The 57,671-nt window shown below is 41.3% G+C and carries 58 protein-coding genes and 2 riboswitches; of the genes, 17 read left to right on the top strand and 41 right to left on the bottom strand.

The window, feature by feature from the left end:
• Nucleotides 1-75 precede the first annotated feature (75 nt).
• Nucleotides 76-1,497 (bottom strand): aspartate ammonia-lyase, encoded by a 1,422-nt coding sequence (gene aspA / locus IEE86_RS04230; protein WP_008345644.1) that lies wholly within the window; start codon nt 1,495-1,497, stop codon nt 76-78.
• Between the two features lie 28 nt (nt 1,498-1,525).
• Entirely contained in the window at nt 1,526-2,515 is a 990-nt protein-coding gene (locus IEE86_RS04225; RefSeq protein WP_191096098.1) for an asparaginase, read from the bottom strand.
• A 205-nt stretch (nt 2,516-2,720) separates the two neighbouring features.
• On the opposite strand from IEE86_RS04225, the gene IEE86_RS04220 reads away from it, so the two are divergent.
• On the top strand, nt 2,721-3,068 hold the full coding sequence (locus IEE86_RS04220) for a helix-turn-helix domain-containing protein (RefSeq protein ID WP_191096097.1): 348 nt from the start codon (nt 2,721-2,723) through the stop codon (nt 3,066-3,068).
• Between the two features lie 61 nt (nt 3,069-3,129).
• Here IEE86_RS04220 and IEE86_RS04215 read toward each other — a convergent pair whose 3' ends face one another.
• The 5 genes from IEE86_RS04215 to IEE86_RS04195 form a co-directional block, all read right to left on the bottom strand.
• The gene (locus IEE86_RS04215; RefSeq protein WP_191096096.1) at nt 3,130-3,597 is read right to left on the bottom strand and encodes a helix-turn-helix domain-containing protein; all 468 of its coding nucleotides are present in this window, start codon (nt 3,595-3,597) and stop codon (nt 3,130-3,132) included.
• A gap of 98 nt (nt 3,598-3,695) precedes the next feature.
• Nucleotides 3,696-4,223: a YfjD family protein gene (locus tag IEE86_RS04210; RefSeq protein ID WP_191096095.1), complete on the bottom strand. Its 528-nt coding sequence runs from the start codon at nt 4,221-4,223 to the stop codon at nt 3,696-3,698.
• Between the two features lie 21 nt (nt 4,224-4,244).
• Complete coding sequence (locus IEE86_RS04205; protein WP_191096094.1) at nt 4,245-5,003, bottom strand: hypothetical protein; 759 nt, start codon at nt 5,001-5,003, stop codon at nt 4,245-4,247.
• 12 nt (nt 5,004-5,015) lie between these two features.
• Nucleotides 5,016-6,212, bottom strand: a complete 1,197-nt coding sequence (locus IEE86_RS04200; RefSeq protein ID WP_191096093.1) for a DUF6861 domain-containing protein — start codon at nt 6,210-6,212, stop codon at nt 5,016-5,018.
• A gap of 4 nt (nt 6,213-6,216) precedes the next feature.
• Entirely contained in the window at nt 6,217-6,540 is a 324-nt protein-coding gene (locus IEE86_RS04195) for a WXG100 family type VII secretion target (protein WP_191096092.1), read from the bottom strand.
• 226 nt (nt 6,541-6,766) lie between these two features.
• Between IEE86_RS04195 and pepT the strand changes: the two genes are divergently transcribed.
• Both pepT and IEE86_RS04185 read left to right on the top strand, forming a co-directional pair.
• Nucleotides 6,767-7,999, top strand: a complete 1,233-nt coding sequence (gene pepT, locus IEE86_RS04190) for a peptidase T (RefSeq protein WP_191096091.1) — start codon at nt 6,767-6,769, stop codon at nt 7,997-7,999.
• Nucleotides 8,000-8,287: 288 nt separating this feature from the next.
• On the top strand, nt 8,288-8,467 hold the full coding sequence (locus tag IEE86_RS04185) for a hypothetical protein (RefSeq protein ID WP_191096090.1): 180 nt from the start codon (nt 8,288-8,290) through the stop codon (nt 8,465-8,467).
• Nucleotides 8,468-8,566: 99 nt separating this feature from the next.
• Here IEE86_RS04185 and IEE86_RS04180 read toward each other — a convergent pair whose 3' ends face one another.
• Nucleotides 8,567-9,244 (bottom strand): DUF3298 and DUF4163 domain-containing protein, encoded by a 678-nt coding sequence (locus tag IEE86_RS04180; RefSeq protein WP_191096089.1) that lies wholly within the window; start codon nt 9,242-9,244, stop codon nt 8,567-8,569.
• A gap of 161 nt (nt 9,245-9,405) precedes the next feature.
• Between IEE86_RS04180 and IEE86_RS04175 the strand changes: the two genes are divergently transcribed.
• The 9 genes from IEE86_RS04175 to IEE86_RS19290 all read left to right on the top strand — a co-directional run bounded on the left by IEE86_RS04175 (nt 9,406) and on the right by IEE86_RS19290 (nt 18,849).
• Entirely contained in the window at nt 9,406-10,263 is an 858-nt protein-coding gene (locus tag IEE86_RS04175) for a MurR/RpiR family transcriptional regulator (RefSeq protein WP_191096088.1), read from the top strand.
• A 198-nt stretch (nt 10,264-10,461) separates the two neighbouring features.
• Nucleotides 10,462-11,379 carry a 2-hydroxy-3-oxopropionate reductase gene (garR, locus tag IEE86_RS04170; RefSeq protein WP_191096087.1) on the top strand — a complete coding sequence of 306 codons (918 nt, stop codon included), beginning with the start codon at nt 10,462-10,464 and terminating at the stop codon, nt 11,377-11,379.
• On the top strand, nt 11,363-12,784 hold the full coding sequence (locus tag IEE86_RS04165) for a four-carbon acid sugar kinase family protein (protein WP_191096086.1): 1,422 nt from the start codon (nt 11,363-11,365) through the stop codon (nt 12,782-12,784). The genes garR and IEE86_RS04165 overlap by 17 nt, the downstream gene beginning before the upstream one ends.
• Before the next feature lie 50 nt (nt 12,785-12,834).
• Nucleotides 12,835-14,154 carry a gluconate:H+ symporter gene (locus IEE86_RS04160; protein ID WP_191096085.1) on the top strand — a complete coding sequence of 440 codons (1,320 nt, stop codon included), beginning with the start codon at nt 12,835-12,837 and terminating at the stop codon, nt 14,152-14,154.
• A gap of 82 nt (nt 14,155-14,236) precedes the next feature.
• Nucleotides 14,237-14,349, top strand: a riboswitch (SAM riboswitch).
• Between the two features lie 87 nt (nt 14,350-14,436).
• Complete coding sequence (locus tag IEE86_RS04155) at nt 14,437-15,558, top strand: 5-methyltetrahydropteroyltriglutamate--homocysteine S-methyltransferase (protein WP_191096084.1); 1,122 nt, start codon at nt 14,437-14,439, stop codon at nt 15,556-15,558.
• Between the two features lie 755 nt (nt 15,559-16,313).
• Nucleotides 16,314-17,042 carry a class I SAM-dependent methyltransferase gene (locus IEE86_RS04150; RefSeq protein ID WP_191096083.1) on the top strand — a complete coding sequence of 243 codons (729 nt, stop codon included), beginning with the start codon at nt 16,314-16,316 and terminating at the stop codon, nt 17,040-17,042.
• Nucleotides 17,032-17,289, top strand: coding sequence for a PqqD family protein (locus IEE86_RS04145; protein ID WP_191096082.1), 258 nt, complete (start codon nt 17,032-17,034; stop codon nt 17,287-17,289). The genes IEE86_RS04150 and IEE86_RS04145 overlap by 11 nt, the downstream gene beginning before the upstream one ends.
• The gene (locus IEE86_RS04140) at nt 17,286-18,275 is read left to right on the top strand and encodes a GNAT family N-acetyltransferase (protein WP_191096081.1); all 990 of its coding nucleotides are present in this window, start codon (nt 17,286-17,288) and stop codon (nt 18,273-18,275) included. The genes IEE86_RS04145 and IEE86_RS04140 overlap by 4 nt, the downstream gene beginning before the upstream one ends.
• A 130-nt stretch (nt 18,276-18,405) precedes the next feature.
• Nucleotides 18,406-18,849, top strand: coding sequence for an MFS transporter (locus IEE86_RS19290; RefSeq protein ID WP_224740800.1), 444 nt, complete (start codon nt 18,406-18,408; stop codon nt 18,847-18,849).
• Between the two features lie 217 nt (nt 18,850-19,066).
• Here the strand turns inward: IEE86_RS19290 and IEE86_RS04130 are convergent, their stop codons facing one another.
• The 19 genes from IEE86_RS04130 to IEE86_RS04040 form a co-directional block, all read right to left on the bottom strand.
• On the bottom strand, nt 19,067-20,488 hold the full coding sequence (locus IEE86_RS04130) for an aryl-phospho-beta-d-glucosidase (RefSeq protein WP_191096080.1): 1,422 nt from the start codon (nt 20,486-20,488) through the stop codon (nt 19,067-19,069).
• On the bottom strand, nt 20,460-22,367 hold the full coding sequence (locus tag IEE86_RS04125; RefSeq protein ID WP_191096079.1) for a beta-glucoside-specific PTS transporter subunit IIABC: 1,908 nt from the start codon (nt 22,365-22,367) through the stop codon (nt 20,460-20,462). The genes IEE86_RS04130 and IEE86_RS04125 overlap by 29 nt, the downstream gene beginning before the upstream one ends.
• 326 nt (nt 22,368-22,693) lie before the next feature.
• Nucleotides 22,694-23,527 carry a BglG family transcription antiterminator LicT gene (gene licT / locus IEE86_RS04120; protein ID WP_191096078.1) on the bottom strand — a complete coding sequence of 278 codons (834 nt, stop codon included), beginning with the start codon at nt 23,525-23,527 and terminating at the stop codon, nt 22,694-22,696.
• Between the two features lie 431 nt (nt 23,528-23,958).
• On the bottom strand, nt 23,959-24,609 hold the full coding sequence (locus IEE86_RS04115; protein WP_034738276.1) for a methionine ABC transporter permease: 651 nt from the start codon (nt 24,607-24,609) through the stop codon (nt 23,959-23,961).
• Nucleotides 24,610-24,628: 19 nt separating this feature from the next.
• On the bottom strand, nt 24,629-25,651 hold the full coding sequence (locus tag IEE86_RS04110; protein ID WP_191096077.1) for a methionine ABC transporter ATP-binding protein: 1,023 nt from the start codon (nt 25,649-25,651) through the stop codon (nt 24,629-24,631).
• Nucleotides 25,652-25,671: 20 nt separating this feature from the next.
• Nucleotides 25,672-26,991: an LLM class flavin-dependent oxidoreductase gene (locus tag IEE86_RS04105; RefSeq protein WP_224740799.1), complete on the bottom strand. Its 1,320-nt coding sequence runs from the start codon at nt 26,989-26,991 to the stop codon at nt 25,672-25,674.
• Between the two features lie 2 nt (nt 26,992-26,993).
• Nucleotides 26,994-27,857: a MetQ/NlpA family ABC transporter substrate-binding protein gene (locus IEE86_RS04100; protein WP_191096075.1), complete on the bottom strand. Its 864-nt coding sequence runs from the start codon at nt 27,855-27,857 to the stop codon at nt 26,994-26,996.
• Between the two features lie 17 nt (nt 27,858-27,874).
• Nucleotides 27,875-28,288 (bottom strand): OsmC family protein, encoded by a 414-nt coding sequence (locus tag IEE86_RS04095; protein ID WP_191096074.1) that lies wholly within the window; start codon nt 28,286-28,288, stop codon nt 27,875-27,877.
• Between the two features lie 23 nt (nt 28,289-28,311).
• Complete coding sequence (locus IEE86_RS04090; RefSeq protein ID WP_191096073.1) at nt 28,312-29,157, bottom strand: MetQ/NlpA family ABC transporter substrate-binding protein; 846 nt, start codon at nt 29,155-29,157, stop codon at nt 28,312-28,314.
• A gap of 15 nt (nt 29,158-29,172) precedes the next feature.
• Complete coding sequence (locus tag IEE86_RS04085) at nt 29,173-30,201, bottom strand: LLM class flavin-dependent oxidoreductase (protein ID WP_191096072.1); 1,029 nt, start codon at nt 30,199-30,201, stop codon at nt 29,173-29,175.
• A gap of 82 nt (nt 30,202-30,283) precedes the next feature.
• Entirely contained in the window at nt 30,284-31,165 is an 882-nt protein-coding gene (locus IEE86_RS04080) for a LysR family transcriptional regulator (RefSeq protein WP_191096071.1), read from the bottom strand.
• A 323-nt stretch (nt 31,166-31,488) separates the two neighbouring features.
• Entirely contained in the window at nt 31,489-32,304 is an 816-nt protein-coding gene (locus IEE86_RS04075; RefSeq protein WP_191096070.1) for a YwqG family protein, read from the bottom strand.
• Nucleotides 32,305-32,475: 171 nt separating this feature from the next.
• Complete coding sequence (locus tag IEE86_RS19645) at nt 32,476-32,931, bottom strand: methyl-accepting chemotaxis protein (protein WP_263479571.1); 456 nt, start codon at nt 32,929-32,931, stop codon at nt 32,476-32,478.
• 533 nt (nt 32,932-33,464) lie between these two features.
• The gene (locus IEE86_RS04065; RefSeq protein ID WP_191096068.1) at nt 33,465-34,199 is read right to left on the bottom strand and encodes an energy-coupling factor transporter transmembrane component T family protein; all 735 of its coding nucleotides are present in this window, start codon (nt 34,197-34,199) and stop codon (nt 33,465-33,467) included.
• Complete coding sequence (locus IEE86_RS04060) at nt 34,189-35,787, bottom strand: ABC transporter ATP-binding protein (protein ID WP_191096067.1); 1,599 nt, start codon at nt 35,785-35,787, stop codon at nt 34,189-34,191. The genes IEE86_RS04065 and IEE86_RS04060 overlap by 11 nt, the downstream gene beginning before the upstream one ends.
• Nucleotides 35,762-36,361, bottom strand: coding sequence for an ECF transporter S component (locus IEE86_RS04055; protein WP_034324788.1), 600 nt, complete (start codon nt 36,359-36,361; stop codon nt 35,762-35,764). The genes IEE86_RS04060 and IEE86_RS04055 overlap by 26 nt, the downstream gene beginning before the upstream one ends.
• Nucleotides 36,358-37,044, bottom strand: a complete 687-nt coding sequence (gene tenA, locus IEE86_RS04050) for a thiaminase II (protein WP_191096066.1) — start codon at nt 37,042-37,044, stop codon at nt 36,358-36,360. Before tenA ends, IEE86_RS04055 begins: the two co-directional genes overlap by 4 nt.
• 87 nt (nt 37,045-37,131) lie before the next feature.
• Nucleotides 37,132-37,235, bottom strand: a riboswitch (TPP riboswitch).
• Between the two features lie 56 nt (nt 37,236-37,291).
• Nucleotides 37,292-38,419, bottom strand: coding sequence for a hypothetical protein (locus tag IEE86_RS04045; RefSeq protein WP_191096065.1), 1,128 nt, complete (start codon nt 38,417-38,419; stop codon nt 37,292-37,294).
• 140 nt (nt 38,420-38,559) lie between these two features.
• Entirely contained in the window at nt 38,560-39,216 is a 657-nt protein-coding gene (locus tag IEE86_RS04040) for a type 1 glutamine amidotransferase domain-containing protein (RefSeq protein WP_191096064.1), read from the bottom strand.
• Between the two features lie 251 nt (nt 39,217-39,467).
• On the opposite strand from IEE86_RS04040, the gene IEE86_RS04035 reads away from it, so the two are divergent.
• Nucleotides 39,468-39,632, top strand: coding sequence for a hypothetical protein (locus IEE86_RS04035; protein WP_186299675.1), 165 nt, complete (start codon nt 39,468-39,470; stop codon nt 39,630-39,632).
• A gap of 33 nt (nt 39,633-39,665) precedes the next feature.
• On the opposite strand, the gene IEE86_RS04030 is transcribed toward IEE86_RS04035, so the two are convergent.
• The 11 genes from IEE86_RS04030 to IEE86_RS03980 form a co-directional block, all read right to left on the bottom strand.
• Nucleotides 39,666-40,037, bottom strand: coding sequence for a DUF1304 domain-containing protein (locus IEE86_RS04030; protein ID WP_191096063.1), 372 nt, complete (start codon nt 40,035-40,037; stop codon nt 39,666-39,668).
• A gap of 5 nt (nt 40,038-40,042) precedes the next feature.
• Nucleotides 40,043-40,297: an ORF6C domain-containing protein gene (locus IEE86_RS04025; protein WP_191096062.1), complete on the bottom strand. Its 255-nt coding sequence runs from the start codon at nt 40,295-40,297 to the stop codon at nt 40,043-40,045.
• Nucleotides 40,298-40,503: 206 nt separating this feature from the next.
• Nucleotides 40,504-42,885 (bottom strand): immune inhibitor A domain-containing protein, encoded by a 2,382-nt coding sequence (locus tag IEE86_RS04020; protein ID WP_191096061.1) that lies wholly within the window; start codon nt 42,883-42,885, stop codon nt 40,504-40,506.
• A 188-nt stretch (nt 42,886-43,073) separates the two neighbouring features.
• On the bottom strand, nt 43,074-43,367 hold the full coding sequence (locus tag IEE86_RS04015) for a putative quinol monooxygenase (protein ID WP_191096060.1): 294 nt from the start codon (nt 43,365-43,367) through the stop codon (nt 43,074-43,076).
• 25 nt (nt 43,368-43,392) lie between these two features.
• Nucleotides 43,393-44,031 carry a nitroreductase family protein gene (locus IEE86_RS04010; protein WP_191096059.1) on the bottom strand — a complete coding sequence of 213 codons (639 nt, stop codon included), beginning with the start codon at nt 44,029-44,031 and terminating at the stop codon, nt 43,393-43,395.
• Nucleotides 44,032-44,045: 14 nt separating this feature from the next.
• Entirely contained in the window at nt 44,046-44,489 is a 444-nt protein-coding gene (locus IEE86_RS04005; protein WP_008345718.1) for a MarR family transcriptional regulator, read from the bottom strand.
• Nucleotides 44,490-44,687: 198 nt separating this feature from the next.
• Nucleotides 44,688-45,989 (bottom strand): pyrimidine-nucleoside phosphorylase, encoded by a 1,302-nt coding sequence (locus IEE86_RS04000; protein WP_191096058.1) that lies wholly within the window; start codon nt 45,987-45,989, stop codon nt 44,688-44,690.
• 25 nt (nt 45,990-46,014) lie between these two features.
• Nucleotides 46,015-47,196: a NupC/NupG family nucleoside CNT transporter gene (locus IEE86_RS03995; protein WP_191096057.1), complete on the bottom strand. Its 1,182-nt coding sequence runs from the start codon at nt 47,194-47,196 to the stop codon at nt 46,015-46,017.
• 166 nt (nt 47,197-47,362) lie between these two features.
• On the bottom strand, nt 47,363-48,034 hold the full coding sequence (gene deoC / locus IEE86_RS03990) for a deoxyribose-phosphate aldolase (protein WP_191096056.1): 672 nt from the start codon (nt 48,032-48,034) through the stop codon (nt 47,363-47,365).
• Between the two features lie 84 nt (nt 48,035-48,118).
• Complete coding sequence (locus IEE86_RS03985) at nt 48,119-49,063, bottom strand: sugar-binding transcriptional regulator (RefSeq protein ID WP_191096055.1); 945 nt, start codon at nt 49,061-49,063, stop codon at nt 48,119-48,121.
• 61 nt (nt 49,064-49,124) lie between these two features.
• The gene (locus IEE86_RS03980; protein WP_191096054.1) at nt 49,125-50,000 is read right to left on the bottom strand and encodes an aldose 1-epimerase family protein; all 876 of its coding nucleotides are present in this window, start codon (nt 49,998-50,000) and stop codon (nt 49,125-49,127) included.
• A gap of 238 nt (nt 50,001-50,238) precedes the next feature.
• On the opposite strand from IEE86_RS03980, the gene IEE86_RS03975 reads away from it, so the two are divergent.
• Nucleotides 50,239-52,062 (top strand): acyltransferase family protein, encoded by a 1,824-nt coding sequence (locus IEE86_RS03975; RefSeq protein WP_191096053.1) that lies wholly within the window; start codon nt 50,239-50,241, stop codon nt 52,060-52,062.
• 16 nt (nt 52,063-52,078) lie between these two features.
• On the opposite strand, the gene IEE86_RS03970 is transcribed toward IEE86_RS03975, so the two are convergent.
• Together IEE86_RS03970 and IEE86_RS03965 are read right to left on the bottom strand one after the other, a co-directional pair.
• Nucleotides 52,079-53,173: a saccharopine dehydrogenase family protein gene (locus IEE86_RS03970; RefSeq protein WP_191096052.1), complete on the bottom strand. Its 1,095-nt coding sequence runs from the start codon at nt 53,171-53,173 to the stop codon at nt 52,079-52,081.
• Nucleotides 53,170-53,877: a class I SAM-dependent methyltransferase gene (locus tag IEE86_RS03965; RefSeq protein ID WP_191096051.1), complete on the bottom strand. Its 708-nt coding sequence runs from the start codon at nt 53,875-53,877 to the stop codon at nt 53,170-53,172. Before IEE86_RS03965 ends, IEE86_RS03970 begins: the two co-directional genes overlap by 4 nt.
• Nucleotides 53,878-54,006: 129 nt before the next feature.
• Here IEE86_RS03965 and IEE86_RS03960 point away from each other — a divergent pair, with 129 nt between their 5' ends.
• Nucleotides 54,007-55,014, top strand: a complete 1,008-nt coding sequence (locus tag IEE86_RS03960) for a helix-turn-helix transcriptional regulator (RefSeq protein ID WP_191096050.1) — start codon at nt 54,007-54,009, stop codon at nt 55,012-55,014.
• A gap of 35 nt (nt 55,015-55,049) precedes the next feature.
• Here IEE86_RS03960 and yidA read toward each other — a convergent pair whose 3' ends face one another.
• A complete protein-coding gene (gene yidA, locus IEE86_RS03955; RefSeq protein WP_191096049.1) occupies nt 55,050-55,862 on the bottom strand; it encodes a sugar-phosphatase in 813 nt (270 codons plus the stop codon).
• 310 nt (nt 55,863-56,172) lie between these two features.
• Between yidA and IEE86_RS03950 the strand changes: the two genes are divergently transcribed.
• Both IEE86_RS03950 and IEE86_RS03945 read left to right on the top strand, forming a co-directional pair.
• On the top strand, nt 56,173-56,532 hold the full coding sequence (locus IEE86_RS03950) for a MerR family transcriptional regulator (RefSeq protein WP_191096048.1): 360 nt from the start codon (nt 56,173-56,175) through the stop codon (nt 56,530-56,532).
• A gap of 137 nt (nt 56,533-56,669) precedes the next feature.
• The gene (locus IEE86_RS03945) at nt 56,670-57,653 is read left to right on the top strand and encodes a Gfo/Idh/MocA family protein (RefSeq protein ID WP_191096047.1); all 984 of its coding nucleotides are present in this window, start codon (nt 56,670-56,672) and stop codon (nt 57,651-57,653) included.
• Nucleotides 57,654-57,671: the final 18 nt, after the last annotated feature.

Below are 57,671 nucleotides of genomic sequence, written 5' to 3'. Positions count from 1 at the left end.
AAGAAAGTGAATTGCCTGTTTTTCTCTTTTTCACAGGCAATTCCACATATTAATAAAATAAAATTTTTGATATTATTATCGCTCTAGGAGCTCCGCACCCGCAATACCAGGCTTTGTCATCTCGTAAGGATTCAAAATAATATCAAGTTCTTCTTCTGTTAACACATCATTTTGCAGGCAAAGATCTCTGATCGATTGTCCTGTTAAAATGGCTTCCCTTGCGATTCTAGCCGCGGCTTCATAGCCTAAGTGAGGGTTTACCGCAGTAATGACACCTGCACTTTTTTCGACATATTCTTTCAAACGTTTTTCATTTGCTTCGATGTCCGCTAAGCAATGATCCGTGAATGAACGGAATCCGTTATTCATTATACTAATAGATTGAAGCAAGTTAAAGACCAAAACAGGCTCCATCACATTTAACTCAAGCTGGCCTGCTTCAGAAGCAAGACAGATGGTGTGGTCGTTTCCAATGACCTGGAATGCGATTTGGTTAATGAGCTCTGCCATGACTGGATTGACTTTCCCTGGCATAATGGATGATCCTGGCTGACGGGCTGGCAAAGCAATCTCAGCAAGACCTGCACGTGGGCCAGATGCCATTAAGCGAAGGTCATTGGCAATTTTAGACATGTTCATCATACAAACTTTTAATGCGGCGGATACTTCTGTGTAAGCATCTGTATTTTGCGTAGCATCAACGAGATGCTCTGCGCCTACAAGCGGGAGACCCGAAATATCAGCTAGCTTCTTCACCACGATTTCAATATAGCGTGGATCTGCGTTTAGGCCTGTCCCAACAGCTGTCGCACCCATATTCACTTCATATAAATGCTGCTTCGATTGGTTGATCCGTTTAATATCACGACTTAGTACGCGGCTGTAGGCTTCAAATTCCTGTCCCAAACGGATTGGAACCGCATCCTGCAAATGCGTACGACCCATTTTGATCACATGATCGAATTCCTTCGCTTTCTTTTGGAAGACGTCCTGCATCGCTTGCATCGTTTCAAGCAGAATATCTAACTGCTTGAGCACAGCAATATGGATAGCCGTCGGGAATGAATCATTCGTCGATTGCGACATGTTCACATGTGTGTTTGGACTTAAATGAATGTATTCACCCTTTTGATGCCCCATGATCTCTAGAGCTCTATTCCCAATGACCTCATTGGCATTCATATTCATTGAAGTGCCTGCGCCGCCTTGAATTGGGTCTACAATAAAGTACTCATGTAGCTTGCCTTCAATGACTTCATCAGACGCTTGAACGATGGCATTGCCAATTCCTTCATATAAACGTCCAACTTCCATATTGGCTTGAGCTGCTGCTTTTTTAACAATGGCAAAGGCTCTGATGAGCTCCTCATGCATGCGATATCCTGTAATCGGGAAATTCTCTTTTGCACGAAGGGTTTGAACACCATAATACACGTCTGCCGGAATTTCTTTTTCACCAAGAAAATCCTTCTCGTAGCGATAAGTTGCTTGAACCATCTGATATGACCTGCTTTCTATAGAATAGTTAAATCACTAAATCTTCTGCGATTGGCGTTTCCATAATCTTTTTCACTTCTCTTGGATCTGTTGTTTTGCCTAATGCCCACATGAGCTTCGGCACGATGGCTTCTGTGTTCATGTTTCGTGAACGTGCCACCAGCTCTTGATTGATTTTGCGTCCTACTTCATACACACTCATGTCTTCTCCTTCTTCGAGACACTGAGTAGTGATGACAACAGAAATGCCTTCTTCCAGCAATTCGTTGATCTTTTCTAAAAGGTTTCTTCCTTCGAAAGGAATTCCGCCGCTTCCGTAGCTTTCGATCACGACCCCTTTGTACACACCTTTGATCGCATCTAAAAACTCAGGCTTCAATCCTGGATGCAGTTTTAATAGGCAAACATCCGTGTTTAAGGATGCATCTAATTTAAGCGGTTTCATTGGAGTTCTTTTTACTTTGCTATTGTATTCAATTTGATGGTTTTCAATCGATGCAATATATGGGTAGTTAATACTCTCAAATGCATCATAGCTTTTCGTTCTTAGTTTGATTGCACGTGTTCCTTGAATCACTCTGCCATCAAACACGACGTATACGCCGCCTACACCGTCACATGCAAAGCGAATCGCATCTGTGATGTTTTTCTTCGCATCTGTTTTCTTAAACGTAATCGGAATTTGTGAACCTGTAATGACGATCGGCTTATCAGGATTTTGCAGCATATAAGATAGAGCTGCTGATGTATAGGCCATTGTGTCGGTTCCATGAGTGACGACAAATCCGTCATATTGATCATAATTTTCATAAATGGCTGTTGCAATATCGACCCAGTATTCAGGCTGCATATTGGTACTATCTATACTCATTAGGGACTTTGTGTCCATTGTGTAGTCTGCATTAATTTCGTTTAAATAGCTTAAAAGGTCCTCAGCTTTAACACCTGGAGCTAAACCATTTTCACTCTCTACAGATGCAATCGTCCCACCAGTGGTTAAAAGCAATAATTTCTTCAACAGGTCCACCTCTTTCGTAAAATTACTTCCTTTGTCACACATATTATAAGCTAGCTTGTGCTATTCTATAATATACGCTTTACGCGTACCTTCATTGCCATTATAGTCACATAACGCGAATTAATCAAGAAATTATTACGCATAACGCGTACACTCTATGTCAAAATATGATATACTGTTGTTGTATATAAAGGAGCGTTCATGTATGATACTCGATCGTTTAACCACCCTTAGAAAAAAGAAAAAATGGTCTCTCCAGCATACGGCAGATCGCCTAGGTATCGCCAAAAGCACCTATGCCGGTTACGAATCTGGGTACCGACGACCTTCGCTTGAAGCAGTGAAGCTGCTGGCTGATTTGTATGATACGTCCATTGATTTTTTACTTGGTAGAACGGACGAGCCAGAGATAAAGCGCAAACTCTCTGATATCAAAATTGAACTGACGGATGCAAAAGAAGGAACCATCCTCGTAGATGGTGTTCCACTAACTGATGAAGAAATCAAACAGCTTGTTGCCTTTATTCGGGCGAAAAACACTCTGAAAGTATAAACAAAGAAAAGAGAGGTCCCTATCATACGGGTACCTCTCTTTTCTTTTTGATATTAGCTGTTTATGAGGAAGGAGTCGTCAGCTGGCTTAATTCCTCTAACCGCCGCTTCGCTTCTTCTTTATTAAACGAACTATAATAGCGATAATTCTCATCATCTAAGATGCGGTAATGCTGACTGAGCACATTTTGCTGGAGACGAAACGCGCCTTTTTTTATAGAGGTCCGCCACCAAACCTTTCCGCCAATTGTACGCTCAACAGATAGATGCAATTCATCATGTGCCACGACTTCCAAAATCTCAAGCGGGTCATCCCCAAGTGTCCCTTTTAAAATGTCACTATCCCTGAATAATGCACATACAGCCGCAGTTTGCGTCCAATTGAGGCGCAGCCTATTTTTTTCAACCTGCTGCAAATGCCGTTTCGATAGACCAAGTACCTCAGCCATGCGGTCCTGCGTATAATTCTTTTCTTTTCGAATCCGTGCCATTTGTTCTGTGACGAGGTCGATTACCATCTCTTTGTCCATCTCTCATCACCTCTCCGAGTGTTCAGTCTTTACTGACATCATACACGATTTTCTCGAAAAAGTGGCGCCTCATCCTATAGAGTCATGACGAAAGAAGCCTAGTTGATCTGCTCTTCGACCTGGCCATGCTGCTGTCTCCAATTTTCTTGGGCTGCCTGATGTAAATATGGATAGATCTCCTGTTTGACGGTTTGCTCAAATACTTCTTCATCTAAAATGCTGTACGCCGGAATTTTGATCAATTTCCCATCTACTTTCCGAATGAGCACATCCATGAAGAGACATCCTCTTATACTGTAACGGTGCCGGCGCATGTCGATTGATTGAATGTCTTGAAAAGGGATCGTTTGCTTCAGGTGCAAAACAGCGCCTTTCTCTCCGGGCTGAATGCGAAAAATCACATTTCCTCTTTTCGTAAAAGCCGGCAGAATCATTAAAAAGGAGATCCAGCCATAGACTATACCTAATAGCCCGCCTAAAAATAAAAACAATGTATAATTCGATTCAAAGGTAAGAGCTTCTGAAAATAGCCAAATACCGATGATGCCAAAGCCGCCCGTTGCTAAGAATGCCCATACTCTTAAAAAGGGTCTGCTCCTCACTTCTATTACTTCACTTGGATTCAAGCGTCATTCTCCTTTTCTCCATTAGAATATCGAACGTAACCTGTCTCGATGAGCCGTCTCAATGCGAAATTCATTTTCTTTTATTCCTGATACAAGCCACGATTGGTTCTCACCTGGAATCACAAATATCATGGACTCCACATCCGGCGTATTGTTTTTGTCATAGACTACCTTCATGAGGGAATCCATCTTTCCTTTTCTCGCCTGCACATCGGTCACAAATGCCTTCACGAGTTCTTGATTCTCTGCCTTATTAAGGAAGGAAAGCCACTCATCTTTCGCTTCGCTTGCTTGCTCTAAGAGCATTTCAAATTCCTCCGCTTGCAGGGTGATGACAGGTGCAGGATGATCACTCATGTGTATGTTCAAAAAGACTTCCACTTGTTCCTCTGCCTGCTGATCGTCTTTCAGTTTGTGAATCTGATGGACTTGTTGATCATAAAGCGTATGATGCGCATATACGCCCGACTGCGTCGTATGAAAGGAGGTACTGACTTCTTCATCTAACTCTCCAAATCGAGACGCCTTGACGGTATGAGATGCATCATTCATGGCCTGGATGAAATGACGGTACTCTGCTTTATAACGATATTGTCTGTTTCGAAATTCAAGTACACCTTTTGCAAGTAAAGAGCGGCACGCAATTTCAAATAAAAACCCTAGGCGTTCATCCTCTACATCAGGATAATAGGCTTCCTTTAAGGTCATGCCTTGTTCAAAATAGCCTTCACTATAGAAACTAAAGATAAGTTCCTCGATACTTAGACTTAGCTGATCCAACTTGATCTCTCCTTATCCAAAAGAAAATGCGCCCTTAAAGAAATCGCCTGCACCCTTTATCAGCGAGTCTGCGGTTTCTTTTGTTTTTTCGATCCCCTTATGTATCATCTGATTTGCTTGATCAATGGTGTCATTAACTGCTTTCACCCCTTGACCTGCCAGCTCAAATGCTTGTTTCCCTTTATCCACGACTGCGTGAATCGGATCCTTTAATTTCACTGCGACCTGTTCCGCAAAACCCGATGTCAGCTTGGCGACTTTTTCTCCAATAAATCCACCTACTGCTGATCCAATGGCTCCACCGACAACGGTTCCAATCGGCCCTGCAAAGCTTCCAAGAGCGCCGCCGACAACGGCACCTGCGACAGATCCGCCAGCGATAAAGACCGTATTGTTCACTGCATTTCCAACAGCCTTTGCATTTTCACGCTTGAGGACTTCCGGCTGATCACCGAATTCTGCATAGTTCTCGGCAATTTTTAATCCACAGCCAACTGTTTCCGTTGCACCTGTGACAACCGTTGCAATAATGGCATTTCCTTTCGCAAATCTTGCCCCATTTTTCAGAACAGACTTGATACCAGCCGTGTCCTTCCAATTGATACTTCCTTTTGTAAAATCACGGACACTATTCGTAAACGCAACCGTATCATCAGGATAAAATTTTGTGAATTTCTTATGGACCAAATCAGCCATCGACCAGTTCGATCGTTTTAATAATTCTTTTTTACTCAGCCAAATCCTTGCTAGCCGGTCAAATCTCGTTCCTTCTACCCGGCTGGTCAAATCAAGCAGCAGCTTTGAATGCTGAGCGGCATAGCGGCCATTATCTTTAATGAAGGTCGTCATTCCAAGCCCGTAGTATTTCGCCTGCATCATCACGATACCAGCTAGGCTCGTGAGCGTGCCATATTGATCATAAATGCTGTACATTTTGCGTAAAATATCATCCGCTTCGACCATTTTATCTGTTGCATGACGAATGGCGATATCATCATTGCTCAATTTGCTGATTAATGCTTGTCCAGCACTCCATGCATCTCCAACACCAGAAAAACAGCTTCTATAACGAGGATCACAGCCTAAAATCAGACCATCCAGTTCACTATGTAAATCGTGGTGCTTTGTTTCGATGGTAGAAAGCTCTCCTACAAAATCATTCGCCAGCCCTGTCAGCTGATCTGGATCAACTACAATGTCACGTGCCATCACATCATCTCCCTTCTCGGTTTCTTTCTCTCCGTTCTTCTCGTCTTTTTCGCTCAAGCTCTTCCATTCTGGCTATTTCGGCTTTACGCTCCTCGATCTTGACCGCTGCATCCCGCAGTTCCTGGCTCGTTTCAAGCAAGTCTTTTTCAAATTGATCATAGCGTACCGTTGTTTCCTCAAAGCTTTGATCAAATGTATTCCTTGCTTCTCCCTGCCATCCCGATCCTATTGCCTTCAGTCGATTCTGAAGCAGCTGCTTCGACTGCCGAACCTCATCAGCCGCTTCCTGAAACTTTTGAGCGAGTGCCAGCGTTTGACTAGAATCCAACTTTCGCACCCCTTTCTCCCAATTTAACGTACAAATGGATGATTTTATATGTCCTCATTATAAATAAAAAGACACCCAAAAAAATCACCCTAAAGAACCATTCAGCACATCACCTAATGAAAGTAGGTCTTTTTCCTCTCTAATTGCCAGAGAAAGCCTTTCTTGTTATGAAGCGCATTCAAGACGTGATAAAATGAACGTATTCTATAAAAGGAGTGACGTATAGATGAAAGAGGAAATGATTCAGCGTTTCACAAGTTATGTGAAGGTAGATACGCAGTCGGATGCAGAAAAGGAAAGCTGCCCATCTACTGAGGGACAGTTGAACCTGGCGAGACAGCTTGTTGAAGAGATGAAATCCATCGGGATTCAAGAAGTAACAATGGATGAAAACGGCTATGTCATGGGAACGATCCCGTCTAACACAGACAAAGAAGTGCCGACCATTGGCTTTTTGGCTCATATCGACACAGCCACTGACTTCACTGGCAAGAATGTGAAACCGCAGATTCATGAGGACTACCAAGGCGGTGACATCACATTAAATGATGATCTACATATCGTGTTATCTCCATCACAGTTTCCAAATTTGCGAAAATACCAAGGACATACGCTTATCACGACTGATGGCACGACCTTACTTGGTGCAGATAACAAAGCAGGTATCGCAGAAATTATGACCGCCATGCATTACCTGATTGAGCATCCAGAAATCAAGCACGGAAAGATTCGAGTCGCCTTTACGCCAGATGAAGAGATTGGCAGAGGACCGCACAAATTCGATGTCGATGCCTTTGGCGCTTCCTATGCTTATACGATTGACGGCGGACCGCTTGGAGAGCTTCAATATGAAAGCTTCAACGCAGCAGGTGCGAAAGTATCGATTAAAGGAAACAACGTCCATCCAGGGACAGCCAAGGACAAAATGGTCAGTGCTGCGAAGATCGGGATGCTCTTTCACAACAAACTTCCTTCAAATGAATCTCCAGAATACACAGAAGGATATGAAGGCTTTTTTCACCTGACGAAGTTTGTAGGAGAAGTTGAAGAAGCAGAGCTGCAATATATTATCCGTGATTTTGATAAAGAGGCATTCAACAATCGCAAAGCATTATTTGAAAAGATTGCAAATGACTTAAAAGCAGTCTACGGCGAAAACAGTATCACCCTCCGCATTCAGGATCAATATTATAATATGAGAGAAAAAATTGAGCCTGTGAAACATATTGTGGACATTGCTCATGAAGCCATGGAAAACCGCTCAGTGACACCTGTGATCGAACCTATACGCGGCGGCACAGATGGCTCTCAGCTTTCATATAAAGGTCTCCCAACACCAAATATCTTTACTGGCGGGGAAAACTTCCACGGTAAATATGAATTTATTTCCGTTGAAAACATGGTGAAAGCAACAGAAGTCATCGTGGAAATCGCACGTTTATTTGAAGAAAAAGCATAGACATGTTTACAACCGTTCCTGTTCGGGAACGGTTTTTTAATAAAAGTTTACAATATTCTGAAACTTTTATGACACTTATTCGTACTAATAGAGACAACCCCAGAAAAATTCTTCTTGACGAGTGCAATAACTGGAAATATAATAGTTAAAAACAACCAGTATTTTAGACCTAAATTAGCAGATCAACTAAACCATAAGAACTAAGCCGATTCTGCTACTTATTTTCAGTTATAAACATCACTCACCCTGTCTACACTTAAAGTATAGGATGAATTGGAGGAATGTCATATGATGATTTTATTGATTATCGCTTCACTTTGCTGCTACTTACTCTTCTCTTTCAAAAAAGATAACCGCACCCAAAAACGAAAAAGCGCAGAGCTTTCGGAGTTTGAAATCTTTCGTATGCGCCGCCAGTACAACGGCAAACGCCGTCACCCACTAAACAATGCACCCAAACAAGTATAAATCCAAAGAAGGAGCCTCAATCTGGGGCTCCTTTATTTGTGTAAGAACATGTTTTAGACACATAAAAAAACGACCACATCCAGTGGCCGTTTCTCTTTTTTATTTATACACCTTTGCAGGAACTTGAATCATCGGAATTCCTTGATAGTATGGTGCAATTTCATATGGCTGGAAGACAACAGCAATCCCCTTTTTCGTGAAGTAATACTGCGTGTTGTAGTTGATTTGAATATCACTTTTTTTCAGGTTCGAATAGAATTTGTTTTTATGCTTCTTTGTGTAGTTATAGATATAATCTCTTACTTTAGTACGCTTTTTCTTTGTTTTCACAACGTCAGTAAAGAACAGCTGCTTTGTCTTTTTCTTTGTTAACACGTAGTTCATGCTGGTAACCATCGTATCCCCATGCATTCTACCGTCATTCATGTAATCATAGTTTAAGATACTTAGTTTCTTCCCATTGTTAAATTTCGTTTTAAACGATCTCTCATAAGTGATCTTCCCAATGCCTTCCTTTTTCGCTTCATCCTTTAAGTATAAGTACGTAGAATAAGAGAATGCGATATCTTCTTTTAAATCACGGTTGATCGTTTTCATATGCGGTTTGCTTAGGTTTTTCACCTGTGCATATTTGAACGTTTTCTTCTTTTTATAATAGTGTGTGCTTACTTTTGCTTTTTTGGCTTGTTTGGCATCCACAGATCCAACTGGAGCAAACAAAGAAACAATCAGCGAAAAAATAAGTAGGCTGATCGTTAGGCCTTTTTTCATTGTCATAGTAAAAACCCCCATTTTTGTCTATTACCAATTGAGTATACCATGACAAAAGAACCAAAAGAAGTGTTTTTTTCCATATTATTCTTCCTTTTTCCACACCGATTTGTTTACCGTTTTCATAAGTTCCTGTATGCTTAATGTAGAATGCTAGATGAAGTGTGGTGTTGATCATAGAAGAGAATATTTTTAGTCATATTCGGACAACGTTTCATAGTTTGTCCCCAACCCAGAAGAAGATTGCCAATTACATTTTACAAAACCCTCAGAAAGTTGTGCTTCATTCCATTAGTGCACTCGCTACTGAATGCAACACAAGTGAAACGACGATCTTTCGGTTTCTACGAAAAATTGGCTATGAATCGTACCAAGTGTTTCGTGTCCATGTCGCACAGGATATTGCGACCAATACACCTCAATCCATATACGGCGAGATTGAGGCATCTGATAGTGTAGCAGACATTAAACATAAGGTCATAGAGTTAACCACAAACTCGATTCAGGATATGAAGCATATTTTAGAGGATGATGCTGTGACACAATTTATTGCGCAAATGAAACAGGCACATAAAACCGTCTTCTTTGGAGCAGGTGCATCCAGTTTCATTGCCGGAGATGCTTATCATAAGTTCCTCCAGCTTGGTTTTGAAGTGAGTCTTTGCAGTGATCCGCATATGATGAACATGATTGCAACACACGCCACGGAACACGATTTCATCGTCGCGATCTCACATTCAGGAGAGAGCAGAGAAATCCTTGATGCCGTGCAGTTTGCTAAAGAAAAAGGGGCAAAGATTGCCTCTATCACAAGCTATCCGAAATCAGAGCTCGCAAAGCGGTCCGACTTTCATCTGCTCAGTTCATCAAGGGAAACAACGTATCGTTCCGATTCCATGATCTCCCGTATTAACCAGCTTGTGATCATTGATGTTCTTTACGTCGCAGCTGTTTTAGAGCTAGGGACAAATGCCATTGAAAACGTGAAACGTTCTCGATTAGCCGTAGCTAAAAATAAAACATGAATGCAAAAGGCCGGAGCTGATTCCGGTCTTTTTTTGTGACTTTTCTCATATTTTTCGTTGACACATTCCTATCATGTCATGTACATTAAATGAACAATAGTTTATTTCCTACTATTAATTATATAAGATAGTATATATACTAACAAATAAAAAAGAAAGCGCTTTTTGTAAGGGTTTTCTAAATAGGAGGCGGTCAAAATGTCAAAGCAGATTGGATTCATTGGACTAGGTATTATGGGAAAACCTATGGCACTCAATCTATTAAAAGCCGGTCATACTGTGACTGTTTTTGATATTCATGAGGAAGCCATTCGAGCGTTACAAGAAGCCGGAGCAAAGGGTGCTATTTCAGCAGCTGATGCAGCTTCTGAAAGCGATATCATCATCACAATGCTTCCTAAAGGAGAGCATGTAGAGACAGTTGTTTCAGGTGATCAAGGTATTTTAACTACAGCTAAACCTGGCACAGTCATCATAGATATGAGCTCAATTTCTCCTGTTACCTCAAGGGCATTAGCTGCTCGTTCAAAACATCATCAGGTGGAATTTATCGACGCACCTGTCAGCGGTGGAGAGCCAAAGGCAATAGACGGAACACTTGCCATTATGGCCGGCGGCGAAGAGGATATCTTTAAGCAAGTGAAGGATGTCTTGCATGCGATGGGCACAGAAGTCGTATTAGTTGGGGCAAACGGAAGCGGCACAACAGCGAAGCTTGCCAACCAAATCATCGTCAACTTAAATATAGCCGCTATGTCTGAGGCGCTCGTTCTTGCTGCTAAATCAGGCATTGCCATTGATAAGATGTATGAAGCGATCCGCGGTGGGCTGGCAGGAAGTGCCGTTCTCGATGCAAAGGTTCCTCTCATTTTAGAACGAAACTTTGAACCTGGCGGGCGCATCGATATCAACTTAAAGGATCTAACCAATGTCATGGAAACGGCTCATGATATCGGCGTCCCTCTCCCGCTTTCTAGTCAGCTGCTTGAAATCTTCCATGCCCTCAAAGCGGACGGAAAGTCTGGGCTTGATCATGGCGCCATCATTCAATATTACGAAAAAATGGCTCATGTCGAAGTGAAGAAAGGATCAGATGATCATGAAGCAAAGCACTGACTTATTGAATGCTATTCCGAAAGCGGATTCAAAAAGGATTCAAACGGCATATGAACAAGCACTAAAAAGCTTTCATCATAAAGTCATAGTATTAGACGATGACCCAACAGGGATTCAAACCGTACACGGTGTCTCTGTTTTCACTGATTGGTCAGAGGAAAGCATTGAAGCTGGCTTTCTTGAAGATAGCCGTATGTTCTTTATTTTGACCAACTCTCGCAGTATGACAGAAAAAGAAACTGCCGCTGCGCACGAAACAATTGCTTCAACGATTGCGAAAGTGGCTGAACGGCTTGATCAGGCTTTCATCATTGTCAGCCGAGGGGATTCTACCCTGCGTGGACACTTTCCGCTGGAAACTGAAGTACTCAGAACGACCATTGAACAGCAAAGCTCCCATCAATTTGATGGAGAAATCCTTATTCCTTTTTTCCAAGAAGGCGGACGCTTTACGATCAACAATATTCATTACGTACAGGAAGGACACGACTTGATTCCCGCTGGTGATACAGAATTTGCACGAGACCGTACATTCGGCTTTCAGTCGTCTCATCTCGGGGAGTGGATTGAAGAAAAATCAGGCGGAACGTTCACAAAGAAGAACACCACCTACATTTCGTTAGACGATCTACGTGCTTTATGCATAGATCAAATAAAAGATCAGCTCATAAGTGTGAAAGATTTCAATAAGGTGGTTGTAAACGCTGTCGATTATGACGATGTCAAAGTATTTGTCACCGCCCTCATCGAAGCCATTCAAACAGGAAAGCAATTTATGTTTAGAAGTGCAGCGGCGCTTACAAAAGTACTTGGTGGCATTCACGATCAAGCTTTATTAACAAGACAAGAATTGATCAAAGAAGAAAGCCAGCACGGTGGTCTCATCATAGTTGGTTCTCATGTCAAAAAAACAACGGAACAGTTAAGAGCGCTTCAACAAAAGAGGGAGATGGCCTTTATTGAATTTAACACACATCTCGTGTTAGAACCTGAGGCATTTCTAGATGAAATGGATCGCGTGATTCAGCAAACTGAAACACTGTTAGCATCAGGTCAATCTGTAGCTGTTTACACAAGGAGAGAACGACTTGACCTTGGGGATGATCGTCAAGAGGAAGAATTGAAGCTTTCTGTACAAATTAGTGATGCTGTAACAAGCATTGTCCAGCGTCTCACGATTCGTCCTAAGTATCTCATTGCCAAAGGTGGCATTACCTCAAGCGATATTGGAACGAGAGGACTTGGTGTAAAGCGTGCGACTGTGGCAGGTCAAATTAAACCAGGTATTCCCGTTTGGCAAACAGGAGAAGAAAGTAAATTCCCCTTCATGTCTTACGTGATTTTCCCGGGAAATGTTGGCTCAAAAAATACGTTAAAAGAAGCTGTAGACATACTTGAAGGATAAAGCATAGGGAGTATTCTCGCTCCCTTATGCACCACAAAGGAGGAAAGATCATGTCGTTAGTGTTTATTGGACTTGGCGTTTTGTTATTACTTTTACTCATGGTTGTCTTAAAGTTAAACGCTTTCATTTCTTTAATTATTGTCTCTTTAATTGTGGCTGTTTTAGAAGGAATGTCACCACTTGAAGCGATTGCTTCCGTCGAAAAAGGACTCGGAAGTACACTCGGGCACCTAGCACTGGTTCTCGGTTTTGGAGCGATGCTCGGTAAATTGATGGCTGATTCTGGTGGTGCCCAGCGCATTGCGATGACACTCATTGACCGATTCGGCATTGGGAAAATCCAATGGGCAACGATGCTGACTGGATTTGTTATTGGAATTGCTCTATTTTATGAAACCGGATTCATTATCTTAATTCCATTAGTCTTTACGATCGCTCAAGCTGCAAGACTTCCTGTGTTATATGTGGGTATGCCCCTCGTCGCTGCACTGATCACCACACATGGCTTCCTCCCTCCTCACCCAGGGCCGACTGCCATTGCCAATGTCTTTCAAGCAAACATGGGACAAACGTTGTTAGTTGGAATTATTCTAGCGATTCCTGCTGTGTTAGTAGGCGGACTTCTGTTTACGAAACTATTTAAAAAAGATCAATTGCACGCACATATACCAAAAAATTTATTTAATCCAAAGGAATTCACAGAAGAGGAAATGCCAAGCTTCGGCATTAGCATTTTTACTGCTGTTTTGCCTGTATTGCTCATGACATTCAGAGCTTTTTTAGAAATTTTCTTCCCTTCCTCTCCATTGCTGCCAACCGCTGAGTTTTTAGGTGAACCAGCGATTGCGCTATTAATCTCAGTCCTGCTGGCCATTTATACGTTTGGACTGGGCAGAGGAAAAAGCATGCAGGAAGTCATGAAGTCGATCACCGATTCTATTGGCTCCATTGCCATGATTCTATTAATTATTGCCGGTGGCGGCGCCTTTAAACAGGTGCTCATTGATAGCGGCGTCGATCAATATATTGCGGGGATCATGCAAGGAAGCACGCTTTCTCCCCTGCTTCTCACCTGGCTCATTGCTGCTGTCCTTCGTGTCTCTTTAGGATCAGCGACTGTCGCCGGTCTCACAGCGGCTGGCATTTCTGCACCACTTATTGGATTGACGGGTGTCAGCCCTGAATTAATGGTCATCGCAACAGGTGCCGGCAGTATTACGTTCTCTCATGTGAATGATGCGGGTTTCTGGATTTATAAAGAATACTTTAACCTGTCAATGGCCCAAACCTTTAAAACGTGGACATTGATGGTCACCGTTCTTTCACTTGTCGGACTAGCTGGTGTTCTCGTCGCTGATTTGTTCATGTAGGAAATTAAATTGTAAAAACCATTGACTTTCTCTCATAAAAAATGAATAATTGTTTATATTAAGAAAATTGAATCAAAAGGTAACCTTATTAAGAGTGGTGGAGGGACTGGCCCTGTGAAACCCGGCAACCGCTGTTCCTAGGAACAGAATGGTGCTAATTCCTTAAACAAGCATCTGCTTGTTTGAAGATAAGGCAGAGTTCTCACAGTATATGACGCTCTTCCTTATCCAAGGAAGAGCTTTTTTATTTGTTTTTAAACCTGTAGAAAGAAGGGATTTAGCATGACACAAGTACAAACCATTGGAAAGAAAACAACGAAGCCGCCATTTCGCGCAGATCAAGTAGGAAGCTTGCTTCGTTCAGAGCGCATCAAGGAAGCACGCAAGCAAAAAGCAGACGGTACGCTGACAGCAGAGCAGCTCCGTCAAATTGAAAATGCAGAAATCACACGTATTGTAGAGAAGCAAAAGGAAATCGGGTTAGAGGTTGTCACAGATGGAGAGTTTAGACGTGCATGGTGGCATTTTGACTTTCTTGAAGGACTTGATGGAGTTGAAGGATTTGAAGCAGATCAAGGCATTCAATTCCACAACACGACAACAAAAGCAAGAGGCATCAAGGTAACAGGCAAGATCGATTTTACAGACCATCCGATGCTAGAGGATTATCGTTTTCTTCACAGCATTGCAGGTAACCATACGGCTAAAATGACGATTCCAAGTCCGAATATGCTCTTTTTCCGCGGAAAGCTTGAAGAAGGTGTATATGACAGCTTAGATGATTTCCATCATGATGTGGCACAGGCGTATAAGAAAGCCATCCGTGCTTTTTATGATGCAGGCTGCCGCTACCTACAGCTGGATGATACAGCATGGGCCGTGTTCTTTTCTGAAAAAGGTCATGAGCAAATCAAAGCCTTTGGCCGAGAAGAAGATGAACTTCGTGCGTCGTTTGCAAAGACAATTAATGAAGCCGTTGCCGACCGTCCAGAGGATTTAGTCATCACAATGCACATTTGCCGTGGTAACTTTAAATCGACTTGGGCAGCTGAAGGTGGTTATGAAGCCGCGGCAGAAACGATTTTTGCTGGTTTAGATCTTGATGGTCTATTTTTAGAATTCGACGATGAGCGTTCTGGCGGATTTGAGCCTCTTCGATATGTGAAGAACCCAAACCTTCAAATCGTACTTGGCCTTGTGACTTCAAAGTACGGAGAGCTTGAGCCAGTTGAACAGATCAAAAAACGAATCGAGGAAGCCGCTCAATACGTAAACATCAATCAAATTTGTCTAAGCCCACAATGCGGATTCGCATCAACAGAGGAAGGCAATCTGTTAACAGAAGAGCAGCAATGGGAAAAGCTGCGTCATGTGATTGAGATTGCTGATCAAGTGTGGAAATAGGCGAAAGCCAACAGAAAAAGCTTACCGTCATAATAAAGAACCGCTAAAAAAAGCGGTTCTTTATTTTTTTGTTATCTCATTCAACATTACACTAAGTTTGATCGTAATATTTCTATAGTCGAGTTAAGAAAATAATGAAGATAACTTATCTTCTTAAAAACCATCTTTTATACTCATAAGTTGTCTTACAACAAGTTGTGTGGATTGATATACGTCTAAGTCATCTTTCTTTCTTGCCAGAATATCCTCTACTGAAATTCCCCTGAAATCGTTTGGCAAATTATTTATCATTGATTTTAATTTTTTTTCTATCTTTTTTCGTTCATTTTCATCCAAAAGATCAATATTCGATCCTAGGAACCGAAAAAAAGCGTTCTACACTTCCTTTGTTATGTAAAAAATGATTTGGCCAATATTCATTAAAAACTCATCAGAATTCATCTTTGCTCAACTCTAACTCTATTTGTACCCTTGATTTACTTAACACTATGCACTTTATAGATAGAGTACCGACATCAAAATTTGTCAAAAAATCATTATTTAAATATTTAAGAAAATATAAAAAATGTGATATTATGACTTTCGTTAGGGTATGAAATTGAAATTTAAGACATATATAGGAGGATGATTACATGAAAAAAGTTTATAAAACTCCACGTCTTGTTGAAATTCGTAATGTAGTTGTCGCTGGTGGACATTAATCATAAACTGATTTTTTTCATACCCTAACACTTTATGAAAGGAGTGTACATTCTTTGCTGACTCATGATGAATGTTATTTATATAATGATTTCGTCAAAGAAAATCAACTATACATATATCCGTTGATAGGTAATAAAATTTTAAACCATACTCTTTCAGGCTCTGAAGAAACCATTGTTGATATGGGAACTGGCCCCGGTTATTTAACACATTATTTATGTGAGAATTCAAATGCGACTATTTATGCTACTGATATTAATGAAACAATGTTAGAAATAGCCCAAAATCAGATAAATACGTGTCTTAATAAAAAAAATGTGATTTTTGAAATACAAGATGTTCATTCACTGACGTATGCAAATGAGTCGATTGATGCTCTAGTTTCTTATTCATGTCTACATCATTGGGTAGAGCCGGTAAAAGGATTAAAAGAATGCTATAGAGTGCTAAAACCGGGGGGTAAAATCATCATTATTGATACTCACCCTATATCTTTACTCTCCTTGAATAGCTTAAGAAAACAAATAGACTCAAAGTATATAAATATTTTGGAGGAAGCCTTCTTAGAAAGCTACACTGAAAAACATGTAGGAGAAATGCTAGCACGCGCAGGTATTTCCAATTATTCATTCCATCCTTTAGAATTCTCTGTTGAAGAGTTTATGGAAGTTATTGATGAAATTGGAGATATACCAACAAGTATGGATACAAACGAGCCAAAACCACAATCTTGGTATCTTGTTATAGAAAAAAAGAATGGAGGAAATCCAAATGGATCATAATACAATTCTCGTAAAAAATCCAGATAATGTTACAAGAAAGTATCTAAAAGGTATCATTATCGAACCAGGCATGTCCCTAAATCAAGTCGCTGCTGATTTTTATGAACGAATTGACGGGCAAAGAGAGTTCATTTCCATAGTAACGGAAATTGCTGAAGAATATGATACAGATGTTCAAACTTGTATGGAAGACCTGCAAGCATTGAGTAAACAATTAATTGAAAAGGAAGTTGTATATGTAAAATGAATAAACTTAATGATGATATTCTAGAAAACATCTATAAAAACATTTCAACTAAGAGAAGCAGAACGATTGTTAATTACATTGCAATGCTAATGGCACTTGCGAGAGATAATGAACTCGACGAGGATGATTTAATTAATTGGATTCACAGTAAATTAAGTGAAATAGGATATTTTCAAGAAAAAAACCGTTTATTTACTCAAAACAAATTAGAAGAATTTGTCGTAGAGTTTATTGAAGGAAGAGCACTATTATATGATGATATCAACATAACTGAAACAAAACAAAACGAATATGTAATCAGTAGCAATCTTTGGTACAAAAAGAATCCACCTGAGAGTTTTTTTTATTTCGGTATTGACCCTGAAGATTTTTCGAGCTATGCACAAAAACTTGCTCAAATAAACGCCGAAAAACTAGGCATCACAATCCATTTTTCTGAGGATCAAGCGAATGACAAAGAAATAGCCCATATCCAGCTGTCAGAAAAATTTTCTCATTCAGAAGAATTGATAGTAACTCAACCAAGTTCAAAAGACTTTTCATGGTTAACATGTTTTTTCAATGAACATTGGGGCGGAACGACTATGGTGTCTAAAGGGACAACTTATAATGTTTTAAATGAAAACATTATGTTGGCTAAACGTGGAGATTATATAGTAGGAATACTAGTTTACAAAATATTTAAAAATGAAGCAGAAATTCTGACTTTAGAGGCTCTAGAAAAGTATCACGGCATTGGAAGTAAATTACTTTTCGAGTTAGAACACCATCTAAAAACACAAAATATACACTCAATTAATTTAATCACTAGTAATGATAACTTAAATGCAATTAGGTTTTATCAAAGAAAAGGATTTTCTTTTAAAAACATCTATATTGGTGCAATTGATAAAGCAAGAATGGTTAAACCTACAATACCCTCTATAGGAAATTACGGAATACATGTCAAAGATGAATTAGAATTAGAAAAAAGGTTGATACAATGACTATAAAGAGCAGACTGATTGTTATTGCGATATCACTAGGAGTTTTTGTTAGTTCAATGAGTACTACCATGTTATTTATAGCCTATCCTGAGCTAGTTCATTTTTATAACATTGATTATGAAGTCATGCAGTGGAGAAACATCGTTTTTTGGTCTTTCTTCGGGGTTTTCATGCCTTTTTTGGCATCATGGCTAAAATGACAAATGTTAAAAAAATGTTTTTAATAGGGTTAGGTTTATTCATTATTTCTTGCTTGCTTAGTGCTTTTTCATCTAACTGGGGAATGTTCTTGGTGGGCCAATCTCTTCAAGGGTTAGCTGATGCTATGATTGTTCCAGTACAGGCTGTGCTTATTAGAAACATATTTAGTGAATACCTTGTTGATTCGCGCGATGATTATGAATGGTTTACTTTTTCAAGTCAAATCAATGGTATCAAATCCATAGAGGATATTTTATCTCAAAATAATCTGAACTTTGAAGATATAAAAGAAACACTTGAAGAATCAATATTTCTAGATGTTATCGAATTAAAACCAATTTTTGAAGATCAAAGCCCCTCTTCAAAAGCTTAAATAAATATATTCGAAGAGCATATGATTTATTTGAACCACGCAACAAGTTAAAGTGTGGTTTATTTTTTGTGCAATTTTGTCTTTTTCATAAAACAAAAGGCATTATCACCCCATCATGCCCCTAAAGAAGACCTAAAGAATGATAATGCCTGAATTCAAATTGTTTTCACCGTTTCAAGACAACTTATGTTCTCAAAGGAACGAAACAATATTTTCTCTATTTAGTATCTAAATGCTCACCATTCGTAGCAATCACTTGTTTATACCAATCAAAACTTTTCTTTTTCTTTCTATCTAATGTACCGTTTCCTTCATTATCACGGTCGACATAAATGAAGCCGTAGCGTTTTTTCATTTCAGCTGTTGATGCACTGACGAGGTCAATTGGGCCCCAGCTTGTATAACCGATCAGGTCTACTCCGTCTGCGATGGCTTCTCTTGCCTCTAGCAAGTGGCTTCTGAGGTAATCAATTCGGTAATCGTCTTGAATCGATCCGTCCTCTTCTACTTGATCGACAGCACCCAAGCCATTTTCTACGATAAACAATGGTTTTTGGTAACGGTCATACAGCTGGTTTAGCGTTGTACGAAGTCCTTTCGGATCAATTTGCCAGCCCCAATCACTTGCTTCTAGATAAGGGTTTTTCACGCCAGCAAATAGGTTTCCGCCTTCCGCCTGATCAAGGATTGCAGGGTCTGTACTTGCCACGAAGCTCATATAGTAACTGAACCCGATATAGTCGACTGTATGGTTTCTTAAAATGTCTTCGTCACCGTCTTGGAATTCAATGTTGATGTTATTTTCAAGGAAATAACGTTTCATGTATCCAGGGTAATAGCCTCTTGACTGTACATCTGAGAAGAACAATGTTTTACGATCTTGATCAATCGCAGCAAACATATCTTCTGGTCTTGAGCTGTACGGATATGTGGTCATCGCTGCAATCATACAGCCTATTTTCGCATCTGGAATGATTTCGTGTCCTGCTTTAACAGCTAGAGCACTTGCAACAAACTGATGATGCGCTGCTTGATATTGAATGCTCTTCTCGTCTTCGCCTTCTTCAAATACAAGGCCGCCCCCTGTGAAAGGTGCATGTAACACAACATTGATTTCATTAAAAGTCATCCAGTATTTCACTTTGTCTTTATATCGAGTGAACAATGTTTTAGCATATGTTTCGTAAAGGTCCACAAGCTTGCGATTTCTCCATCCGCCATAGTTTTTCACAAGAGCCAGCGGCATTTCATAATGAGAGATTGTGACAACTGGCTCGATTCCATGCTTATGCAGTTCATCAAATACTTTGTCATAGAAAGCAAGTCCCGCTTCATTTGGTGTAGCATCGTCGCCATTTGGGAAAATACGTGGCCAAGAAATGGATAGTCTGAAGCACTTGAATCCCATTTCTGCAAACAGGGCAATATCTTCTTTATAGCGATGATAGAAGTCGATCGCATCATGATATAAGTTAAGGTCCTTCATTGATTCGTCAAATGGGTGCATAATACCGTGTGGTGATACATCAGCTGTCGACAAGCCTTTTCCATCTTTGTTATAAGCGCCTTCTATTTGGTTGGCGGCTACCGCGCCGCCCCATAAGAAACCTTTAGGAAATGTTTTTTCTAAATTGGTCATGTTGAATGCCCTCCTCATTTTCTTCTACACTGACTGTAAGCAGTGTCTCTTTTACTGTAATCGCCCCATCTGTTTTCGCATCAACTTGTGCAAAATCATTTGTGTTGGTGACGATAATTGGCGTTGTTACATCATAGCCATCTTGCTGAATGCCCTTGATATCAAATTCAACTAGCAGATCTCCTGCTTGAACGAAATCACCTGACTGCACATGACTTGTGAAATGTTTACCGCCAAGTTTTACTGTATCAATCCCCACATGGATGAGAAGCTCTGTGCCTTGATCACTCTTTAAACCAATGGCATGTTTCGTTTGGAAAATGGTTTCAACCTTGCCGTTGAATGGTGCTACTACACGTCCAACTGTTGGGACAATGGCTGTACCTTTACCCATGATTTCATTAGAGAATGTTGCATCATTTACTTGATTGAGCGGCTTTAGTTGACCTTCAAGTGGGCTTTGTACCACTTCATTTTGAAGCGTTGCTGTGTCTTTCGTTTCTTCTGGTTTGTCTGCTTTTGTATCATCTTTCACTGGTACATCTTTGAATCCTAGAACAAGCGTCATGATGGTTGCTACGACAAAGCCGATCACTAAACCGATGATGGAGTAGACAAACGTTGGTCCAATGAATGTTGGGAGACCTGGGAGACCTGCTGATCCAGATATCACATATGACTTTACTTTGAAGATGGACATGAATACGCCGCCTGCTGCTGCACCGATGAGGGCTGCAAGGAACGGTTTTTTCAATCGCATGTTCACACCATACATAGCAGGTTCAGTAATACCCATTAATGCAGTGATACTTGTAGACATCGCCAATGATTTGAATGTTTTGTTTCTTGATCTTAAGAAGACACCGAATGCTGCGCCTGCTTGTGCCATATTCGCTACAAACATCATTGGAAGAATGAAGTCAAAACCGTTTAATGTAATGTTGTTGATCATGATTGGAAGTAGTGCATAGTGCATGCCCGTAATGATCAATGGTGACATGAAGCCGCCGATTAAGAGTCCAGCCAAAATACCTGCATGTTTGAACAATAAATCAATTCCACCTGAAAGGCCATTTCCGATAATCCCACCAAGTGGTCCAACCGCGATGAGCATAATTGGTACCACGACAAGAAGTGTGACCGTTGGGACAAGGATGATTTTCAGTGATTTCGGACTATATTTTTCTGCGAATCTTTCAACATATGAGCCGAGCCAGATAGTGAGTAGAATCGGAATCACCGATGAAGAGTACACAACGGCAACCACTGGCAAGCCTAGAAATTCTGTATTTCCTGCGCCTAGTAAAGCAGTTAACTGCGGGTGCAGTGCGGCTGCTGCAATGGCTGCGGCGATATACTGATTTGTCCCAAGCTTTTTGGCTACGCTTACAGCAAGCAGAATCGGTAAGAAGTAAAAGGCTCCGTCTCCGATCGCTGTTAAAATCGTATACGTACTGCTTTTATCTGATATCCACTGGAACGTGAGCATTAGTGCCAATATCCCTTTGATCATACCGGCTCCAGCAATGGCTGGAAGAATCGGTGTGAAGACACCAGAGATAAAATCGAAAAGCTTTGAGATCACATTCTGTTTTGATGCTTCATCTGTCCCGCTTGACTTTACATCTGTTGACAGGCCTGAGTCAGCAATCATCGCTTGATAGACATTTGATACATCGTTTCCGATAATGACATGGTATTGACCGCCACTTTGATTCACACCCATGACGCCATCTGTTGATTGCAGCTTCCCTTTATCCGCCTTGCTTTCATCGTATAAATTGAAGCGAAGTCTTGTCATACAGTGTGTGACGTGCTTGACATTCTTTTCACCGCCAACAAGCTCTAAAACTTCTTTTGCTGTTTGTTTGTGGTTCATTGTATTACCCTCCAATCGTTGATTAAATCATGATATAGAAAAAACCTAAACATCCATTAATGTCCGAAAAATAGCGATTCAGACATTAATCGATATTTAGGTTTTGCCTGCTTAACCAGTAACAATCCTTCATAGCGATTGATCGTTATTTAATTTTTATAAGTCTTTAGATATAAAAAAACCTAAATCATGCCTTATCAAAGATAGGGACAATGATTTAGGTTTTGCCTGCTTGACCAGTAACAATCCTAAAAGATTGTGGGTTATTGAGTTTATAGTTATAAATTATCATGTTAATTTTGAGATGTCAACGCTTTCTTTTTGATTTATTTTCTTTTTATGACTCGATCGATGTGCAAAGTTAAGTATAACATCTCATCTTCTATGAGACTTCGGTTGTATTCTTTTTGAACATAGTCATTAATTTTCTCCGCACATTGAAAAGCGGCTGTATTTTTTTCCTTTACCACTTCATACAGAAATTCATTTTGATTTTCCATTTGTGTTTCGTTAAACAAACGCTGTCCAAAAAATTTCAAATGCGTGACAAAACGGAAATAATTTAATGATTCCTCGTCCAAATCAATTTGAAAATGATACTTCACGATGTTCAAAATATCTTGAATCAGCTTTGTAATTTGAATGACATTCGGCATTTCCTCATTCAGTTCTGCATTGACAATATGCATCGCAATAAAGCCTGCTTCATCCTCGGGAAGGTGGATGTTGAGCTTGTCCTGGATGATGCGAATGGCTTCTACACCACACACGAACTCATCTTTATATAACCGTTTGATTTCCCAAAGCAAGGCATTTTTAATGTCCATTCCTTTTTGATGACGTTCAATAGCGAAGGTGATATGATCCGTCAATGTTACATAGATGCTGTCATTTAAATTTTTGTTAAGGGTCGTTCTTGCATGATCAATAATCGCCTCACACACTTGCATATACTCGATTGGAATATCATAAAGCAGGGTTTTGAATTTTTCTGATATATCTTTATTTTGAATGGAAAATACTTTTTCGATACGTTCTTCGTCAATCGGGTCACCGCTTTTCTTTTGAAACGCGATCCCTCTGCCCATAATGACCAGCTCATGCTGCTCGTCATCATAAGCACTGACAACATTATTATTGATTACTTTTGAAATGATCAATTGATACCCCCCAGTACATTCCGCTTTTTCGAGCATGTCATTATTGATGGATATGTCATTTTATTATTATTTTCAAAAAAGAGGACTTTAAGATGATTTTACATTTTTTTTTGATACGGTCAACTAGAAAGAATGACATATTACCTCTCAAAAATGACAAAATAGGGGCTAAAAACATACAAAAAACACTCTTTTTAGAGTGTTCAGCGTCTAGACAACCAGTGCTCATCATTCCTAGACTTCATTTCACGATGAAAAGGCAACAAAGTGCCAAAACAAATGACATTTGAGCACTTTGTCTAACTTCAAAGGTGTTCATTTTTTTGAAGTTTGGATAAATGATTCACGAGAGAGAGCTTCCTTTTTGATCGGTTGATACTTATGATGAGAAAGACATCCTTTCTTTTTCATACATAAGTCTTTCCAAGCTGTTAACGCCTTCTAATTTTTTTGGATGTGATGTTACCGGCGGATTGAATTACCTGTACTATAACAACCAATACGAAAACAGTGACCACCATGGTGGCTGTATCAAAGCGCTGATACCCATACGTCAATGCCAAATCACCAACTCCGCCTGCTCCAACTGCGCCTGCCATTGCAGATGCTCCTACCAAACCAATTGTAGCTGTTGTAAAGGTGAGCACAAGCGAGCTGAGACCTTCAGGCAATAAAAAACGATAAATGATTTGCCAAATGGTCGCTCCCATCGCTTCTGCCGCTTCAATAATCCCCTTATCTACCTCAAGAAGTGAGTTTTCAACAAGTCGTGCGATATACGGTGCGGCATAAACAACAAGCGGTACAATTGCTGCAGTCGTTCCTATCGCTGTTCCAACAACGAGTCTAGTAAATGGAATAAGTGCAACAAGTAAAATAATAAACGGGATCGAGCGTAAAATGTTAATGACAGAATTCAACAGATGAAAAATGGCCGACTGCTCCCAAATGTGTCCCTTTCTTGTGATCACCAGAATAATTCCAAGTGGTAGTCCAATAATGATAGAAAATAAAAGGGATAAAGTGACCATATATAAAGTTTGACCAAATCCAGTTAAAAGTTGATCTAGCGATACTTCCATTCCAAAAAGCTGCGATGTACTAGTCAAGACCTGTTACCTCCTGCACATTGATCTTCTCCTGTTGAATATAAGAAAAAGCTTTTTCAATTTCGGCTTGTTCACCTGTCACTTCAACAATCATATTGCCAAAAGGGATATCTTGAATTTCTGAAATATTGGCAGACAAGACATTGACATCAATATCATATTTCTTTGCAATGGTGGATAGGAGCGGTTTGCTGGAACTATGACCAATAAAGTTCATTTTCCACACCGTTTTTTGGCCATTTTTTAATTCTTCAATCACGCTATTTGGCAAATGCTCATGGATAACCGTTCTGACAAAACGTCTTGCAATATCAGTTTGCGGATGAGAAAAAATCTCATACACGGAACCTTTTTCAACGATTTGGCCATTTTCCATGACAGCTACTTTTGTACAGATATCACGAATGACAGACATTTCATGTGTGATTAACAGAATCGTAATATCATAGGCTTGATTGATTTTTTTAAGCAGGTCTAAGATTGCAGACGTCGTACCTGGATCAAGTGCAGATGTCGCTTCATCACATAGAAGAATAGACGGATTCGTTGCCAGTGCACGTGCAATTCCGACACGTTGCTTTTGTCCCCCAGATAGCTGCTCTGGATAATTGTTGGTCTTTGATTCAAGACCTACGAATGATAAAAGTTCGTCTACTCTTTCTTTGATTTTCCGCTTTGAGCTTCCGCTTAATAAAAGCGGCAGGGCCACATTATCAAACACTGTCTTTGATTGAAGTAAATGAAAATGCTGAAAAATCATGCCGATGTCTTTTTTCTCTTTCCTTAAGCTCGCTTTAGATAGTGAGGTCAATATTTTTCCATTCACCTTTACCTCTCCTGATGTCGGTCGTTCTAGTAAGTTCACGAGTCTTAATAATGTGCTTTTTCCCGCCCCGCTATATCCAACCACACCGAATATATCGCCTTTTTCGATGGTCAGATTGATGTTGGACAAGGCTTCGATGCTTTGCTGTCCACTCTGATATACTTTCTGTACATCTTTAAATTCAATCATAGGCCGGACCTCTCTTTACTTTATTGATATCGGTTAACAGGTACACGAAGCCCCAAATGCTCCCGAAGTGTGTGCCCTTTGTAATCGGTACGGAATAATTTTCTTTCCTGTAGAATAGGAACAACGAGCTCGACAAAGTCTTTTAATGTATCTGGGAGAACAGCAGGAATTAGCATAAATCCATCTGCTGCTCCTACATCCACCCATTTCTCCATTTCATCTGCTATTTGTTCTGGTGTACCAATCCAATGGTCATGTGAAGCTGCATTACTCACCTTGGCATAAAGCTCACCAACTGTTGGGTTTTGCTCATGGATGATACGCATGATCGTTTCAAAGTCACTTTGAATACTATCTACTTTCTTCCACGCCACCTCTTTTGCAGGCGTGTCTAGAGGATAAGCTGTTAAATCCACATTTCCAACATAACCAGATAAGAACTTTAGTGCCTGCTCAGGCAAGAGTGCTTCGTCAAGCTGACGCTTTTTTTCCTGTGCTTCTTTTTTTGTTCTTCCGATAACCGGTGATATCCCTTGTAAAATATGAAGTTCATTCGGCCTTCTTCCGAATTGAGGCAACCGCTCTTTCAATTCTTTATAAAACGCTTGAGCAGATTGCAAATCTTTCTTATGACTAAATACCACTTCCGCTGTGCGTGCGGCCAATTGTTGTCCTGGTTCAGAAGAGCCCGCCTGAAAGATGACGGGCTGCCCTTGCGGTGTTCTTCCTATATTTAAAGGACCTCGAACTTGAAAGTATGTACCTTTATGATGAATCGGATGAACCTTTTGTTCATCGTAAAATTGCCCTGTCCCCTTATCTCGAATAAAGGCATCTTCTTCCCAGGAATCCCATAACCCTTGCACGACATCGATGAATTCCTCTGCCATTTGGTAGCGGTCATCATGTTTGACATGTGACGTTCGTCCAAAGTTTTGTGCAGTTCGTCCCGTTGCATCTGCTGTAGTGACGACATTCCACCCAGCACGTCCTAAAGTCGCATGATCAATAGATGCGAATTGTCTTGCCAACACATATGGCTCACTATAGGTTGTTGAAGCAGTAGCTACAACGCCAATCCGATTTGTAGCAACGCCCATCGCCGTAATTAGAATCGCTGGATCAAATCGATTAAGAATATGAGGGTGAGAATTCTCATCTATTGCAAGGCTGTCTGCAATAAATACCGCATCAAGTTTTCCTTCCTCTGCTTTCTGAGCCATTTTTTGATAAAAATTCACATCAATGCTTGCATCTGATTGTACATGCGGGAGTCTCCATGAGCCAAGATGCATACCAGATCCAACGAGATATACGGCTAATTTCATCTCTTTGGTCATGCTCACGCCCCCTCTTTTTGTATAACTTTGTCATATTCCTTTAGCAATTGATCAATCGGTGTAGTGACTGGCAAAAAATTTCCTTCGTAGTGCTTCGTAATATAATCCGTGACTTTTTTAGAATGTAAAATCTCTGTGATTGTATCAAGCTCTTTCCTTTTCTCCTTTTGGACATCCTTTGTCACAGCAACTACATTAATATACGGAGCTTCTTTTTTACTTTCATGATATAAAGAACTCTTCAATTTATAGCCTGCTTCAAGGGCGGTACCATTATTGATCACCGCTGCATCCACATCATCTAAAAGACGGGGCAGATTTGCCGCTTGAGCAGGAACAATGTCTAAGTTGTATGGATTTTCTAAAATTTTATCCTCTCCCCCTTGTCCATTAAAATCATCCTTTAACTTGATTAAACCAGCATTTTGCAATAAAACGAGGGCACGAGGCCAGTTGCTATCATCATTTGGAATCGCAATTTTATCGCCCTTTTTAATATCTTTTAAGCTCTTTCTTGATTTAGAGTAAATGCCGAGAGGGGCTGCAATTGTGGCAATATCGGCTACCAGTTCGCTCTTTCTTGTTTTATTCCAGCTTGCTAAATAGGCAAGATGCTGAAAGGCGTTCGCATCTATTTCGCCATCTTCTGTTAATTGATTGAGATCAACTCCACCAGTAAATATTTTCAACTCTAAAGTGAGGCCTTGCTTTTTCGCCTCCTCCTTCACAACCTTCCAAAAATCAAGGGTTGCCTCAGTGGTTCCTAAAGTAAGCGTTTGTTTTTCATTCGACGCATTTGTTTGTCCGCAAGCAGTAACAAGGAGGCTCAGTATGAAAATAAAAGCGAGTATATTGACTTTTCTCATGTGGATTCATCCCCTCTTTATGAACTAACGGCTTTTGTTTGATTCGTCACGTCCTGAAATGTAATATCAATTGCATTCATGAGTGAACGTCTAATGGTGCAGCCTCTTTCAGCAGATGTAATGACCTTTTGACGAGCCTCTTCACTTAATTCTTTAGGCAGCTTGATTGACAGGTGCAGTTTTTCTACTCTGGATGGTCCCTCCACTGCTTTTTGAGCTTGAACAGCCACGTTGAAATTTTCCTCTGTGATCGGAGTCCCTTCTCTTTCTAATAACACTCGTAAATTGAGCGATGTGCAGTATCCAAGTGAAGCGCCTAATAATTCAAGTGGTGTTAAGCCATCTGTTCCAATGGTGCGACTGCCTTTTACCTGTTTGCCACTTTCGTTATAAATCGAAAATTCTTCACCATCTAATTTAATATTAGTCATAGCATTCATCCCCTATATTAGTTTTAGTTCGTGATTTCACTGACTGGTTTATCGACAGGAATTTTCGTTCCGCCAAATTCCTTTTTTACATAGTTCTGAACTTCTTTTGAATGATAGACCTCTGCTAGTTTTTTTAACGTTTTGTTGTCTTTGTTTTTTTCTTGTGTCACAAGCAGGTTGATATTCGCCTTCGTGTCTTGATTTACTTCTTCGTGATATAGCGAGTCTTTAATGGCGTTTAGACCGGCATCAAGTGCAACACTGTTTCCAATTAACGCAGCGTCGACATCCGGGAGCACTCGTGCCGTAGCTGTACCATCTGTTTCAACAAATTGCAGCTTATTCGGATTGTCATCAATGTCCTTCAAGGTGCTAAAAGAGTTGAAATCAGACTTCAGCTTGATGAGACCAGCCTTTTCTAGCACTCTGAGTCCTCTTGCTGTATTCGCTGTATCATTTGGAATCGCCACTTTCGCACCGGTTGGAATGTCCTCAAGTTTTTGATATTTGTCAGAGTAAAGCCCCATTGGCTCAAGATACGTTGTGGCGATGGCGACAAGCTTTGCCTTCTTTTTCTTCACGTAATCTTGGAAATAGGATAGTGATTGGAAGGAATTTACATCTACTTGACTATCATTTGTGGCTTCATTAATTTGCACACCGTCATTAAATTCTTTGACTTCAATCTTCAAGCCTGCTTTTTTTGCCTCATCTGATTTCGCAATAAATTGCCAAACTTGGGCATCGGATCCTTGTGATGCAATCACAATTTTATCCTGCTTTCCTTTGCTGCTTGATTGTTGACCACCGCATGCGGCTAAGACTGCCACTATAATTGCTAGTAAAATAAACACACTATATTTTTTCATTGTCATCTTCTCCTTTTATGCCAATGTCTCTGCGTGATCGTGATGAAAGGCATCCTTTAAAAGAACAAGGGACCTTTTTCGTTTTTCCGCATCATCAATCGGTATTAAAATGATAAATTCATCAATTCCTAGCTTATTCTGCAAAGCCAGTAGTTTCTCTCGAACTAACGCCTGTGTCCCGAAAATGACCTTTCGCTTTTGTCTTTTAATCTCATAGGGTTCACCGCTTTGATTTCCAAATTCTCTTGCATTTTCCACACTTGCTAGGGTAAATGATTTTCCACTCTTTAAGTGGACTTTGACAATTTCGTCTTTTGAAATAAGGCTTTTCGCTTCTTCATTGGTTTCAGCTGTGATGACAGGCAATGCGAGAATGAATACCGGCTTCTTCTGTACATGTTGATCTACATTCTGTTGAAATGCTTCGATTGCTTCCTCTAGTTCCTGTTCATTACTATTGATAAATTGGGCAAAGACAAAGGAAACGCCTAGTTTAGCAGCAAGTTCAGCACTTCCCTTACTTGTACCAAGCAAAAAAAGATCAGCAGATACCGGTGGCAGCGGATAGGCTCTAATCTCATCCCCATTTTCATCCGTGTGTTTTTGATGATTAAGCCACTGGGCCAGCTCTTTGATTTTTTCTGGGAACGGAAAATGATCCTGTGATACACCTTTTTGTAAGGCAGCAGTTGAGACAGGCAGTCCACCAGGTGATTTCCCTACACCGAGATCAACTCTTCCTGGTGCAAGGGTGGCCAGTACATTGAAGTTCTCTGCAACTTTATATGGGCTATAGTGCTGCAACATCACTCCACCAGATCCGATTTTGATTTGATTTGTTTGAGCGAGTAAGTATGAGATGAGCACCTCGGGTGATGACCCTGCACGCTCTTTCATATTGTGGTGTTCAGCTACCCAAAACCGATGGAACCCTTTTTCATCCGCAATCTTTGCTAGTTCGACGGTATGTTGCAAAGCTTCTTGAGAAGTCTCATTTTGATAGACAGTACTTTGATCAAGAACGCTTAATTTTAATGACGACATAATTGATCACCTCATCTATGATTATTAAAACTGATTATTACCATAAAAATAGTATGATTTATATGTAGACAAAGCTCATTTATTAAAGCATTAGGCTCCTGTTGAATTGTTGATAAATCGATTTGACACGATCAGTAAAAACAGATTTTGTGCCTTTTAATGAAACAAGACTGATTTGATGACTCACGCTTAGCATGTTCAATCTCTTTTTCATCAACGTGCCTTCTCTCAGCTCCTTCATCACACTCAGTTCAGGTAAAAAACCGATTTTTCCATGTCTAATTAATTCTTTAGCTACCTCAAAATTATCTGTGTGAAAACCAATATTTGGCGTCACCGGAAGTGCTTCAAATATTTTATGAATCATTGCCCAATCAAATGAGCCACATTGATAAAAGACAATGGGATGATGGCTAATATCCTCAATCGTTGGCTTCTCAATCGACAATAATTCGTGACCTGGCGGAACAATCAAGTGAATTTGGTTGTCTAACAGTTTAAAAGAATCGACTCCTGGATGAGAAGTATGCTTCATTAATCCAAATTCCACCTGTTGATTTAAAACCGCTTCGAGCATCGAATCATTCGTTGTCGTCATCGTTTTAAATGTCACGTTTGGATAGCTTTTGCTCAGATACGGTAAAAGGTGCGGTAAATAATATTGTGCCATTAATAAATTGGAACCAATCGTGACTTGATCTTTTTCATTCGGCACGTGCAACTGTTTTTTTCCATTCTGATAACTTTTTAAAATCTCCTCGGCATATGGTAAGAAATTCTTTCCCTGTTCAGTGAGGTGAAACTGTTTCCCTTTTCTCATGAACAATTTTGTATTGAGTTCGCGCTCTAAAGTCTGAATTCTTGCAGAGACAGAAGGCTGTGACAAAAACAGTGCATCCGCTGCTTTTCTAAAACTCTCAAAATGATTAACATAAACGAATGCCTCTAAGTGATCAATGTTCATGGCGCACCTTCTTTGTAAATTAATGTCTAACATTCTATCACACAACTATTATTCAGACAATTCCGATATTTAAAATATGAATTGACAAAATTCCTATTTGACTTATCATATCAAATTAAAATATAGTAAATTGATCTGTTTAATTTAGATTAATATTATCCTTCATTTTTTTCACGGTCAATTTGATTTCATTCGAATACTTTTATAGGTTAATAGATATTTTCTATCAACGATCGTTTGAGCCTTGTTCACAAAAAAACCTCCATCTGAGATGGAGGTGCATACCGTAGACAAACAATCTATAAAGGGTGTTTTTTACAAAATCAAGAACAATCCCAATTATAGACGACATTCTCGAAATTTTTTCGTTTGAGGTCTTCTGGTTTGATAAAGAAGTTGGCGATCCCGCAATCTCCCCATAGCAGGTCAACTTCATCATCTGAGTCAATTTGCAATAATAGAACGGTATGATCTTGATCTACATATGTACGCGGGTCCTCTTGTGTAAATCCTGGATATCCGCCCAATTTGTGACCAAAGCCACTCGCTACGTCATAAAATTCATCTAACAAATCATCTGCTTTATCACCATCAATACCCTCTGCATCTTCAAATAGGTCCCAGCTTTGTTTGCCTGTGACTTTTTCAAATCGAAAATCTCCTACGCTAATCGTTTCACTTGATAATTCACCTGTAATCGCGCCTTCCTTCATGACAGGAAAATAAAAATCATCCGGAATTTTCACAAAGGAAAAATCAGTCAACAACTCTTCTTCAGCTAAGAAAGGTTCTTCAATGAATTTGATTCGAAAATCCTTTTGCTCTGTTTTATGGTCAATATTCATCCCATAAAGATCATCATGCACAGAAATAAAGATTTGCAGAAGTCCTGTTTCTGGATAATCCTTCAGCTTCGGTAGCTGGCCGAAATTTATTTGTGCCAAAAGCTTCATAGGATGTCCTTCACCGTCAACTGGATATTGATCTTTTTTGGAAAAGTAAGGGTCGCCAGCTATTTTGCTGTCGTATGGTCCTGTTTTTCCTTGTTTCATCTGTAGTTGAACCATTGGTTTTTCTGTTTGATCTAACAATGGACGGTACGGCGCAAGTATTTCTTGCAGCTTCGCTGATTGTGTCACGATGATCTTCCTCCTTATGAATAGGTCTAATGACCAGACTATTATCTCTATTTCTATCATACAGAAGTGTACCTTGCCTGTCAGTGATAAATCGGTCAATATCCTAACCAGTTTCTTACCTTAAAACGTTAAAAAACCTCCAATATATCTGGAGGTTTTGGTCGTTATTCTTTATTTCACTTGATAATTGACTAAGTCGTCAGCCAATGATTTCATCGTTTCGTTTGTTTCGTGAAGTCCTTCAATAATTTTGGTAAAAGTGCCTACAAGCTCTGCTTGATGTTCAGAGGAAGCGACAATTTGTGCAATTTCTTCTTCCATTCCTTTAATAGAGCCCTGTACATCTTTTAGTGCTGTTTCAATATCAGTCGTCGCCTGCTTCGCATGAGTTGACAGCTTTCTCACTTCTGTTGCGACCACTCCAAAGCCTGCTCCTGCTTCACCTACTCTTGCAGCCTCTATGGATGCGTTGAGTCCGAGTAAGTTCGTTTGATCAGAGATACCTTTGATGAGATTGGAAACTTGATTAATTTTAGAGGAATTTTCGACAGTGGTTTTTGTGTTTTGTAGAATTTGTTCACTTGTCGCTTGTAGTTCCTCTGAATGTGCGGCCACTTGCTGTACCATTGCGACTAGTTTTTCGGAAGCTTGGTTGCTCTCCGTCATGATGTGATCTAATCGTTGTTGATTCGTTTGATCATACGCCACGCAGAAGGCAGCGACAACTTGACCCGTCTCATCCTTGATCGGGACAGCTACGATATCCATTGGAATCCCGTATACCTCTTTCGGGATTTGGATAAACGATGGCTCTCTCCCATTTTTCAGCATAGAAAAGTTTTCGAACCCCGGAGCTACTATGTCCCCAGCTTTAAACCCTAAGTCAATGTTTCCATGTTGCTGATAATAAAGAACCTTGTCTTTCCCTAAAACAGAAAAGGTTAGTTGCTCTCTCATAGCTAGTCCAATGATTGGTAAAGCGTCTATTATGTTATCAATTCTCTGTGACATTCGCTCACGTTCATCCTCTCTTTTTCTCAGTACACCTTCTTTATCGGTTCTTTATACGATCTATTACAGTCTGTAATGTGCACTAATATCAAACAAATGACCCAAGACATATAAAAAACCCACATTCCCCCAAGAGGATGTGGGTTTTTTTAAAAGAAGAGCATGCACATAAAGACACTCACACCTATGAAAACAAGATACATATAGTCGATCCATGAGGTGCTAATGACATGATAATACGTCCGCTCTCTCGATCCCGTGAAGCCTCTTGCTTCCATCGCAATCGCCAAGCGTTCTGATTTTCGTACGCCCTGCGTAAAAAGGGGCAGTGCATAACGCATAAAGGCCTTCCAGCTGTTTTTTTGCTTGTAGCCTCTGATTTTATGCGCAGCCTTCATTTGCTTTAATTCACTTTGAAACAACGGGATAAACCGAAAGCCGGCGAGCATCCCATATGCCCATTTGGGTGACATTCGGCATTGATGGATTAAGCTCATCATAAAGGCCGTCAAATCTGTTGTGGAGGTAAAAAGGAGACCAAATGTCACAAAGCCAAGCATTCTGAAAGAAATGGTGAGTCCATTTTTTAAACTCTCCTCTGTGATATGAAACCATGCCCATTTCCAAACTGTATGATCCCCCTTGCCGAAGGCCGCCATCATCCAAAACACGAGAATAAAAAAGAGCAGATAAGGGACAAATCTTGTGATGAGATACTTCATATTCCAACCGCCTAGAACAAGCCCGATGCCAAGAGCCAACAGCCAGATAATGAAGGTTGTTTTGGGATCGGAAATCGCCATGAGACAGCACATTGCAAGAAGATGGGCGAGTAATTTCATGACTGGATTCACAGTGGATAGAAAGGAGTGATTACTTTGCAATCGTGAGCACGTCCTTTCTTTCAGCCACATAACGATAATGTAAGGGCACTCTCAATTGATAAGAATCGACGAGTTCCTGATTTGAAAATAAATCATAGGGCGTGCCATCATACACATGCTCCCCTTGGTGAAAAAGCAACACCTGGTCTGCGCATTCATCGACGAGCTCCATATCATGTGTGACCATTATAATGGTGGTTCCCTGGCGTTGGCGCTCTTTCAAACGTCTAATTAATTCCTTCGCCGTTTTTTCGTCCTGCCCAAAAGTCGGTTCATCTAACAGTAATACATCCTGATCAAATAGAAGCATTGTGGCAACACTTAATCTTCTTTTTTGCCCTAAACTTAAGGTGAAAGGATGCGCCTTCGCATGCTTCTCTAAGCCGAACTCTTCCAATAGCTGAACCGTTTTTTCTTGTACAACTGATTCTGGCCAATTTCGCTGTCTTCCGCCAAATGCGATTTCATCAAAGACCGTATCTTGTATAAATTGCAGCTCTGGATTTTGAAACACAAAGCCTGCTTTTTCATAGAGTAATCGATCAGACCACTTTCTGAGATGGGTTTCTTTTAAGAAAATATCTCCCTTTTTAATTGGCTCTAAGCGGATCAAATGTTTGAGACAAGTACTTTTCCCACTTCCATTTTCCCCGATGACCGCCACCCAGTCCCCCGTTTTGATATCCAGCTGCAGGTCATTCATCACCCTTTTTTTCCCGTAGCTTAATTGAAGATCCTCTGTGCGAATGATTGTCTTTCGATCGGCTGATAGCACCTTCTCCCCCCGCTCTTTTCTTGCTTCAAAGGTTTGCTTAAGGGTTTGACTGAGTGGGTGATAAGGATCTTGAATGACAGTGGACCATTTCTCGGGAAATAATTTCGGCCGCCAAATTCCTGCCTCTTTCATTTCTCCCTCATATGCCGTCATCACATCCTTCGGAGATCCATCTGCTAAAATGCTGCCTTGATCATCTAATAAAATCACCCGGTCCATCCACTCGATGACACCGTCTAGCACATGCTCCACAAAAATCATAGTTTGATTCTGTTCCGCTGCAAGCTGCTGTAGCAACTGAACTATCTCCATTCTGCCTGCTGGATCAAGCTGTGCAGTCGGTTCGTCAAAGAACAGGACATCTGGCTCTAACGCTAGTAAACAAGCAAGCGCCAATCGCTGCTTCATTCCGCCAGATAATGTGTGAATATCCGTATTCGGATCGACATCCAGTTGTACTTTTTGCATGAGATGCTGAATGATATCATCCATTTCCTCACGAGGGACGGAACGGTTTTCTAAACTAAATGCAATTTCTTCATTGACACGATGCATACAAAACTGGGAATCAGGGTCTTGAAACATGACGCCTGTATGTCTTTGTAATATCACTTCTCCCTGCATGTCAGCTTCTATATGCTCTGGAATAATCCCAGCTAGAACTGAAATGAGCGTGGATTTACCACTGCCGCTTGGCCCTAAAATGAGTACCTTTTCTCCTTTTTGAATAGAAAGAGAGACTTGATGCAAAACGGGTGTAGGCTGTTCATAAAAACGGACAGTGAGATTATTGCACTCGAGAAATGAATCCATGCTGTTCACCTTTGTTTCGTTTTTCTTTCATGATGGCATATTGATTCAATACACCGGTTTTGGATAATGCGTCCACGACTACTTTCGCTAAGCATCCTCCAAGTATCATACCGCTGATGATTTGAGTCACAAGTGTCATGAGTAAAACTTGAGGCGTGTAATAACCAAATCCATTGGCCACGAGGCTGTATGCCATCGCTCCAACAGCTGCAAAGGCACCAGACAGCATAAGTGTCCACATACGGTATCGTTTATAACCAAAAAGAGCGAAGGCGATTTCTGCACCAAGTCCTTGGCATACACCGATGAGCAAGGCTGAAAGACCGAAGTGGCTGCCTGTCAGTAATTCCACGGCAGCTGCGGCTGTTTCTGCAATGAGGGCAGCTCCCGGCTTTTGGATGATATAAGCAACGATTGGGCTGGCAATCACCCAAATGCCAAACATGATATTGCCTCCTGCTGGGCCAACAAGTGCGGTAATTGGTAAATAAAGCGTGGACCACCCTAAATAGATCACACCGCATGCCACAGATAAAATCACCGCAAGGACGACTTCTTTCATCTTCCACGTCATGATGAATGCACCTCCAGTTGGACGGGCCACTCTTCCACAGTGAATGCCATTTCCCAGAATGCATATTCAAGCTGACAGCTTAAGAAAAAGTGCTGTTTCATTTTTTCTTTTTCTTTCTCACTTGCTCCTTCCGCCCACTGATCGAGACGTTTGCAAAGCTCAATAGTGACAGAGTCGGTTAAGCCTCCATAAAACGTGATCCACTCATAAAACGGATGTGCCGGGTCAGGCTGCACGTCAGAAAGCATTCGTTTGCCTATTTCCCAATATGTCCAAGGGCATGGGAGTAAGACAGCGATGATTTCTCCAAGCGTGCCTTCCTGTGCGACTTGTAGCATGTGATGAATATAGTGGTGGGCACTCGGAGCTAAGGAAGCACCTTGCAGTTCATCATATGTTACACCTGCCACTCGGCAAAGGTTTTGATGAGGATGCGTCTCACTATCTAGTACAAAAGCAATCTGCTGATGGAAAAAGGCAATATCCTCTCTGTCTGTACATCTGCTGATCGCTGCTGCATAAATTTTAATAAATGCATTTAAATATTCTGCATCTTGTTTGACATAATGAATGATCTGTTCCTTTTCAAGCTTTCCTGCTGCCAATCCTCTGACAAACGGATGCTGATAAATGGCTTCAAATAATGGTTCTGCTTCTTTTCTTAATTGCGTTGAAAATGTCATAAAAAAAGCCTCCTCTTCTTCAGTTGAATAAATGAAAAAGCCACCCCTAATGGAGCGGCCTTCTTATCGATTCAATCCTGAATAAGACAAGGTCCAGCTCCACTTCCCTCCGCTAGTACGAACTAGATCAGGTTCAAAGGGTCCAAGATTTTCTCTTGTCTCAGTCATTCATGACTCCCCTAGTGGACTTCTATCATTTAATTATCTTTACTCTACACATGTGGCGATTTGATGTCAACCGCCTTTCTTAATTCAATGTTTTAATCGTTGGCAACTTCTCGATCCCTGCAGCATAGTAGAAATTAAGGACACTGAAGAAATCAATCGGCTGTCCTGTTTTTAAATCTACGGCTAATATATGATCGCCGTAATTTGTCAAATCATCAAGGTCTAAGCGTCTTGGTGTGGTCTTCCCAAGTGTATCAACAAAGGTATCATGGTAATATTGTCCGCTTGCAAACGATGACTGATGGTACATAAACAATGTTTCCACATCTAAGTAGACGAGAATGGCCTCTGAGGAACTCGCATAAGGAGCTGAGTACGACACAGGTGCCGAAATGCTTTTCACCTTCACACTGGAAATCGAATGGGTTCTCTGTTCGAATTTTCCATCATAAGGGAAATAAAACACACGCTTCCATTCATAATCTGCTGTCTTCGATTGCTTGTTATATACTTTTGTGCCATTTGCAAATACATCACCATTTGCATAATCAGCGACAAAGTATTGCAGAGTTGATGATAGGGATACTGCCCCTGTGAAATTGGGTGGATTCTTTGCATTCACCTGTATCGTGTAAGCGTCTCCGAAGTCTCCACCGCTTGTAATACCGAATGCGTAATCACCTGCTGGTAAATTGGTTAACCCAAGCAGGCTGCCTGCAGGCTGAATGAGGTCCGTCGGGTAGGCTTGTCCTGTTTCATAATCAACCACGAATAACTGGACGAAATAATCAGGATTTGAAGAGGTAATCCGGCTGATGAGTGCCTGAGGTGAAGATGTGCTTAAAAACCATAAATCAACTGGATCATCCTCTGATAAGACAACCGATTGATTGATTGCTAGTCCATCAATGGAGTGAACGCCAGACGTGCGCATTTTTCCATCTTTAGCAGCTTTTCGTTTGATACTGATTCCTTTTTTCTTATCTACTTTAAATGATTTGTTCACTTGCTTCTGTTGAATAGCAGTACCTTGATCCTGCTTCAAAAACGACTCTTGCACTTGTTGAATGGCTTTTTCTGTCAGCGGCGACAATTTTCCATCTGAAGTCGGTGCTTCTTCTGCTTTTAATGCTGGTGAAAATAAACCTGTTGCCACGAGTAAAATAGATAGTAAAGCTGCAATCATTTTGACATAAAATGCTCTCACAGGAACATCCCCTTTTCCTCATTTGGGTTTTTTACCCTGTGATCATTTTACCATTATTCCAGTAATTGTTTTGGTCTTTTTTGGGACATTTTTATAACAAAAAAACCAGCCGCAGGAATTCCGACTGGTTTTTGGTCATTTTATGCAATGGTTTTGACAAACAGGCGTGCTGTTTCTGCACTTGATCCTGGGTTTTGTCCAGTGATGATTTGTCCGTCAACAACAGCGAATGGTGCAAAGGCATCTCCTTTTTCAAACACTGCTCCTTGCTCACGAAGCTTTGTTTCCAATAAAAATGGAACCTTTGATGTCAGTTGAACGGCATCCTCTTCTTCGTTCGTGAACCCTGTGATTTTTTTGCCTTCGATAAATGATTTGCCATCTCGATCCTTCACATCAACGAATGCTGAGACGCCGTGACAAACGGCTCCGACTGCACCATTTTTGTCTGAAATCGCTAAGATCGCATCGGCGACCAATTGATTGGACGCAAAGTCGATCATTGGGCCGTGTCCTCCTGCAAAGAAGATTCCATCATAATCAGCTGGGTTCACATCTGTCAGCGCCTTTGTGTCCTGAAGCAACTCATACACATCTTGGTATTGCGCTGGGACACCTTCAGGAATTGAATTTTTATCAATCGGTACAGTGCCGCCTTGAATAGAGACAATTTGTACGTCTAGTTTATTTTCTTTAAAGATGTGAAATGGCTCAGCCAATTCCTCTAGCCATAAGCCTGTTGGGTGCCCATTCATTTCCGAGCTGCTTGTCGATACTAATAACACGTTCTTACTCATCTTGATCATCCTTTCGATTCTTCATGTGCTCATTTTATATTTTGCACAATTAAATATCAAACAATTAGACTTCGATGCAGCTCTTTATGTTATACCCCATTTTCTAAAAAATATGGCATTCCATCAAATCTAATCAATATGTCACATTCTATCGTTAGGGAATTTCATGTAAAATTGTCATTGAGTGATATAATATGAGGAAAGATTGACAGACCTCTCGTGGAGGGGACTTTTAAAGGAGTGGAAAAGAGATGAAAACCTATTCGATTGTGATGATTATCATCACGCTCTGTATTATATTGGCCGTCTTCTTGATGAACCTAACAGGGGTCATGTACGGAAAAATCATTTTGGCTGTTGCCGTTGCCCTTTGTCTAACATCCATTATTCGTTTGATAGGTCTTCGAAAAAGATAAAAGCTGCCCTCATCGGGGCAGCTTTATTTAAGGTTAGATCGCCAGCATCAGCGCAATGAGTGCAAGCAGCGCTGGTACCCCTTGTTTGATAATAATGGATTTATTGGATGTCACACCGCCAAATACCGCTGCGATGATCACACAAAGAATGAAAAATAGCTGAATCATATATCCAATGGTATTCGCTCCGAGAATGAGCCCCCAAATGAGTCCTGCAGCTAGAAACCCGTTATAAAGCCCCTGATTGGCAAACATCACTTTTACATTTGGATCTTTTTGCAAGTGTTCAGGCAGCCGGAAAGATCTCTTCGCCATCTTTGATTCCAAAAAAAACATTTCGAGTAACATGATGACAATGTGTTCTAACGCGACGATTCCTACTAAAATCATTGCTAAAATATTCAATTTAGTTAATTCCTTTCTGTTAGACGATCACGAATCTCTATTTTGTCTGTGTATAAATCAAAGTCTTGTATTAATTCTAGTGCTTCCGTAAACCGACTTTGTGGAATGTCTTTCATTTTCCTTACACCGAATTCCTTTTTAATAAAAGCCATGATGGTATTGATGTGAAGCTTACCATGGCCATCATACTCCAAATGGCTGCAAAAAGTCTGCATCGTCCCTCGAATCACCTTTAATTGCTTGGCAGTGACACAACTCATTGGTAACGCTCATCCTTTCCTGTTTTTTAACAGCTAAAAAGAACCATGAATGAAAGAAAAACCTTCCAGTCTTTATTATATAATGGTTTCATTCGGATATCAAAATAAAAAAGAACAGACATTCGATCAAAAAACGACCACGTAATGAACTGTCTCATCTCCACATATCAAAAAGCCGGATTCAATGGTAGAATCCGGCTTTCTGTTTAGTTACTTTTAGAAATTAATACCTTTCCAACAGAACGATCCTTACTTTCTCCAACGACTTTAAAGGAGAGACCATATGCCGGCACATCGCGTCCTGCATCAGGGTTGTTTGGATTGACATAATTCTTTTTATCACTAAATGTACGAGTCGGACGAATATAGCGATCTTCTAAGGTTAAGCCTGTTGTCGCTGTATAATCAATATTCAGCTTCGTACTTGGATTCAAAGAAAATGCTGCATCATGTACTTGGAACCCTGTAGCTGCAATGGAACCGTCACTCCATTTCAATACTTGCTGATCCGCATCTACGACACCAAGGAAGCCGTTCCCTGGGTGTTTCCCTACCCAGTTATCACTATAAGATTGATCGACATACCACACGACCAAACCGTTATTATAGCTCATCAGGCTTGCCCCTCGTTTGATATGCTTTAAGCCTTTATCGACATCCGCATAAGAGCGCCATTCTAGTAAATAATACTGAGCGGCATATTGTTTTCCATTAGATTGAGAGAATCCATTAAAGGTAAATGTAGACGTTCCCTCAGCATCATCTGACCACACTTTCTCTCCATCTGCTGTGACCTTTAGATCATCTACAAATAAACCTGGCAGAGAATAGCCTGCATCTGTTGTATAGCGGAATTGCAAATCGATTTTCTTCCCTGCATATGCAGAAAGATCAAAGGCTGCATCTACCCAGCCGTCGGATTTTCCGTCGATTCCATTACCTTCGTTAGCACCTGCTTCATTCCGATCATTTGTGATGCTTCCAGCAATGGTTGTCCACTTGTCTGTCCCAGTCTCACGAACTTCTACATACGCATAATCATAATCTTCTTCGATATCGTACCATGCTTTAAACGTAAGCTCTGCTTTGCTTCCTTTCGACAAATCGATACTTGTTGTCGTCATGGTTGCATTCAAATTGTCACCCGTTCCGCTGAAGTACGCGTATTTCCCTTGAGCAGGTGTTGTGACGTCAATCTCTTTATCTGGTAAATCAACTCGAACGGCATCATGATTTGTTCCTTTTGTTGCTGCTTCATCAATTAATACGGTTTTGCTTTTCTTTAATGTTTTACCATCAATGGTTTTTCCAGAAAGCCAGTTACCACCATGCAGGTTTTGAAGCATTTCTTTTGCATATGGACTAAAGCCTGTAGGTTCCGTACCAGGTACTTTACCTGCCCAGCTTCCGCTTGACATGATAGACCAATAGGAAACAGGCTCTCCTCTGCCTGTATACTGTGTATCGTATTCATCAGGTAGACCAAGATCATGTCCGAATTCATGTGTGAAAACGCCAGCTGCGCCATCTTCAGGCTCAATCGTATAATCTAGAGCGCCTAACTTTCCGCCTTGACCCACTTCAGATTCAGTGTTTGGAATTTCAAATACATCACCAAGTGACCAACGATGCGACCAAATCGCGTCAGAGCCAAGCTGTCCGCCACCTGCTTCTTCACCTACGCCAGCGTGAACGACCATCAGATGGTCAATGATGCCGTCTGGTTCGTTATAAACACCATCTCCATCAATATCATAGCGATCCCACTGATCATATTCACCGAGGTCAATATTCGGGTCTTTTGCTGCTGCTTCGAGAGCTTCTTTCACCAATTCACGCGGTCTGCCATCACTGCCTTCTTCGTCAGGAACATTCCCGCCGTAATAAGCTGCTTCATGCTTAGCTGTATACCAGCCAGCAACTGTTCCACTGATCGTGTAACTGCCGCCAGACTGCTTTTCATAATATTGCTTCATGGATACTTTTCGTTTCCCATCTGGACCGATGTAGCCATTTTTTCCGAAAAGCATCTCTTGATAGTGCTGTTGATCGTACTTGTCATAGTACATATCAGTCTCTTCTTTTTTAATACTATTATGCTTATAATCTTTAAAATCTACTAATAAAACTAGTACCTTATCATTGCGAACGTCGCCTTTATACTTTTCCTTTTTGACTGGTTTTACTTGGTTGCCTTCTTTTCCTTTATGCTTCTTTAGCTTTTTCTTTTTGGCTAGTTTATTATGTACGTCTTGTTTATATTCTTTTAGGAATTCAGGCTCTTCTGTTAAGGTGCTGGCACTTTGTTTCATGGCCGCTTCTTCTTTTTTCTTTAAATAGTTCTTTAACGCTTTTTGGGTTTCTGCTTCATTGGCATTCTTTTTGATCTTTCCTTGTTTTTTCAAGGATTTGATAAGACGGTCTTCATTCACAACACTTGCGTCGAATGGAATACCTGAATAATGACCGCCGTCTGAGGATGTTGACTTTTCTGTGGTGTGGGCAGATAGTGGGGTGCTGAAAGCTGTCAATGTGCCTAAACCGAGGACAGCTGTTAGTGCTATGCTCGTCCATTTCCCTTTTTTCATATTGGTTCCTCCCTAATTTGGTAATAAATAATATCTAATTCTAGCATATTCCAATATTATTCAGTCGAAAAACATTTTATTTTCAGAAACTTTGTGGAAAATGCACAATACGCGAATGATAGGGGTGGAACGAGGTGTCGAAAATAAAAGAACCCTAGGCATAGACGCCTAGGGTGTTTGTTGTGTTTCTATGAAAGTTGCTCACCATGAAAGGCAACCACATCAAGTGGAGCGGCTAAAAATTCTTTTGCCTTCGCTACGAAAGCCTGGAAATGCGCACTTGCATTATGGCTTTGAACCGCAGCTTCATCTTTCCAAATTTCTACCATTAAAAAGGTATTTTCTTTTTCCGTATCCTTAAATAGCTTGTAGGATACGTTGCCTTCTTCAGCCTGTGAAGCTTTCATTAATCCATTGATTTCTTCTAGAAATACGGTTTCTTTTTCTGGATGAATGGTCATCCCTGCATGAATAATAATCATATGATCGTCTCCTTTTTAAAAAATATTATTTCCACTCTGCAATACGATCGACCGGTAAGCGGTAAGATGCATAGCCTTCGTCAGCTGCTTTCCCGATTGATAGCAACATAACTGGTACATAACGTTCTTTATCCCAGCCAAATGTTTCAGCGATAACTTCTTTATCATACCCGCCAATTGGGTTTGTATCATAGCCATGTGCACGTGCAACAAGCATGAGCTGCATAGACACAATTCCACCGTCAATTAAAATGGTTTCGCGATTGACTTGCTCTGGAAGAGCATCAAAGTGTGCAGTTAAGGCAGCAATCTGTCTTTCTTTCACTTCTTGCGGCATGTAGCCATTCTCTACCGCTTTTGAATAAATTTCTTCTAAGTATTCATTGTTTTTCATATCTGCAAATACAGCAATGACAGCCGCTGATGTTGCCACTTGTGTTTGGTTGAATTTTGCGAGCGGTGCAAGCTTTTCTTTTCCTTCTGGGCTGTCAATGACCATGAAGCGCCAAGGCTGTGCATTCACTGATGATGGTGCTGTTGTTGCTTCTTCTAAAATCTCTGTCATTTCTTCTTTGCTAATTTTCACAGCTGGGTCATAGTTACGAATAGAGCGGCGCCCTTTCATAATGTCCATAAAATCGTTTGTTTTTAATGTTGTAGCCATGTTGTAACACTCCTTTAAGTTGTTTGAATCTTTTCGATGTTTTGTTGTATACGGATGAGCACATCAGTGAGAAGCTTTCGTTCTTCATCACTTACGTTTTCAAGCATTTCTGAGATAAATCGTTCTTTTTCTTTTTTAGAAGCTTCGATTCGTGTTCTGCCTTCCTCTGTCAGACGAACAAGTGTGACTCGATTATCTTCTGGCTTTCTTCTGCGCGTGACCATTCCTTTTGTTTCTAACTGTTTTAAGTGACGCGTCACAGCCGCACTATCAATATTTACTTTTTTCTGCAAATCTGATTGGCTGATTTCATCGGCTTGAAATAACAGTGATAGCAACTCAAGTCTCGATTGGCTGATGCCCGTGCATGCTTCGAACTTCACGCCCATCATACGGTTCACACACTGCAAACGATATAATACCTCTGCTTCTTCAGAGCAAAATGCAGTCAATGCCATCCCCTCTTTTCTATTCAGATCAATTAGTTGATATATCAATCATTGACTCGTCAACTAATATACACCCATTGTTTGATGATTGCAAGAGGTTTGTTTCATAAAGTGAAATTTTTTATCACGAAAGAAAAAGACGAGCTGAACGCCCGCCTTATGACATAAAAAAGGACAAAAGCGACGAATCACTTTTGCCCTTTTCCTTTATTCTGTAATGACTGTGTGGATTAAAGTTGGTACATCAGCATGATCTGCAATGCGGATGTTGTCATAAATTTTCTCCATGACATTTGAAACATCTTCACGGTTTGCATGCAGTGTCACGAGTGAATCCCCTTTTTCAACACGATCTCCCACCTTTTTGTTCAGCATGATGCCGACAGATAGGTCGATATCGTCCTCTTTTGTTGCACGTCCTGCTCCTAGAATCATCGCTGCAACACCGATTTCGTCTGCGACGATTTCAGCAACCACACCTGATTCTTTTGCAGGTACTTCGATTTGATATGGAGCTTGTGGCAGTTTTTCAGGCTGATCTACAATCGAGCTGTCTCCACCTTGATTTTCTAAAAATTCCTTGAATTTCTCAAGTGCTTTGCCGTTTTTCATGACTTCTATCAGCTTTTCTCTTGCTTCATCAAGTGTATCTGCTTTTTTCGCAAGAACAACCATTTGGCTTCCTAAAGTCAGCACAAGCTCGTTTAAGTCTTCAGGACCTTCGCCTCGAAGTGTGTCGATGGCTTCTTTCACTTCTAAAGCATTTCCAATCGCTAATCCAAGTGGCTGAGACATGTCAGAGATGACAGCCATCGTTTGTCTGCCTACGTTGTTTCCGATACGAACCATTGCTTTTGCAAGCTTCTCAGAGTCTTCAGGTGTTTTCATGAAAGCACCTGCGCCTGTTTTCACATCTAGTACGATCGCATCCGCACCCGCAGCAATTTTCTTACTCATAATGGAGCTTGCAATGAGCGGGATCGAGTTAACGGTTCCTGTCACATCACGAAGGGCATACAGCTTTTTATCAGCTGGCGTGAGGTTGCCTGATTGCCCAATGACGGCTACTTTATGACGGTTCACGAGCTCAATGAACTCGTCTTTTGTAATTTCTACGTGGAAGCCCTTTACCGCTTCAAGCTTGTCCACTGTACCGCCTGTATGCCCAAGACCGCGCCCAGACATTTTTGCAACAGGTACATCAAGTGCAGCAACAAGAGGAGCAAGTACAAGCGTTGTTGTATCGCCTACTCCGCCTGTTGAGTGCTTATCTACTTTAATGCCGTCAATAGCAGACAGGTCAATCGTATCGCCTGAGTTCGCCATAGCGAGTGTTAAGTCTGCACGTTCTTGGTCCGTCATATCTTGGAAGAAAATCGCCATCGCCAAGGCACTTGCTTGGTAGTCAGGAATTGTTCCGTCCGTATAGCCTTTGACAAAGAAAGAAATTTCCTCTGAAGATAATTCTTTTCCGTCACGTTTTTTCGCAATGATATCTACCATTCTCATTGTTTTCACCATTCCTTTTTTAAAATTAGTAAATCAAACCGACAACGCCTGCTGTTAAGAAGCTGACAAGTGTTGCACCGAATAACAGCTTTAACCCAAAGCGTGCGACAACGTTTCCTTGCTTTTCGTTTAAGCCTTTGACTGCTCCCGCAATGATACCGATAGAAGAGAAGTTCGCAAATGACACAAGGAATACAGAAATGATGGCTTCTGTACGAGCAGTGAATTGGAAAGCATCACCGGATAGGATTTGCATCGCCACAAATTCGTTGGATACCATTTTGGTTGCCATAATACTTCCTGCTTGTACCGCTTCGCTCCAAGGAACACCAACTAGGAACGCAAATGGAGCAAACACGTATCCAAGTACATCTTGGAAAGAAACACCAATGACTGCTGTAAAGATACCGTTAATCATCGCAATTAATGCAACGAATCCAATCAACATTGCAGCAACAACAATCGCTACTTTGAAACCATCCATAATGTATTCGCCAAGCATTTCGAAGAAGGATTGTCTTTCTTCCTCGACGACTTCGAGCATGTCCTCGTCCTTAGACACTTCATATGGATTGATAATAGACGCGATAATAAATCCACCAAATAGGTTCAGCACAAGTGCTGTCACAACGTACTCTGGTTTAATCATTTGCATGTACGCACCGACAATTGACATCGATACTGTCGACATCGCAGATGCACATAATGTATAAAGACGCTGCTGAGGTAATAATCCGAGCTGTTTCTTAATGGAAATAAAGACTTCTGATTGACCTAAAATCGCAGACGCTACTGCGTTGTAGGATTCTAGTTTCCCCATTCCATTTACTTTACTAAGCAAATATCCAATTCCGCGTACAATAAGCGGAAGGATACGCCAATGCTGCAGGATACCAATCAATGCCGAAATAAAGACGATCGGCAGCAAGACGTTGATGAAGAAAGTTGATGCATTATCATTCATTAACCCGCCAAATACGAAGTTGATTCCTTCACCGGCATAGCCTAGGAGCATTTGGAATCCTTTCGCAAAGCCTCCGACTAGGAAGTTCCCAACACCTGTATTGAGCAGAATATAACCTAAAATAAATTGCAGTACAATCATGACAATTACTGGACGGAATTTCACTCGTTTTTTCCCGTTACTTGCTAGCCATGCAATGGCGAGAATCACCAGTAAACCGATGATACCAATCACGTATTTCATGTTTTTCCTCCTTGAATGAATTCGTTTACATTAATGCGCTTGTATGGGACAAACCCTATTTCGCAAACAAAGTGCGGAAGAAATTCCCAGAACGAGATCCTTCCGCATATGACTTTTTCATCATTTAATGAGTCATGAATGTTATCCTACCATAGGACCGTATGAATTAATAGTCTTTAGAAGGAGCTGATTGATCTCCTTTAATAATGGAAACGCCTGCACTGGCTCCAATGCGGGTAGCGCCTGCAGCTAGCAATGCTTCAACGTCTTCCTTTGTTCTCACGCCGCCTGATGCTTTTACACCGATATCAGGTCCTACTGTTTTACGCATCAATGCGATGTCCTCAACCGTTGCACCGCCTGTACTAAATCCAGTCGATGTTTTCACAAAATCAGCGCCAGCTTTCACAGAAAGCTCACAAGCTTTCACTTTCTCTTCATCTGTGAGCAAACATGCTTCAATAATGACTTTCACAAGTGCCTTCCCTTTTGCCGCGTCTACAACCGCACGAATATCTTGTTCAACCACTTCATATTCGCCGTCTTTCAGTGCCGCAATATTGATGACCATGTCCACTTCTGTCGCTCCGTTTTCAATCGCATCCTTTGTTTCGAATGCTTTGACCGCCGTTGTATTTGCGCCTAACGGGAAACCGATGACAGTACATACATCAACGCCTGTCCCAGCTAGTTCTTTCGCTGCAAGTGACACCCATGTTGGATTGACACAAACGGATGCAAATTGATAAGTCTTTGCTTCTTCAAGTAACTGCAAGATTGCAGCTTTTGATGTATCTGGTTTTAGTGCTGTATGATCAATAAGGTTTGCTATCGTCATGCTTCACACTTCCTTTTAGTTAAGATACTTTCATCTTAAATGACCTTTGAACATTTGTAAACATAGTTATGAAATTTTGTTCATCTATTTTGTGACATTTAAAAGAGCTCTTGCTGTGTGCTGATCAATGATCAATACGTTCGCATATTTTCCTCTTAGGGCTCCGTGGATAGAGGCAACCTTTCGATGTCCGCCAGCGACAAGAATAGAGCGTTCTTTTGTCCTTAAATCATCAAGCTCCACGCCTATTGTGCGATTGTTAATCGCTTCACTGCAAATGCGTCCTTCTTGATCATAAAAGCGCGAACAAATATCTCCAACACTGGATGCCTTGAGCAGCGCTTTTTCTTCTTCACGAAAATAACCCAACCTAAACAAAAGTGCCTCATCTCTTACTGTACCAACAGTAAACAGAGCGATATTCGCCTGTTTTCCCATTTCAATGATTCGTTGAATATGTCTGTCCTTCTCCACCATCTCTTTGACTTCTGCACTATCAAACACAACAGGAAGTGGCAAATAGCGTGGTGCGGTTTGAAAGGCCTCCGCAAACAGCTGGATAGTTTCCGCAGAATATGTATTCACATGGGAGTGGCTAATGCCGCCCTTGAGCTGGACAACCTCTACACCTTTTACCTGTTTAGGTTGCATCTTTTGCGCAATTTGATACATGGTGGTTCCCCAGCTCACCCCCACGATATCACCGTCTTTCACCGTGTCTTGCAGGTAATCTGCACCAAATTGGCTCAAGTAATTGGTGATGGTTGGATAGTCGTCCTTTGGCGAAAATACTACATGAGCTTCGAGCAGGTCGTATTTTTCCTTGAGCAATAAAGACAGCTCGTTTAAATCCTCAAATGGGTCCATCACCGTGATTTGGACGTACCCTTTTTCCTTCGCATATTGAAGCAGCCGAGACACAGTCGGTCTCGACAGGTCGAGCTGTTTGGCGATTTCCTGCTGGCTGTAATCAGATAAGTAATAAAGCCTTGCCGCTTCAATACTGAGTTGCTGTTTCTCCCGATCCATTCGTACGCCTCCTTTTTTTCTTCTATCATAACAAATTGTTCACTTCATCATGCACACATGTTCATTTGAAAAAAATGGTGTAAGCGGCACGAAAGGTCTCACCCTTCTTTAAAGTTTGAATGCCGAATTTCTCCTTGTACTGCCCATTCGTTCCTTCCATATCTGCGATGCCATACCAAGGCTCAATACAAACAAAAGGAGCCATCGTTCCTTTTTCTTGATCATAAGGAGACCAAATGCCAACGAACGGAAAACCCGTGAGGTCGACCTCAACCCCATGGCCTGCTTGGGAATGCAATGACACACGATTGATATGACTAAAAATCATCGCATCGTACTGAAAAAGCTCTGGTCGAAGCTGAATCGGCTCAAGCTGAATGCCTTTTTCCTTCTCCCTTACAAGTGAGTTCCGAAGTTCATATTGGACAGGTAGATGTTCAGTGGATGGTGTCAATGTCAGTGAATAATCTGCTGTTTGCTCACCTTGAGTAAGCGGGATATGAAATGCGGGGTGCCCTCCAATGGAGAAATACATCGTGTCGTCTCCGTCATAATTAATTTCCCAGGAAATCGTCAGCCCATTTTCCGACAATTCATAACGAATGCGGGCTGTAAATTCATAAGGATATTGCTCAACATGACGACCTTTTGATTCATATTGAAAGGTCAACGTATCTTTCGTTTCTTCATATAAATCAAAATCGACATCGCGCAGAAATCCATGCTGCGTGAGCTCATAGGTTTGATCACCTATCTTGTATTGATCCTCCTTTAATCGTCCAACAATCGGAAATAAGACAGGCGACACCCTGCCCCAATATGCAGGATCACCCGACCACATATAGTGACGCCCGTTTTCCTTGTGAAGTACCTCTCTGACCTCGGCACCTCTCTCATTGATCTGAACCAATAACTGATCATTTTCAATCGTTCTCATTTCACACATCCCCTTTCCTTCTTCTTTTATTATGACAGGGATTTTGGTTTTGCATATAAAAATAAGACAATCGCTCCCATCTCTATCTTCATATAAAAAAATTTATTAAAAAAGACAGAAATTCGCCAACAAAATGTGATGCTGATTCGTCTAAACTTATATAAAATAAAAGAATCGTTGTTCTTTTGGAGTAAACAACAAATAAGAAGCGTTCGACATTGATGGGGGATTCATTTTCATGAACAACAAGGAAAATCGTTTACGTTATATATTAGGATTAGATGGGCTGCGGGCCGTTGCTGTATTGGCGGTCATTGCTTATCACTTACATATCGGACCCGCAAGCGGCGGGTTTCTTGGCGTTGATTTGTTTTTTGTGATTTCTGGTTATTTGATTACGACGATCCTTTTACATAAGCAGGATTTGGGCTATCAAGAGCTTTTCCCGTTTTGGATGGGACGGATCAGAAGGCTTCTTCCAGCTGCTTACGTGATGATTTTTTTAACCGTCAGCTGGTGCGCCATTGCTGGTTCAAACGCATTACTATCCATTCGTGGCGATGCCATATCGTCCTTTTTTTATGTCAGTAACTGGTGGTACATTTTCCATCAGCTGTCTTATTTTGATAGCTTCAACGCTGTATCTCCACTGAAAAACTTGTGGTCTTTGGCGATAGAGGAGCAATTTTATATCATGTGGCCAGTGCTGTTGATTGCAGGACTAAAATGGGTGAAAAATAGGTCTCGCCTGCCAATGATCACCTTTGGCCTTGCACTTGTCTCCGCCTTATGGATGGCGATTCTCTATTCACCGGATATCGACCCAAGCAGGGTTTATTACGGAACAGACACTCGTGCATTTGCGCTCCTGATTGGGTGCAGTCTAGCATTTGTATGGCCGATGCAAAGACTGTCTAGCAGAAAATTACTTCCTGTTGGCAGACGTATTTTACATATCGCCGGATTTGGTTCGTTTGCGATTTTCCTTCTATGTGTGTATACAGTGGACGAATTTGACGGCTTCCTCTATCAGGGTGGCATGCTTTTATTCTGTCTGAATGCAGCGATCTTAATTGCGTGCGTCTGCCACCCTGCAAGTCTTGTGGGGAAATGGCTCTCCTATCAGCCGCTCGTCTTTCTTGGGAAGCGTTCTTACGGTATTTACCTGTGGCATTATCCGATCATCGTGCTGACCACACCTGTCATTGAAATTGGACAGCCTTCCATGGGGCGTGTCACATTACAGCTCATTGCCATTTTACTGATTGCAGAGGCTTCCTATCGCTTTATCGAACAGCCCATCCGCCGACTTGGCTTCAGACAATATTTTGCCTCTTGGTCTATTTGGAAAAAAGGAATCAAGCAGTGGTCTACGTCCAATAAAGTGTTTCTTGGCATCGCCGCATCTCTCTTGATCTTATTTACGATTGGTATGTCCAGCTCGTCTCACACCTCCCCACATGCCAAGGAAGTGACACAAATTAAGACGGCACCGAAAAAAGCAGGAGACTCTGCGGAATCAAAAGCAAAGAAAAAGAAAGAAAAGCACGAAAAAAAAGCAGCAGATCACAAGCAGTTTCATCAAGTTCTGGCTATTGGTGATTCCGTCATGTTAGACATTGCGCCGAACCTTGAAAAAGCATATGAACAAATCACCATTGATGCGAAGGTTGGTAGACAAATGAACGAAGCCATCAGCATCGCCCCTCAATACGCTTCATATAATCAATCTGATGCCGCTGTTATTATTGAGCTTGGCACGAATGGTTATTTTACCGAGGGCACGTTGACAGCATTCATTCAGCATTTTTCTAAGGCACACATTTTCCTTGTGAACACGAGGGTTCCAAGGTCTTGGGAAAACGATGTGAATGCAGTGATACAGCGAGTGGCCGATCAACATCACAATGTCACCTTGGTCGATTGGCATTCAGCTGCTACAAGGCAGCCAGCCTATTTTCAGCCTGATGGTGTCCACCTTTCATCAAAAGGTTCTGACACATTGACACAGCTCATTACAGCGTGCATCAAGAAAAAAGGAGAAGTGGCGTCGGCATCATAAAAAGACTAGCGTGATGCTAGTCTAAAAGGCTGGCTCTAATCGCTAATGCCCGTTCTTCCTTCGTTTTATGATCGACCAAAGCAAAATCACCTTTTGTATACGTTAGTGAAAATAATTCTTCGATATGAAAAACGCCTGGCTGAAATCGTCTGTTCAATAAGTGCAGTGCCGCGGAACAGGCGACTTGAGCTGTTGCCTTAGACTCATCGTGTCCTTTTATTCCAAGCGCTGCTTGATGAATCTTGTTCCCATCCATTCCTGTAGCCTCCACTTTCACTGCATATTGATCTGTTCCCATTTGAGTAGATTGAATCATGGAAATAGCTCGTTCCTTGATTTTCGGCACAGTGAGAAGAGACGTCATTCCAAGGCTCCTTGTGAAAGCCAATGCACGCGTTGCCACGCGGGAATCAAAACAAAGCCTTGTCGTCACAGAAGGCACGTGAAGCGTTGAAGGCAATGTCTGTTGATCAGAGAAAGGGAATCGATAGGCATACCGTTTTCCAAGTTTCCCGCCAAAGTTTACCTGTTTGCCTCCAGTAAAGCTTCTGACTCTTTTTCGCTGATGATGCTCGGTAAGCTCATAGTCAGTATGAACATGATCAAGCGTCCATTCAATGGCGGCTTTTCCATGCTGATCGCCCATCCCAAGCATAATACCAATATCTATTTGATCCACTGACGAGAGCATAGATGCCGCTTTCGCCGCTAATAAATTCGTAAGGCCAGGCGCAAGCCCTACACTGAGCAAAGCCGTTGCACCGATGTGCTGCTGATCCAGCTTTGCCACCTGCTCCAAATACGCCCCCTTTGCAGATATATCTATATAATCAATACCTGAACGCAGAACTGCTTCAGTAAATGACGTGCCATCTTGATCAAGACACATGATCACCAGCTTCGTTTGATCTATCCAGTCCGAATGTAACGGCTTACTGACATCTAATTGATAAGGAAGAACCCGCCCTTTTGTCTGGCGTGAAAATTGTTCAGCCTTCTCATAGCTTCTGCCTGCCGCAACAATTTGCCCAGGATACACTTCACTTAACTGAAGACATAATTGCTGTCCGACATGTCCATAGCCGCCAATCACCATCACCTGTGATCTCATTTCTCATCCGGCTCTCTACGACCTCGCTTGCAAACAAGCCCTTTGATCATTCCTGCCTGAAAATAAGGTTTGATGTCTTCAAATCCCGCTTTGATTAAATGACCTCTCATCTCTTCCTCAGGAACAGGATGTGCCGCGCGTCCCAGCCTAGCTTTAAAGGACGCAAACACTTCATTTTCTAGGCCTTGCCTTTGCATGAAAAGAGAAAGCATATGAAGCTCCTGCTGAAATGTGCGTGACTTCATCTCTCCTTGTATAAATGCCACCAAAAGCAATGCCCCTGGTTGAAGCCGGCGGGCAATCTCCTGTAAAAATGGCAGCCGCTCTTTCACAAAATGAATCACAAGTAAGCTCACTGCTGCATCGTATACAGTTTCAGCCGACACCTTGTGTAATGCGGTCTCATGCCAAGTAACGCGCGCCTCCATTTGAAGCTCTGCTACCCGCTTTTTCGCCATACCCATCATAGAAGGTGACGGATCGACCCCTGTGATGAGCCAGTCTGCTTTTCTTTGAAGCATGTTGATGATCTCTTCCCCACCACCCGCTCCGGCAATCAAAATGCGAGAGGCCTTTCCCTTTAATTCAGTTTCTAATACGTCTACTGTCAGCTCATGCAAGAGATGATAGCCGGGTACCTTATGTGCAATCGTTGCTGCGTATGATTCAGCAATTGGATCGTGCCACTGCTGATTTCCTTTCATGTGCTTCTCCTCCAATTCCTTTCCGCTTTACATGGTTTCCTGTACACTAGCGGTATGACATCTTTATTGTAAAAAGAGACATCAGGAAAAACGATCCCTAATAGTGGGGATTTTTGAGGAGGAGATCATGTGACCAATCCAGCGACTCATTTTCAGCAGCTGAGACAACACGTTCGGGACGAGCTTGCCGCCGTCCTTGATTTTGATGCCGCCTGTATTACGACCATTGATCCAGCCACTCTCCTCTCGACAGGTTCCTTCACAGATGAACCGATTGAAGACATTCATGACCGGCTGTTTCAAAATGAGTTTTTAAAAAAGGACGTGCATCAGCATGAGTCGCTAGCAAAAGGACCTGTTCATGCCGCAAGCCTCGTCCAGAGCGGAAAATATCTGAGCAGTGAGCGCTATCAGCACATCCTGTTACCTAAAGGATGGGGAGATGAATTGCGGGTAGCCCTTGTGATCCAAGGAGAATGCTGGGGCATCGCCAGCCTCTATCGTAAAAAGGGAAAGGAACCTTTTCATGAACGAGACATACAAGCAGTCATCCATCAAACCCCAGCACTCGCAGCCAAGCTGAGAGATGAGCTTTTCAAAAAAAGAGACACTGAAGCTGATGACGCGGCAGAGCAGCAAGGGTTTCTCATTCTTTCTCATGATCACACCCTTCTTTATGGAAATGAAACAGGGCTTCATTGGCTACATACCTTCCAAACCTTTGAGCAAATCCATGACCGTGCCGTCATGCCCCGACCATTCAGAGCATTAAGTGCTAAGCTTTTATACGGCGGCGGCACCCAAACAGCGGCAAGCATGACGAGAATGCCTACAGGGCTTTTCCTCTCTTTTCAAGCATTTCAATTAGAGCAGGCAACCGGGCAAAAAGAAGCCGTCATGATTCATATCAAGAGAGCCCAAACGAGCGATATTCTTCCTTATGCGGCGAAAACGTATCGGCTGACAGATAGAGAGATGAACGTCCTTGACTGCTTATTAAAGGGCCAGTCTACAAAGGAAATCGCCAGTACGTTATGTATTTCACCTCACACCGTACATGATCATGTGAAGGCAATGCTGCAAAAGACGAATTTGAGCAGCAGACGTATGCTTGTTTACTTTTTCTCAACCATATAAAAAAGCGGCTACCTCACTGGTAGACCGCTCTTTTCTTATTTTCCTAAAACCAGCTCATGCAGGACATGTGCTACTCCGGCTTCATTATTGGATTTTGTCACAACATCCGCTACTGCTTTGACCTCATCAATGGCATTTCCCATGGCGACGCCGCAGCCTGCAAACTCCAGCATTGATACGTCGTTTCCATTGTCACCAATGGCCATGACTTCTTCACGAGAAATGCCCAGCTCCTTAGCCAGAAGCTTCACGGCATTTCCTTTGCTGACATCAGGATGCAGAATTTCAAGGAAGAAATCCGTGCTTTTCACCATCATGTACTTGTCCTTCACTTCAGACGGAATGGCTTGTATCGTCTTTTCTAAACGTTCTGGCTGATCAATATACATCATCTTCGGAAGCCTCATTGTTGGATCTGCCTCTTCGACAGGTAAATACTTAAGCGGCAGCTTTGTTAAGTAGGATTCAAGCACTGTGTACTCGCTAATATCGCGGTTTGGTGTATACAAATGAGCTGAATCGAAATAATGCATCGGTGTATCCAACTGACGGCTTAGTTCATATAAAGAAGTTAAATCATCATAGGATAACGTCAGTTCTGACACCACATCATTTGTATGGCTGTTTTGGACAAGCGCCCCATTATAGGCAATCACATAATCTCCCTCTTGATTGAGCTGAAGCTCTGCTAAATAGCGATTCACCCCGCCAATTGGCCGGCCTGTACATAACACAATTTTAATTCCCTCTGCTTTTGCCTGTTGAATGGCTTCGAACACTTCATCTGGCACCATATGTTGATCATTTAATAACGTACCATCCATATCAATTGCGACTAATTTATACATTCACTGGTCCCCTTTTCTCAGCAAAACGTGCTGTCACTATTTTGAGCGATCATCCACATGATCACAGGTTTCTTCATTACTATTTACCTATTTTAGCCTATCGTTTTTTTCTCACGCTGTCTACTTGTTCCCACCTGTAACAAAAAATCATCTTATCCTAATCTATTATATCGCATTCTATTCATCCTGCTTTAAATAGAGCTTACGACCCTTTTCAGATGAATAGAATGGAACAAATGTTCACCATTGCTTATTTTGAAACTAGCAAATCTAATTGTATGATGGATAGCAAAGAAAGGAGGTGCAGGGAATGATTACATTTACTAGAGGTAAATTGTCAAAAATGTCTGGTGTACATATTGAAACCATTCGTTTTTACGAAAATGAGGGTGTGCTCCCCGAGCCAAAGAGAGCACATAACGGCTATCGTTTATATGATAAAAAATATGTACTCATGCTATCCTTTATCACCGAAGCGAGAAAGCTAGATTTCTCACTCAAAGAAATTCGTGAAATTATCACGTCACTATTTGAAAAACAGTCAAAAACAGAAGCTGAACAGTTGCTCCAACAAAAGGTAGAAGATATTCAACACTCCATTCAGGAGCTAAAGAAGAGGAAGGCAGCCATTCAATTGTTAACGAAACAAACATTAGCGAACATCAGCTAATGGTGGAATCTGCCAAATTTGTGCCGGTGTGTGTCACTGGCACACCTCGCCTTAAGTGCACGTTCGATCAAAACATCAGGTATACTAAAGACAGCTTTATTTGACATCAAACGAGTTTGGAAGGGGTTTTGAGTAGAATGAAAATTGCAACCATCGGAACAGGCGTGATTGTGGAAGGCTTCCTGCAGGCGATTGAACAGCTGGAAGGTGCCTCTTGTCACGCTGTCTATTCAAGAAAGGAAGCAACGGCAAAGAAACTCGCAGATCAATTTGGTGTGCAAGCCACTTATACAGATTTAACCGCTATGCTAGAAGATCCACACATAGAGGCTGTTTATATCGCATCACCAAATCGTTTACATAGCGAGCATGCCACGGCTGCATTGAAGAACGGAAAACATGTGATTTGCGAAAAACCTTTCACCTCTCATACGAAAGAGCTGGAAGCCTTAATCGCTCTCGCAAAGGAAAAACAGCTCCTCCTATTTGAAGCCATTACGACTGTTCATATGCCAAACTATCATTTAATCAAAAAGCACCTTCATCAATTAGGCAGAATCAAACTGGTTCAATGCAACTATAGTCAATATTCAAGTAAATATAATCAGCTGCTAGCCGGTGAAACACCAAATGTCTTTAACCCAGAATTCTCTGGAGGAGCCTTGATGGATATTAATATCTATAATGTCCATTTCATCATGAATCTCTTTGGATCACCGGAGCAGGTTCGATACCAGGCCAACCGCCATCCAAACGGCATTGACACATCTGGTGTTTTGACGTTCACTTACAATGATTTCATTGCGACAAGTGTCGGCAGTAAGGATACAAGCAGCATGAACTTCGCTCTGATTCAAGGAGAAAAAGGATTCATGCATGTGAAAAATGGGGCAAATGGCTGTGAGGAAGTGCTGCTACATGTTGATGACAGAGTCATCTCACTCAATGCACAAACGAATCCAAACCGCCTGTTTTATGAAGCTGAAGCTTTCCAGCACATCATTGAAACCAAAAATCATGAACAGTGCTATGCATGGCTTGATGAAAGCCTCTCTGTTATGAAAGTCCTTGAAGCCGCAAGAAAGGACGCAGGTATTGTTTTCCCAGCAGATCATGCTTAATCAAAAACCGCCTTCTAC

This window comes from Bacillus crepusculi, from assembly GCF_014764715.1.
Taxonomy (GTDB): Bacteria; Bacillota; Bacilli; order Bacillales; family Bacillaceae; genus Bacillus.
The sequence above is the reverse complement of the archived record's forward strand: the minus strand, read 5'-3'. Positions and strand labels throughout refer to the sequence as shown.

Coding starts and splice junctions, on each gene's coding strand:
- garR (WP_191096087.1), top strand. CDS start 10,462: ATGTCAAAGCAGATTGGATTCATTGGACTAGGTATTATGGGAAAACCT.
- IEE86_RS03965 (WP_191096051.1), bottom strand. CDS start 53,877: ATGAAAGGAAATCAGCAGTGGCACGATCCAATTGCTGAATCATACGCA.
- aspA (WP_008345644.1), bottom strand. CDS start 1,497: ATGGTTCAAGCAACTTATCGCTACGAGAAGGATTTTCTTGGTGAAAAA.
- tenA (WP_191096066.1), bottom strand. CDS start 37,044: ATGACATTTTCAACGCAATTAAGAAAAGAAGCAGAACCATTATTTGAA.
- IEE86_RS04220 (WP_191096097.1), top strand. CDS start 2,721: ATGATACTCGATCGTTTAACCACCCTTAGAAAAAAGAAAAAATGGTCT.
- deoC (WP_191096056.1), bottom strand. CDS start 48,034: ATGACGATAGCAAACCTTATTGATCATACAGCACTAAAACCAGATACA.
- IEE86_RS03980 (WP_191096054.1), bottom strand. CDS start 50,000: ATGAGAACGATTGAAAATGATCAGTTATTGGTTCAGATCAATGAGAGA.
- IEE86_RS03975 (WP_191096053.1), top strand. CDS start 50,239: ATGAACAACAAGGAAAATCGTTTACGTTATATATTAGGATTAGATGGG.
- IEE86_RS03985 (WP_191096055.1), bottom strand. CDS start 49,063: ATGGATCGGGAGAAACAGCAACTCAGTATTGAAGCGGCAAGGCTTTAT.
- IEE86_RS04085 (WP_191096072.1), bottom strand. CDS start 30,201: ATGTCGTCATTAAAATTAAGCGTTCTTGATCAAAGTACTGTCTATCAA.
- IEE86_RS04105 (WP_224740799.1), bottom strand. CDS start 26,991: ATGACCAAAGAGATGAAATTAGCCGTATATCTCGTTGGATCTGGTATG.
- IEE86_RS04080 (WP_191096071.1), bottom strand. CDS start 31,165: ATGAACATTGATCACTTAGAGGCATTCGTTTATGTTAATCATTTTGAG.
- IEE86_RS04010 (WP_191096059.1), bottom strand. CDS start 44,031: ATGGCTACAACATTAAAAACAAACGATTTTATGGACATTATGAAAGGG.
- IEE86_RS04035 (WP_186299675.1), top strand. CDS start 39,468: ATGAAAACCTATTCGATTGTGATGATTATCATCACGCTCTGTATTATA.
- IEE86_RS04025 (WP_191096062.1), bottom strand. CDS start 40,297: ATGAGTTGTGTCACTGCCAAGCAATTAAAGGTGATTCGAGGGACGATG.
- IEE86_RS04165 (WP_191096086.1), top strand. CDS start 11,363: ATGAAGCAAAGCACTGACTTATTGAATGCTATTCCGAAAGCGGATTCA.
- IEE86_RS04000 (WP_191096058.1), bottom strand. CDS start 45,989: ATGAGAATGGTAGATATCATTGCGAAAAAACGTGACGGAAAAGAATTA.
- IEE86_RS03950 (WP_191096048.1), top strand. CDS start 56,173: ATGATTACATTTACTAGAGGTAAATTGTCAAAAATGTCTGGTGTACAT.
- IEE86_RS19645 (WP_263479571.1), bottom strand. CDS start 32,931: ATGGTACAGCAAGTGGCCGCACATTCAGAGGAACTACAAGCGACAAGT.
- IEE86_RS04160 (WP_191096085.1), top strand. CDS start 12,835: ATGTCGTTAGTGTTTATTGGACTTGGCGTTTTGTTATTACTTTTACTC.
- IEE86_RS03995 (WP_191096057.1), bottom strand. CDS start 47,196: ATGAAATACGTGATTGGTATCATCGGTTTACTGGTGATTCTCGCCATT.
- IEE86_RS04125 (WP_191096079.1), bottom strand. CDS start 22,367: ATGAACCACAAACAAACAGCAAAAGAAGTTTTAGAGCTTGTTGGCGGT.
- IEE86_RS04145 (WP_191096082.1), top strand. CDS start 17,032: ATGGATCATAATACAATTCTCGTAAAAAATCCAGATAATGTTACAAGA.
- IEE86_RS03945 (WP_191096047.1), top strand. CDS start 56,670: ATGAAAATTGCAACCATCGGAACAGGCGTGATTGTGGAAGGCTTCCTG.
- IEE86_RS04020 (WP_191096061.1), bottom strand. CDS start 42,885: ATGAAAAAAGGGAAATGGACGAGCATAGCACTAACAGCTGTCCTCGGT.
- IEE86_RS04005 (WP_008345718.1), bottom strand. CDS start 44,489: ATGGCATTGACTGCATTTTGCTCTGAAGAAGCAGAGGTATTATATCGT.
- IEE86_RS04140 (WP_191096081.1), top strand. CDS start 17,286: ATGAATAAACTTAATGATGATATTCTAGAAAACATCTATAAAAACATT.
- IEE86_RS04060 (WP_191096067.1), bottom strand. CDS start 35,787: ATGGATTCATTTCTCGAGTGCAATAATCTCACTGTCCGTTTTTATGAA.
- IEE86_RS03970 (WP_191096052.1), bottom strand. CDS start 53,173: ATGAGATCACAGGTGATGGTGATTGGCGGCTATGGACATGTCGGACAG.
- IEE86_RS04185 (WP_191096090.1), top strand. CDS start 8,288: ATGATGATTTTATTGATTATCGCTTCACTTTGCTGCTACTTACTCTTC.
- IEE86_RS04155 (WP_191096084.1), top strand. CDS start 14,437: ATGACACAAGTACAAACCATTGGAAAGAAAACAACGAAGCCGCCATTT.
- IEE86_RS04040 (WP_191096064.1), bottom strand. CDS start 39,216: ATGAGTAAGAACGTGTTATTAGTATCGACAAGCAGCTCGGAAATGAAT.
- yidA (WP_191096049.1), bottom strand. CDS start 55,862: ATGTATAAATTAGTCGCAATTGATATGGATGGTACGTTATTAAATGAT.
- IEE86_RS04130 (WP_191096080.1), bottom strand. CDS start 20,488: ATGACCAATTTAGAAAAAACATTTCCTAAAGGTTTCTTATGGGGCGGC.
- IEE86_RS04100 (WP_191096075.1), bottom strand. CDS start 27,857: ATGAGAAAAGTCAATATACTCGCTTTTATTTTCATACTGAGCCTCCTT.
- pepT (WP_191096091.1), top strand. CDS start 6,767: ATGAAAGAGGAAATGATTCAGCGTTTCACAAGTTATGTGAAGGTAGAT.
- IEE86_RS04115 (WP_034738276.1), bottom strand. CDS start 24,609: ATGGAAGTATCGCTAGATCAACTTTTAACTGGATTTGGTCAAACTTTA.
- IEE86_RS04015 (WP_191096060.1), bottom strand. CDS start 43,367: ATGATTATTATTCATGCAGGGATGACCATTCATCCAGAAAAAGAAACC.
- IEE86_RS04090 (WP_191096073.1), bottom strand. CDS start 29,157: ATGAAAAAATATAGTGTGTTTATTTTACTAGCAATTATAGTGGCAGTC.
- IEE86_RS04055 (WP_034324788.1), bottom strand. CDS start 36,361: ATGACGTGGAAGATGAAAGAAGTCGTCCTTGCGGTGATTTTATCTGTG.
- IEE86_RS04200 (WP_191096093.1), bottom strand. CDS start 6,212: ATGGCACGTGACATTGTAGTTGATCCAGATCAGCTGACAGGGCTGGCG.
- IEE86_RS04110 (WP_191096077.1), bottom strand. CDS start 25,651: ATGATTGAATTTAAAGATGTACAGAAAGTATATCAGAGTGGACAGCAA.
- IEE86_RS04095 (WP_191096074.1), bottom strand. CDS start 28,288: ATGACTAATATTAAATTAGATGGTGAAGAATTTTCGATTTATAACGAA.
- IEE86_RS04180 (WP_191096089.1), bottom strand. CDS start 9,244: ATGACAATGAAAAAAGGCCTAACGATCAGCCTACTTATTTTTTCGCTG.
- IEE86_RS04215 (WP_191096096.1), bottom strand. CDS start 3,597: ATGGACAAAGAGATGGTAATCGACCTCGTCACAGAACAAATGGCACGG.